Origin of the sequence: Streptomyces pallidus (ex Mingjun et al. 2026) (assembly GCF_051550185.1) — a bacterium.
GTDB lineage: Bacteria > Actinomycetota > Actinomycetes > Streptomycetales > Streptomycetaceae > Streptomyces.
In genome coordinates this window covers 2,606,465-2,663,658 of record NZ_CP196181.1, presented here as the reverse complement: position 1 = coordinate 2,663,658, position 57,194 = coordinate 2,606,465, and the positions used below count along the sequence as shown (strand labels likewise).

Annotated in this window: 45 protein-coding genes (2 of these 45 running past the window's edge); 22 read left to right on the top strand and 23 right to left on the bottom strand. The window is 72.6% G+C overall.

Translation table 11 applies throughout. The features are described 5' to 3' along the window. A protein-coding gene (locus ACSHWO_RS11295) for an LLM class flavin-dependent oxidoreductase (protein WP_438311561.1) crosses the window boundary here: on the bottom strand, positions 1–942 show its 5' portion. It extends 78 nt beyond the left edge of the window; only the first 942 of its 1,020 coding nucleotides appear in the window; the start codon lies at positions 940–942; the stop codon falls past the left edge of the window. 253 nt (positions 943–1,195) lie between these two features. Here ACSHWO_RS11295 and ACSHWO_RS11290 point away from each other — a divergent pair, with 253 nt between their 5' ends. Then, complete coding sequence (locus ACSHWO_RS11290) at positions 1,196–1,543, top strand: ATP/GTP-binding protein (protein WP_438311559.1); 348 nt, start codon at positions 1,196–1,198, stop codon at positions 1,541–1,543. 31 nt (positions 1,544–1,574) lie between these two features. Here the strand turns inward: ACSHWO_RS11290 and ACSHWO_RS11285 are convergent, their stop codons facing one another. The 7 genes from ACSHWO_RS11285 to mce all read right to left on the bottom strand — a co-directional run bounded on the left by ACSHWO_RS11285 (position 1,575) and on the right by mce (position 12,347). Further along, entirely contained in the window at positions 1,575–2,420 is an 846-nt protein-coding gene (locus ACSHWO_RS11285) for an ABC transporter permease (protein ID WP_438311557.1), read from the bottom strand. Next, positions 2,417–3,544 (bottom strand): ABC transporter ATP-binding protein, encoded by a 1,128-nt coding sequence (locus tag ACSHWO_RS11280; RefSeq protein WP_404233817.1) that lies wholly within the window; start codon positions 3,542–3,544, stop codon positions 2,417–2,419. Before ACSHWO_RS11280 ends, ACSHWO_RS11285 begins: the two co-directional genes overlap by 4 nt. Positions 3,545–3,747: 203 nt before the next feature. After that, positions 3,748–4,524 (bottom strand): ABC transporter permease subunit, encoded by a 777-nt coding sequence (locus ACSHWO_RS11275; RefSeq protein WP_404233815.1) that lies wholly within the window; start codon positions 4,522–4,524, stop codon positions 3,748–3,750. Position 4,525: 1 nt separating this feature from the next. Then, the gene (locus tag ACSHWO_RS11270; protein ID WP_361088855.1) at positions 4,526–5,551 is read right to left on the bottom strand and encodes an ABC transporter ATP-binding protein; all 1,026 of its coding nucleotides are present in this window, start codon (positions 5,549–5,551) and stop codon (positions 4,526–4,528) included. Between the two features lie 172 nt (positions 5,552–5,723). Further along, a complete protein-coding gene (locus tag ACSHWO_RS11265) occupies positions 5,724–6,662 on the bottom strand; it encodes a cellulose-binding protein (protein WP_361088853.1) in 939 nt (312 codons plus the stop codon). A gap of 197 nt (positions 6,663–6,859) precedes the next feature. Then, a complete protein-coding gene (gene scy / locus ACSHWO_RS11260; RefSeq protein WP_438311553.1) occupies positions 6,860–11,389 on the bottom strand; it encodes a polarized growth protein Scy in 4,530 nt (1,509 codons plus the stop codon). 517 nt (positions 11,390–11,906) lie between these two features. Next, positions 11,907–12,347: a methylmalonyl-CoA epimerase gene (mce, locus tag ACSHWO_RS11255; RefSeq protein ID WP_404233809.1), complete on the bottom strand. Its 441-nt coding sequence runs from the start codon at positions 12,345–12,347 to the stop codon at positions 11,907–11,909. A 137-nt stretch (positions 12,348–12,484) separates the two neighbouring features. Here mce and ACSHWO_RS11250 point away from each other — a divergent pair, with 137 nt between their 5' ends. From ACSHWO_RS11250 to ACSHWO_RS11240, 3 genes are all read left to right on the top strand, one after another. Beyond that, a complete protein-coding gene (locus tag ACSHWO_RS11250) occupies positions 12,485–13,687 on the top strand; it encodes an acetyl-CoA C-acetyltransferase (RefSeq protein ID WP_361088847.1) in 1,203 nt (400 codons plus the stop codon). 107 nt (positions 13,688–13,794) lie between these two features. After that, positions 13,795–14,754, top strand: coding sequence for a methylmalonyl Co-A mutase-associated GTPase MeaB (meaB, locus tag ACSHWO_RS11245; protein WP_385830459.1), 960 nt, complete (start codon positions 13,795–13,797; stop codon positions 14,752–14,754). Positions 14,755–14,888: 134 nt separating this feature from the next. Beyond that, on the top strand, positions 14,889–14,963 hold the full coding sequence (locus ACSHWO_RS11240; RefSeq protein ID WP_099895366.1) for a 50S ribosomal protein bL37: 75 nt from the start codon (positions 14,889–14,891) through the stop codon (positions 14,961–14,963). Positions 14,964–15,103: 140 nt separating this feature from the next. Here ACSHWO_RS11240 and ACSHWO_RS11235 read toward each other — a convergent pair whose 3' ends face one another. From ACSHWO_RS11235 to ACSHWO_RS11220, 4 genes are all read right to left on the bottom strand, one after another. After that, positions 15,104–15,580, bottom strand: a complete 477-nt coding sequence (locus ACSHWO_RS11235; RefSeq protein ID WP_361089304.1) for a MarR family winged helix-turn-helix transcriptional regulator — start codon at positions 15,578–15,580, stop codon at positions 15,104–15,106. A gap of 63 nt (positions 15,581–15,643) precedes the next feature. Then, positions 15,644–16,465, bottom strand: a complete 822-nt coding sequence (locus ACSHWO_RS11230; protein WP_361088844.1) for an AIM24 family protein — start codon at positions 16,463–16,465, stop codon at positions 15,644–15,646. Continuing rightward, the gene (locus ACSHWO_RS11225; protein WP_361088842.1) at positions 16,462–17,112 is read right to left on the bottom strand and encodes an AIM24 family protein; all 651 of its coding nucleotides are present in this window, start codon (positions 17,110–17,112) and stop codon (positions 16,462–16,464) included. The genes ACSHWO_RS11230 and ACSHWO_RS11225 overlap by 4 nt, the downstream gene beginning before the upstream one ends. Beyond that, positions 17,112–17,750 carry an AIM24 family protein gene (locus tag ACSHWO_RS11220; RefSeq protein ID WP_385830434.1) on the bottom strand — a complete coding sequence of 213 codons (639 nt, stop codon included), beginning with the start codon at positions 17,748–17,750 and terminating at the stop codon, positions 17,112–17,114. The genes ACSHWO_RS11225 and ACSHWO_RS11220 overlap by 1 nt, the downstream gene beginning before the upstream one ends. 164 nt (positions 17,751–17,914) lie before the next feature. Between ACSHWO_RS11220 and ACSHWO_RS11215 the strand changes: the two genes are divergently transcribed. Beyond that, the gene (locus tag ACSHWO_RS11215) at positions 17,915–18,277 is read left to right on the top strand and encodes a DUF3817 domain-containing protein (RefSeq protein ID WP_385831768.1); all 363 of its coding nucleotides are present in this window, start codon (positions 17,915–17,917) and stop codon (positions 18,275–18,277) included. A gap of 135 nt (positions 18,278–18,412) precedes the next feature. On the opposite strand, the gene ACSHWO_RS11210 is transcribed toward ACSHWO_RS11215, so the two are convergent. Next, on the bottom strand, positions 18,413–19,414 hold the full coding sequence (locus ACSHWO_RS11210) for a DUF5937 family protein (protein WP_438311549.1): 1,002 nt from the start codon (positions 19,412–19,414) through the stop codon (positions 18,413–18,415). A gap of 118 nt (positions 19,415–19,532) precedes the next feature. Between ACSHWO_RS11210 and ACSHWO_RS11205 the strand changes: the two genes are divergently transcribed. The 4 genes from ACSHWO_RS11205 to ACSHWO_RS11190 all read left to right on the top strand — a co-directional run bounded on the left by ACSHWO_RS11205 (position 19,533) and on the right by ACSHWO_RS11190 (position 23,666). Further along, positions 19,533–20,810 (top strand): MFS transporter, encoded by a 1,278-nt coding sequence (locus ACSHWO_RS11205; protein ID WP_438311547.1) that lies wholly within the window; start codon positions 19,533–19,535, stop codon positions 20,808–20,810. Positions 20,811–20,831: 21 nt separating this feature from the next. Continuing rightward, positions 20,832–21,341, top strand: coding sequence for a MarR family winged helix-turn-helix transcriptional regulator (locus tag ACSHWO_RS11200; RefSeq protein ID WP_361088832.1), 510 nt, complete (start codon positions 20,832–20,834; stop codon positions 21,339–21,341). Between the two features lie 133 nt (positions 21,342–21,474). Next, a complete protein-coding gene (locus ACSHWO_RS11195; RefSeq protein ID WP_385830422.1) occupies positions 21,475–21,804 on the top strand; it encodes a DUF3817 domain-containing protein in 330 nt (109 codons plus the stop codon). A gap of 98 nt (positions 21,805–21,902) precedes the next feature. After that, positions 21,903–23,666, top strand: coding sequence for an acyl-CoA mutase large subunit family protein (locus ACSHWO_RS11190; protein WP_438311543.1), 1,764 nt, complete (start codon positions 21,903–21,905; stop codon positions 23,664–23,666). Positions 23,667–23,787: 121 nt separating this feature from the next. On the opposite strand, the gene ACSHWO_RS11185 is transcribed toward ACSHWO_RS11190, so the two are convergent. Further along, on the bottom strand, positions 23,788–24,417 hold the full coding sequence (locus ACSHWO_RS11185) for a TetR/AcrR family transcriptional regulator (protein WP_361088826.1): 630 nt from the start codon (positions 24,415–24,417) through the stop codon (positions 23,788–23,790). 331 nt (positions 24,418–24,748) lie between these two features. Here ACSHWO_RS11185 and ACSHWO_RS11180 point away from each other — a divergent pair, with 331 nt between their 5' ends. The 4 genes from ACSHWO_RS11180 (at position 24,749) to ACSHWO_RS11165 (ending at position 28,973) form a co-directional block, all read left to right on the top strand. After that, on the top strand, positions 24,749–25,750 hold the full coding sequence (locus ACSHWO_RS11180) for a tetratricopeptide repeat protein (protein WP_361088824.1): 1,002 nt from the start codon (positions 24,749–24,751) through the stop codon (positions 25,748–25,750). A gap of 618 nt (positions 25,751–26,368) precedes the next feature. Beyond that, complete coding sequence (locus tag ACSHWO_RS11175) at positions 26,369–27,007, top strand: DUF6230 family protein (protein WP_361088822.1); 639 nt, start codon at positions 26,369–26,371, stop codon at positions 27,005–27,007. A gap of 114 nt (positions 27,008–27,121) precedes the next feature. After that, the gene (locus tag ACSHWO_RS11170) at positions 27,122–27,688 is read left to right on the top strand and encodes a DUF6114 domain-containing protein (protein WP_438311539.1); all 567 of its coding nucleotides are present in this window, start codon (positions 27,122–27,124) and stop codon (positions 27,686–27,688) included. Next, complete coding sequence (locus ACSHWO_RS11165) at positions 27,678–28,973, top strand: hypothetical protein (RefSeq protein WP_438319046.1); 1,296 nt, start codon at positions 27,678–27,680, stop codon at positions 28,971–28,973. The genes ACSHWO_RS11170 and ACSHWO_RS11165 overlap by 11 nt, the downstream gene beginning before the upstream one ends. A 127-nt stretch (positions 28,974–29,100) precedes the next feature. Here the strand turns inward: ACSHWO_RS11165 and pyk are convergent, their stop codons facing one another. From pyk to pta, 3 genes are all read right to left on the bottom strand, one after another. Continuing rightward, the gene (gene pyk, locus ACSHWO_RS11160; protein WP_438311537.1) at positions 29,101–30,531 is read right to left on the bottom strand and encodes a pyruvate kinase; all 1,431 of its coding nucleotides are present in this window, start codon (positions 30,529–30,531) and stop codon (positions 29,101–29,103) included. 61 nt (positions 30,532–30,592) lie between these two features. Further along, positions 30,593–31,810 carry an acetate kinase gene (locus ACSHWO_RS11155; protein ID WP_438311535.1) on the bottom strand — a complete coding sequence of 406 codons (1,218 nt, stop codon included), beginning with the start codon at positions 31,808–31,810 and terminating at the stop codon, positions 30,593–30,595. Between the two features lie 36 nt (positions 31,811–31,846). After that, positions 31,847–33,928 carry a phosphate acetyltransferase gene (gene pta, locus ACSHWO_RS11150; protein ID WP_361088814.1) on the bottom strand — a complete coding sequence of 694 codons (2,082 nt, stop codon included), beginning with the start codon at positions 33,926–33,928 and terminating at the stop codon, positions 31,847–31,849. Between the two features lie 218 nt (positions 33,929–34,146). Between pta and ACSHWO_RS11145 the strand changes: the two genes are divergently transcribed. Beyond that, positions 34,147–35,172, top strand: a complete 1,026-nt coding sequence (locus ACSHWO_RS11145; RefSeq protein WP_361088812.1) for an ATP-dependent 6-phosphofructokinase — start codon at positions 34,147–34,149, stop codon at positions 35,170–35,172. A 64-nt stretch (positions 35,173–35,236) separates the two neighbouring features. Here the strand turns inward: ACSHWO_RS11145 and ACSHWO_RS11140 are convergent, their stop codons facing one another. Further along, entirely contained in the window at positions 35,237–35,944 is a 708-nt protein-coding gene (locus tag ACSHWO_RS11140) for an XRE family transcriptional regulator (RefSeq protein ID WP_438311530.1), read from the bottom strand. A 325-nt stretch (positions 35,945–36,269) separates the two neighbouring features. Here ACSHWO_RS11140 and ACSHWO_RS11135 point away from each other — a divergent pair, with 325 nt between their 5' ends. Beyond that, positions 36,270–36,704, top strand: a complete 435-nt coding sequence (locus tag ACSHWO_RS11135; protein ID WP_438311528.1) for a MerR family transcriptional regulator — start codon at positions 36,270–36,272, stop codon at positions 36,702–36,704. A 26-nt stretch (positions 36,705–36,730) separates the two neighbouring features. After that, complete coding sequence (locus tag ACSHWO_RS11130) at positions 36,731–37,096, top strand: thioredoxin family protein (protein ID WP_438311526.1); 366 nt, start codon at positions 36,731–36,733, stop codon at positions 37,094–37,096. Here ACSHWO_RS11130 and glgB read toward each other — a convergent pair. From glgB to ACSHWO_RS11110, 4 genes are all read right to left on the bottom strand, one after another. Continuing rightward, positions 37,086–39,425: a 1,4-alpha-glucan branching enzyme gene (gene glgB, locus ACSHWO_RS11125; RefSeq protein ID WP_438311524.1), complete on the bottom strand. Its 2,340-nt coding sequence runs from the start codon at positions 39,423–39,425 to the stop codon at positions 37,086–37,088. The genes ACSHWO_RS11130 and glgB overlap by 11 nt on opposite strands. Next, the gene (locus tag ACSHWO_RS11120) at positions 39,422–40,915 is read right to left on the bottom strand and encodes a maltokinase N-terminal cap-like domain-containing protein (RefSeq protein ID WP_438311522.1); all 1,494 of its coding nucleotides are present in this window, start codon (positions 40,913–40,915) and stop codon (positions 39,422–39,424) included. Before ACSHWO_RS11120 ends, glgB begins: the two co-directional genes overlap by 4 nt. Positions 40,916–41,156: 241 nt before the next feature. Next, positions 41,157–42,851, bottom strand: a complete 1,695-nt coding sequence (gene treS / locus ACSHWO_RS11115) for a maltose alpha-D-glucosyltransferase (protein WP_361088803.1) — start codon at positions 42,849–42,851, stop codon at positions 41,157–41,159. Next, positions 42,848–44,842, bottom strand: a complete 1,995-nt coding sequence (locus ACSHWO_RS11110; protein ID WP_385830324.1) for an alpha-1,4-glucan--maltose-1-phosphate maltosyltransferase — start codon at positions 44,840–44,842, stop codon at positions 42,848–42,850. The genes treS and ACSHWO_RS11110 overlap by 4 nt, the downstream gene beginning before the upstream one ends. Positions 44,843–45,511: 669 nt before the next feature. Here ACSHWO_RS11110 and ACSHWO_RS11105 point away from each other — a divergent pair. The 5 genes from ACSHWO_RS11105 (at position 45,512) to ACSHWO_RS11085 (ending at position 53,549) form a co-directional block, all read left to right on the top strand. Beyond that, positions 45,512–45,715 (top strand): hypothetical protein, encoded by a 204-nt coding sequence (locus ACSHWO_RS11105; RefSeq protein ID WP_438311520.1) that lies wholly within the window; start codon positions 45,512–45,514, stop codon positions 45,713–45,715. After that, the gene (locus tag ACSHWO_RS11100) at positions 45,712–47,823 is read left to right on the top strand and encodes a PKD domain-containing protein (RefSeq protein WP_438311518.1); all 2,112 of its coding nucleotides are present in this window, start codon (positions 45,712–45,714) and stop codon (positions 47,821–47,823) included. Before ACSHWO_RS11105 ends, ACSHWO_RS11100 begins: the two co-directional genes overlap by 4 nt. Before the next feature lie 236 nt (positions 47,824–48,059). Next, entirely contained in the window at positions 48,060–50,714 is a 2,655-nt protein-coding gene (gene glgP, locus ACSHWO_RS11095; protein WP_438311516.1) for an alpha-glucan family phosphorylase, read from the top strand. Between the two features lie 217 nt (positions 50,715–50,931). Further along, a complete protein-coding gene (locus tag ACSHWO_RS11090) occupies positions 50,932–52,482 on the top strand; it encodes an MFS transporter (protein WP_438311514.1) in 1,551 nt (516 codons plus the stop codon). Between the two features lie 164 nt (positions 52,483–52,646). Then, positions 52,647–53,549: a hypothetical protein gene (locus ACSHWO_RS11085; protein WP_438311512.1), complete on the top strand. Its 903-nt coding sequence runs from the start codon at positions 52,647–52,649 to the stop codon at positions 53,547–53,549. A gap of 117 nt (positions 53,550–53,666) precedes the next feature. On the opposite strand, the gene ACSHWO_RS11080 is transcribed toward ACSHWO_RS11085, so the two are convergent. Then, positions 53,667–55,934 (bottom strand): M4 family metallopeptidase, encoded by a 2,268-nt coding sequence (locus tag ACSHWO_RS11080; protein ID WP_438311510.1) that lies wholly within the window; start codon positions 55,932–55,934, stop codon positions 53,667–53,669. Between the two features lie 383 nt (positions 55,935–56,317). On the opposite strand from ACSHWO_RS11080, the gene ACSHWO_RS11075 reads away from it, so the two are divergent. Then, on the top strand, positions 56,318–57,194 hold the 5' portion of the coding sequence (locus ACSHWO_RS11075) for a sugar transferase (RefSeq protein ID WP_438311508.1). It continues 602 nt past the right edge of the window; only the first 877 of its 1,479 coding nucleotides appear in the window; its start codon is at positions 56,318–56,320; its stop codon lies beyond the right edge, outside the window.

Here is a 57,194-nt window from a genome sequence, read left to right as displayed (position 1 = left end):
CGTCAGCAGGGCGAACCGCGTGATGCCGGTCCGCTCGGCCGTCGCGGCCAGCCGGTCCGCGGCCCGCCGCGGGGTGCCCACCGGATGCAGGTCGCAGAGCAGCTCGGTGTAGGCGACGGGATCCCGCATCGCGCGCGCCCGGCCGTCCACCGTCACGTGCGCCTCCAGCCCCTGCTTCAGCCAGCCCGGCATCGCCTTCAGCAGGGTTTCGCGCGCGTCCGCGGTGCGGTCCGCGAGCTGGCACACGCCCGCCGACACGTGCGGGGCGTGCGGGTCGTGTCCGGCCGCGGCGGCCGTACGGCGGTAGAGCGCGACCATCTCCGCCTTGTCCTCGTCCCCGCAGTGCATCCCCAGCAGCATCGGCAGTCCCCGCTCCGCGGCCAGCCGGACCGACGCGGGGGAGGTGCAGGCGACGATCACTTCCGGCCCTGATCCGTCGCCGTCCAGCGCCTCCGCCGGACGCGGTACGACGGACACCTCGCGGAAGACGTGCCGCTCGCCGACGGCGGACACCCGCGGCTCGGACAGCCAGCGCCGGAGCAGGTCCAGGTCCTCGGGGAAGCCGTGCTCGTGCGCGCGCAGACCGGCGCCGAAGACCTCCAGGTCCACCCAGGGGCCGCCCCGGCCCACCCCGAGGGTGAACCGGCCGCCCGAGGTGAGGTGCAGCAGCGCGGCCTGCTCGCCGAGGGCCACCGGGTGCGTGTTCGGCAGCACGCTGACCGCCGTGCCCACCCGCAGTCGCCTCGTCCGGCCCAGCAGCAGGGCCGCCAGGGTCACCGCCGAGGGGCACACCCCGTACGGCACGAAGTGGTGCTCGGCGAGCCAGACCGCGTCGAGCCCGGCCTCCTCCGACACCTCCGCCGTGCGCACCGCCCGGTGCAGCGTCTCCCCCTGACCCTGGCCCGGGAACTGGGCCGCCACTACAAACGCTCCTACGCGCATCGCCTTAGCCTCCTCGTTGGCTGACGCGGCCTCCCCCAGGTGCGACCGGTGCTTCTGATGGCAACAACGTCTGACACGTGCCAAAGGCACGGCCTGACAGGAAAGTTATTGGGATAGTCAGGCCAGTCTCCCGCGCAGCGGCGGACCGTTCCCGGTCCCTCTCCGGCCTCTCTCCGCCACCCTGCGTGGAGGCGCCCCCGCTGCGCGTAGTCTGGGAGAAAGTCACTGCCGTCCGCTCCTTCGTGAGGTATACGTGTCACCGCGCCACAACCGCCCCAAGGGCGGCGGGAAGTCAGCCGACCGTGCGGCGGAGGGCCCCGGCCCCGGTCCGGCGGGAGTCGACCGGTTCGGGCTGGAGCGCACCGAGGAGTACCTCGGTGAGGAGTGGAAGGTCCGGCACGTCGCGGGCGCGAGCGCGGCGGGCAAGCGCTACCGCTGCCCGGGCTGCGACCAGGAGATCCCCTCCGGCACCCCGCACCTGGTGGCCTGGCCGGAGTACGGCGGCGTGGACGACCGCAGGCACTGGCACAAGGCGTGCTGGAACGCGAAGGACCGCCGCACCACACGGGTGCAGCGGTCCAGGAACGCCCCCAGGTACTAGCCCCCCGCACTGCCGGCGGGTGTGAGCGGGCCTACACGTCGCGGCGGTCGACGAGCAGGTACGAGCCGGCCACCGCGGCGCCCGTCACCAGCACGATCAGCAGGACGTGGGACAGGTCGCTCGGGAGCCGCGCGCCCTCGACCTCGTTCGGTATCCCGAACAGCTGCATCAGCGCGACCGGGGCGTTGTACTCCAGGATGGTGCGGCCGAGCGGGGCCAGGCCCTCCCAGGTGGTGAGCATCCCCCCGGCCACCGGCGGGACGGTGATCAGCCCCAGCATCACGGCGATGGCGCCGGCGGAGTGCTTCAGCACCGCCCCGACGGCGAGGCCGAGCACCCCGAGGAGGGTGACGTACGCGCAGCCGGCCAGGGCGTGGAGCCACTCCCCGGCGCCGTGCCGTCCGGCGACGTCGTTGCGCAGGATCAGGGAGGCGATCCCGACGACCGCGACGGAGCCGGCGACGGCGCCGAAGGCCACCCCGGCGAAGACGAGGTACTTCGCGGTGAGCACGCGGGCCCGGCCGGGCGCGGCGGTGAAGGTCGTGCGGATCAGCCCGGTCCCGTACTCGGAGGTGATCGTCAGCACGCCGAGTGCCATCACGGCGACCTGGCCGATCAGCAGCCCGAAGAGGGCGGGCGCGGTCGGCGGGGTGAGCGTGTCGCCGGTGTTGCGGAGCTCGATGATGGCGAGCAGCCCGATGCCGACGACGAGCAGGACGAGCGAGCCGAGCGTGAACAGGGTGGCGCGCACCGAGACCAGCTTCGTCCACTCCGAAGCCATCGCGTGGCCCAGGTGCGGGCGGGGCGCGGGCAGCGGCGAGACGTAGCCCTCCGACTGTTCCTTCGGCTGGTCCGCTGTCGACGTGGGGCCGGTCATCGGGTGTCCTTGCGCGTGTCCGTGGGGGCGTTCTTGGCGGCGCCGGCGAGTTCGCCGGGGCTGGCGGGCATCAGGAAGGGCTTGCCGTCCGCGCCGGGCGGCGGGGGAGCGAAGAAACCGTCCTGCGGGACCTCGGGCGCCGCGGGTTCGTCCTCCCAGACGGGCAGGGCCAGCGGGTCCGCCTCCCACAGCTCCGCCCGCGGGTCCTCGGTGGAGGTGTACTCGACGGTGGACTGCGTCAGCCGCATGTACGCCTCCTCCAGGGAGGCCCGGTGCGGGGACAGCTCCCACAGCCGTACGCCGGCCTCGTGTGCGAGGTCGGAGATCCGCGGCAGCTCCAGCCCGGTGACCCGCAGTGCCCCGTCGGGCTCCTGGAGCACCCGGCCGCCCGCCCTGGTCAGGGCCGCTGCCAGTGCGTTCCGGCCATCCCGGTCGGGGCCGGCCGCGCGGACCCGCGCGAATCCGGCCGAGTTGTGCGCGATGAATTCCTGGGTGCCCATGTCGGCCAGGAGCCGGCCGCGGCCGATCACGATGAGGTGGTCGGCGGTCAGGGCCATCTCGCTCATCAGGTGCGAGGAGACGAAGACGGTGCGCCCCTCGGCGGCGAGCCGGCGCATGAGGTTGCGCACCCAGAGGATGCCCTCGGGGTCGAGCCCGTTGACCGGCTCGTCGAAGAGGAGCACCTGGGGGTCGCCGAGCAGGGCGGTGGCGATGCCGAGCCGCTGGCCCATGCCGAGCGAGAAGCCCTTCGTGCGCTGGCGGGCCACGTCCTGGAGGCCGACCACGGCCAGCACCTCGTCCACCCGTCGCTCCGGGATGCCGGACAGCTGGGCCATGGAGAGCAGGTGGGTGCGGGCCCGGCGGCCGCCGTGCACGGCCTTGGCGTCGAGCAGTGCCCCGACGTGGCGCTGGGCGTTCGGCAGCTCGCGGAAGGGGTGGCCGTTGATCGTGACGTGGCCGGAGGTGGGCCGGTCCAGGCCGAGGATCATGCGCATGGTGGTGGACTTGCCGGAGCCGTTGGGGCCCAGGAATCCGGTCACGTGACCCGGCTTGACCTGGAAGGACAGCTGATCGACCGCGGTCTTGGCGCCGAAGCGCTTGGTGAGCCCGACTGCCTCGATCATTCCTCTGCCCCTTGCCCGGTGGACGGCTTTCGTCCGAGTTACGGGTTAAGAGGATATCGAGGAGCGTGCGGTTCCACCCCTGGCCGATCCCTGAGCTGTCCCTGACCCCGACCCCGGGAAGACCCGTAGTACGGGGGGCGTCCCCCCTGAGACGGACCCCGAGGCGGGGTCCGTCCTGAGACGGACCCCACAACGCGGCGACGTCAGGCGTCGCGGTTCTTCAGCACGAGGAAGCCCCCGACGACCGCGGCGACCGCCCACGCGACCATGATCGCGAAGCCGCCCCACGGGCCGTACGGCGGCTCCTTGCCGTCCAGGGCGGTCTGGACCGTCTGCATGATCGCGCCGCCGGCCACGTTCGGGAAGTAGTCGGCGACCTTCTGCGTGGCCTCGACGGAGCTCAGGATCGGCGACACGAGGAAGAAGAAGGGCAGCAGGACGCCGAGGGCCAGCATCGAGCTGCGCAGGATCATGGTCATGCCCATGGAGAACAGGGCGAGCACGGCCATGTAGAGCCCGGCGCCGACCACGGCGCGCAGCACGTTCGGCTCGCCGAGGGCGATGCTGTGCTCGCCCAGCAGGGCCTGTCCGACGAAGAAGGACACGAAGCTGGTGAGCAGGCCCACGACGAGGGCGAGGGCGGTGGCCGCGGTGAGCTTGCCGATCAGGAAGCTGCCGCGGCGCGGCACGGCGGCGAGGGAGGTCCGGATCATGCCGGTGCTGTACTCGGTGCCGACGACCAGGACGCCGAAGACGATGACCGCGGCTTGGCCGAGGGTCATGCCCGCGAAGCTGGCCATGGTCGGGTCGAAGGTGAGCTGCTGCTCCTTCGGCATGTCCTCGAACGTGGAGTTGAGGAACATGCAGAGCAGGGCGCTCATGCCGACCGTGACCACGAGTGCGGACGCCAGGGTCCAGATGGTCGAGGCGACGGTACGGATCTTGGTCCACTCGGACTGGAGGACTGCGGGGAAGGACATGTCACCGCCCGCCCTTGCGGTCGGCCTCGTAGCCGGCGCCCCACGCGGGGGCGTCGGCCGCGGGGACCCGGTTGTCGGCGGCGGCGCCGGGGCCCGGCAGTGCCGCCCCCGGGGTGCCCGGGGCATGGGCGTGGTACTCGACCGAGTCCGCCGTCATGCGCATGAACGCTTCCTCCAGTGAAGCCCGCTGCGGGCTGAGTTCGTGCAGCACGATGCCGTGCTGGGCGGCCAGTTCGCCGAGCTGCTCGGCGGGCACCCCGTCGACCTCCAGCCCACCGGAGTCCGGGACGGCGACCGCCCCGATCCCGGCCTGGTGCAGGACGTCCTTGAGTTGCTCCTGCTGCGGCGAGCGCAGCCGGACGAAGCTGCGGGAGTTCCGGTGAATGAAATCGGCCATCGACATATCGGCCAGCAGCCTGCCCTGGCCGATGACGATCAAATGGTCCGCCGTCAGCGACATTTCGCTCATGAGGTGGGAGGAGACGAAGATCGTCCTACCCTCCGCGGCGAGCCCCTTCATCAGATTCCGGATCCAGAGAATTCCCTCCGGGTCCAGGCCGTTGACGGGCTCGTCGAACATCAGGATTTCCGGGTCGCCGAGCAGGGCGGCGGCGATTCCCAGCCGCTGGCCCATTCCGAGCGAAAACCCTTTCGACTTCTTCTTCGCCACGGGCGTCAGTCCGACGAGGTCCAGGACCTCGCCGACGCGGCTCTTCGGGATCCGGTTCGACTCCGCCAGGCAGAGCAGGTTGTTGTACGCGCTGCGGCCGCCGTGCATGGCCTTCGCGTCCAACAGCGCACCGATGTGCTTCAGTGGCTCCGACAGGTCCCGGTAGTGCTTGCCATTGATCCTGACCGTCCCGCTCGTCGGGTTGTCGAGGTCGAGCATCATGCGCATGGTGGTCGACTTGCCCGCCCCGTTGGGGCCGAGGAAGCCGGTCACCACCCCCGGTGTGACCTGGAAGCTGAGGTGGTCGACGGCGGTTTTCGCGCCGAATCGTTTGGTGAGGGCCTCAAGCTCGATCATGCCGCTCACGCTAGAACGCAAGAGGGCCCCACGCCACCTCGAAGGGGTGACAAGGGGCCCTCTTGCATGACGTTTCGCTACTGGCGAGTAGACGGCGTGTCAATCGCCCGTACGCAGGAGCGGTGCGGTAGGACCGGCCCCGAGGCGCAGGGCCGTACGAGCGGGGGCGTCCTCAGCGGGTCTGCTGCGCCGGGACGCCGCGGGAGACCGGCTCGTCGTCCATCGGGGAGCCGGCGGCGGCAACGGCCGCACCGGTCAGCGTCGCCAGCATCTCGCGGACGTTGGTCAGCTGGGCGTTGATCGAGTCGCGGCGGTTGGTGAGCGCAGCCAGCTCGCGCTCCGACTCGCTGCGGATGCGGTCCGCCTTGGCGTTGGCGTCGGCCACGATGTCCTCGGCCTGGCGCTGCGCGGTCTCCACCGTCTGGCGGGCCCGGCGCTCGGCGTCCGTGCGCAGCTTCTCGGCCTCCAGGCGCAGCTGCTCGGCCCGGTGCTCGATCTCCGCGAGGCGCTTCTCCGCCTTGGCCTGACGCGAGGCCAGGTCGCGCTCGGACTGCTCGCGGCGCTTGGCCAGGTTGGTCTCGAAGTCGGCGGCGGCCTGGGCGGCCTTGGCGCGGGTCTCCTCGAACAGCGCGTCGGCCTCCTCGCGCTTGGAGGCCGCGTCCTTCTGGGCCTCGGCGCGCAGGGTCGCCGCGTCCCCCTTCGCCTTCTCGACGATGCGGACGCCCTCGTCCTCCGCCTTCGCCTTGCGGTCGGCCGCGAACGACTCGGCGTCGTTGCGCACCTGCTGGGCCGCCGACTCGGCCAGCTCACGGTGCTGCTCGGCCGCGCGCCGGGCCTCCTCACGCAGGTCCTTGGCCTCCTCCTCCGCCAGCCGCAGGATCTTCTCGACCCGGGCGCCGAGCCCCGCGTACGAGGGCTCCGCCTCGCTCACCTGGGCCTGGGCGTTCTGCGTTTCGAGGTGCAGCTCCTCGATCCGCTTCTCCAGGGCACTGATTCGTCCAAGGGCGCTGTCGCGGTCGGAGACCAGCTTGGTGATGCGGTCGTCCACCTGACCGCGGTCATAACCACGCCGCACGAGCTCGAAGCCGAAGGGGGAGGATGTGTCGCTCATGGGGTTCCTGTCGATGAGACCGATGAGGTGCTACGTGAGGTGTTAAGGGGAATCCTAGGCGCCCGAGCGGCGTGTCATCGAGTCAATCCCAGTTTGATCTGGACAATGACACCCCTTTTGAGTGGCAAGGCGGCAGAATGCTTGTCACTCGTTCGCCTGAACCTTCATCAGGTGCACATCATCCGTCTCCGTGTGGGTTACTCCGACGACTTGCCACCCGATCGAGTGGAACCCGCGCCGGCACCGGCCTTCACGCCCCCCGAGCCCTGGCCGCCGATCGAGGGCTTTCCGCCCGAAGGCGCCTCGAATGATTCCAACGCCTCAAGAACGTCCTGGACACGGGAGATCTCCGCCTGGATGTCCTCCCGCCTGCGCACCAGGACCTCCAGCTCGCGCCGGCCCTCCTCGACGATCCGCTCGGCCTCCTCCTTGGCCTCCGCAAGGGCGGCCTCCGCCAGCCTCGACAGCTCCGCCTTCTTCTGCTCCGCTTCCTTCAGCAGCGTCTCCGCCTTGCGGACCGCCGCGATGCGCACCTTGCTCGCCTCGCTGCTCGCGTCCGACACCAGGGCCTTGGCCTTCGCCTCGGCCTCCTCGCTCTGCTCGGTCGCCGCGCGCACCAGCTTGTCCACGCGGTCGCCGGCCGACTTCATCTGCTCGGCCGTCTCGCGGCGGGCCCGCTCGTGCAGCTCCTCGATCTCGGCCTCGACCCGGGAGCGCAGCTCCTCCGCCCGCTCCCTTATGGCGGCGGCGTCCGAACGCGCGCCGACCAGCAGCTCGTCCGCGTCCGTACGGGCCTTCTCCACGGCGGAGTTGCCCTCGACGGTGGCCTCCGCGACGATCCGCTTCGCCTCCTTGCGGGCGGCGTCGACCATCTGGTCGGCCTGCTCCTCCGCGGCCGTCGTCGCGGCCACGGCCTGCGCCTGCGCGTCCGCGGCGAGCTGGTCCGCCTCGGCGGCCGCCTCGGTGATGAGCCGGTCCACCTGCTCCGCGGCCTCGGTACGCCGCTTGCCGGCCTCCTCGCGCGCCTCGTCCAGCAGCCGCTCGGCCTCCTCGCGCGTCTCCGTGCGGATGCGCTCCGCCTCCGCGACCGCGTCCGCCTTGACCCGGTCGGCCTCCGACCGGGTGCGCGCCGCGTGCTCCTGCGCCGAGGACAGCGCCTCCGAGGCCTCCGCGCGCATCCGCTCGGCCTCCGCCGCGGCCTCGCCGACCGTGCGCTCGTTGTCCCGGCGGGTCTGCGCCGTGAGCTTGTCCGCCTCGGCCGCGGCCTCGGTGATGAGCCGGTCCGCCTGCTCGGCGGCGTCCGTACGCAGCCGGTTGGCCTCGGCGCGCGCCTCGTCCAGGGTCTGCTCGGACTCCCGCTCGGCGCTCTCCAGCGTCTCGGCCGCAGCGGCCGTGACCCGGTCCGCCTCCGCGGTGGCGTCGCCGACGATCCGGCCGCCCTCCGCGCGGGCCTCGTCCAGCAGCTGCGCCGCCTCGGTGCACAGCCGGTCGGCCTCCTCGGCCGCCTCGCCGATCGTCAGCTCGTTGGCCGCGCGCACCTCGTCGACCAGGCGGTCGCCCTCGTTGCGCGCGTCGACCAGGACGCGGGCCGCGTCCCGCTCGGCCGCGGCCATGGTGTCGGCGGCCTGCCGGGTGAGCTTGGCGGCCTTCGCCGTCGCCTCGTCGAGCGTCTTCTCGGCCGCGGCGCGCGTCTCCTCCGTGAGGCGCTCCGCCTCGGAGGCGGCCTCGGTGATGAGCCGGTCCGCCTGCTCGGCGGCGTCCGTACGCAGCCGGTTGGCCTCGGCGCGCGCCTCGTCCAGCACTCCCGCGGCCTCGATGCGGGTGGCCTCCGCCGTCTCCTCGGCCTCGGTCGTGATGCGTTCCGCCTCCGCGGTCGCCTCGGTGACCGTGGCCTCGTTGGCCGCGCGCGTCTCCTCGGTGATCCGCTCGGCCTCCGCCGTCGCGTCGGCGACGATCTGCGCGCCCTCGGCGCGCGACGCCTCCAGCGACTCCCCGGCCTCTCCGCGGATCCGGTTGGCGTCGCCGCGGGCCTCGGCCCGGGTGCGGGCGGCGTCGCGCTCCGCCGCGGCCAGCGCGTCCGTGGCCTCCGTACGCACCCGCTGGGCGTAGTCGGCGGTGTCGGCGCGCAGCTGCTCCGCCTCGGCGATCGCGTCCGCGACCGTCCGCTCGGCCAGCGCCTTCGCCGCATCGGTCTCGGTGCGCGCCTCGGTGCGGATCCGGTCCGCGTCCGCGGTCGCCCGCTCGCGCTCCTCGTAGGCGTCGGCGCGGACGCGGGCGGCCTCCTCCTCGGCCTCCGTCCGGGTGCGCTCCGCCGCGTGCTCGGCGGCGCTGCGCAGTCCGGCGATCTCCTCCTCGGCCTCCTCGCGCAGCCCGGACACGGAGTCCCGGACCTGCTGGGCGGTGGTCTCCGCCGCCGACACCAGCTCGGCCGCGCGCCGCTCCGCCTCCTCGGTCAGGCGGGCCGCCTCGGCCTGCGCCTCCTCCGAGCGCTTGCGCGCCGCGGCCAGCAGCTCCTCGCTCTGCTCGCGGGCCTGCGCCCGCTCGCTGTCCGCGTCGGTCCGCGCCGACGCCAGCGTCTCCTCGGCCTCGCGGCGGCGCCGTGCGGCCTCCTCCCGCGCGGCGGCCAGCGCCTCGGCCGCCTCCTCGGCGACCCGCTCGGCGGCGGCCTTCGCCTCGGCGCGCAGCCGGTCCGCGGTCTCCTTGGCCTCCGTACGGACCCGTTCGGCCTCGGTCTCGGCCTCGGTGCGCAGCCGTACGGCCACCTGCTCCGCCTCGGCCCGCGCCCGGCCGGCGTCGTCCGCCGCCTCGGTGCGCAGCCGGTCGGCCTCCGCCTCCGACTGCTCCCGCAGGCTGCGGATGCGTTCCGCCGCCTCGGCGCGCAGCCGGTCGGTCTCCTCCGCGGCCTCGCGGCGGACGGCCTCCGCCGCACCGCGGGCGTCACGCATCGTCTGCTCGGCCGTGGCCAGCCGGTCCTCGGCCTCCGTGTGCAGACGGGTGAGCTCCGCCTCGGCCTCGGCACGCTTCGCGGCCAGCGCCTGCTCGGTCTCCTCGCGCCGGGTGCGGGCCGCCGCGTCCGCCTCGGCGCGCACCGCCTCGGCCTGCTCCTCGGCCTCGGTGCGCAGCCGTTCGGCCTCGGCGCGGGTCCGCTCCAGGGTCTCCTCGGCCTGCCGGCGCAGGGCGGTGGCCCGCTCCACGGCCTCCGCGCGCACCCGCTCGCTCTCGGCGGTCGCCCCGGCGCGCAGCTCGTCCGCGTCCGCCTTGGCCTTGCCGAGCAGCTCCTCGGCGGTCTTGGCCGCCTCCTCGATCTGCTGGACCGCCTCGCGGCGGGCCTCGCCGCGGATCCGCTCGCCCTCGGCCACGGCCTCGGCGCGCAGCTGCTCGGCCTCGCCGCGCAGCCGCCGCGCCTCCTCCTGGAGTTGGACGGTGCGGGCCCGGTACTCCTCGGTGTCGTCCTTCGCGGCGCCCGTGAGCTCCGCCGCGGCGGCCGCGGCCTGGGCGCGCAGCCGCTCGGCCTCCGCCTCGGCCTCGCGGCGGATCCGCTCGGCCTCCTCGGACGCGGCGCGGGTGGTGGCCTGCGCGTCCTCGGAGGCGCGGGTCAGCATCTCCTCGGCCGTGCGGGCCGCCTTCGCCAGCTGGGCGGCGGTGTCCTCGGCCGCCGCGGCGCGGGCCTGCTCCGCGGCCTCGGCGCGCTGCCGCTCGACCTCGGCGCGGGCGTCGGCGAGGACGTGCTCGGCCTCGGCCCTGAGGGCCTCGGCCTCCTTGGTGGCCTCGCCCACCAGCCGGGCCACCTGCTCCTTGGCGGTGCGGGTGCGCTGCTCGTTGACGGACTCCGCCGAGGCGAGCTGCCGGGCGGCGCTCTCCTTGGCCTCGGCGAGCACGCGCTCGGCCTCGGCGCGCGCCTCGCGCAGGGCCCCGTCGGCCTCCTGGACGCGCTGTTCGGCGACGCGGCCGAGGTCCAGGGTCTGCTGCCGGGTCTGCTCGGCCTCGGCGGTGGTCGCCGAACGCAGCCGCTCCGCGTGGTCGGTGGCCTCCTGGGCCTGCGTCGACGCGGCGGTCAGCAGCCGCTCGGCCTCCTTGCGGGCGCGCAGCAGCGTCGCCTCCGCCTCGGCCCGGGCGGCCTCGGCATCGGCGGCCAGACGGCGGCGGGTCTCCTCGGCGACGCGGGCGGCCTCGGCGCGGGCGGCGTTCAGGGACTGCTCGGCCTCGGCGCGGGACTCGTCCATGAGCCGGCGGGCCTGGGACTCCGTACGGGCGCGCAGCTGTTCGGCCCAGGCGACGTTCTCGTTGACGTGCGCCTCGACGGTCTGGCGGCGCTCGTTGAGCTCCTGGTCCAGCCGCTGGCGGCGGTTGACGGCCTCGGTGTGCAGCTCGGCCTGGAGCCGGGCCTGGTGCTCGGCGTGCTCCTGGAGGATGCGCTGGGTCTGGGCCCGGGCCTCGCGCAGTTCGCGCTCGGCGTCCGAACGCATCTGGTCCGCCTGGATCTGGGCGTTGCGCAGCAGCTGCTCCGCCTGGTATCCCATGTCCGCGCCGTCGTACGCGGGGCGGGACGCGAGCGCGCGCCGCACCTCGTGCAGCTTCGCGCGCAGGACCTCGACCTGGTAGCCGAGGTCCTCGGCGTGCTGGACGGCTTTTCCGCGCTCCTTCTTGAGCCGCTCCATCTCCGCTTCGAAGAGCGAGAGATGATCGGCTTCAGCCTGAAGGCTCTCCTGGCTTTCGTAGCCCCGCACAGCGCGGTCCCATCCGTCCCCTGGTCGCAAGCTCACTCCCAAATGAGCACCGTCCGCCCGCTGAACGGCGCCCCCGGGGGAATGGTGTCAGATAGCAGGGCAGGGGACACAGGCCCCGACCCTGTCTGAAGCACCGAACCCCGGCCGAGCCACGGCCACTCTACCGGCCGGGGAATGGGGACATCAGTGCGTGCTTCCACTGATCCCGGGCCCGGCCGACTGTGAGGTCCCTCCTCCGCTCCCGCGACCGACGGGCCGGATCGGGAAGGACGTCCCCTTGAGGGTGGATTTGCGGTGTTCGAATGCGTCCATCCGGAGCGGGTCCGGTTTCCCCGGCGCGTAGTTGGCCGTGCAGGTCACGGTCCCGCCGGTGCCCCCGGGGGCGCCGGCGGCCGCGGAGGGCCCGCCGGGCCGGGGCGCGTACCGCCCGGCATGTGATCGAAAAGACGTGCGGTGCGTACGCGGACGGCACACCACGGCCGGTGGTGTGCCGTCCCCCGGACCCGGTCCGGGTCGCTCAGCCCTCGTGCTCGCCGTGCGGGGCCGAGGTGACCAGCTCGGTGAGGACCCCGTGGCAGTCCTTGGGGTGCAGGAAGGTGATCGAGGAGCCCATCGAACCGCGGCGGGGCTCGTCGTACAGGACGCGGACGCCCTTGCCGCGGATGGCCTCGGAGTCGCCGTGGACGTCCTCGGTGCCGAAGGCGATGTGGTGCACGCCCTCACCGTTCTTGGCCAGCCACTTGCCCACCGCGGAGTCCTCGCGGGTGGGCTCCAGCAGTTGGAGGTAGGAGGCGCCGCCGTCGGAGGTCCCGTTGATCTTCAGCATGGCCTCTCGGACGCCCTGCTCCTCGTTGACCTCGGTGTGGAACACCTCGAAGCCGTACGTGGCACGGTAGAACTCGACGGTCTTGTCCAGGTCGAAGCAGGCGATCCCGATGTGGTCGATTCTTGTCAGCATGGGACCAGTGCACCGCCGAAGAGGCCGGTCACGCAACGTGCCAGCGATCACACCCACTGCCCGGTGACGACACGGGTACCGCTCAGTACATTCGGGTAAACCCTCGTTCACTCCTCATCCTCAAGGGGCTGTGCTCCATGTCCGGAACGAACAACACCACGTCCGTGATCGTCGCCGGGGCCCGCACGCCCATGGGGCGGCTGCTCGGTTCGCTGAAGTCCTTCTCGGGCGCCGACCTCGGTGGGATCGCCATCAAGGCCGCCCTGGAGCGGGCCGGCATCGCCGGCGACCAGGTCCAGTACGTGATCATGGGCCAGGTGCTGCAGGCCGGCGCGGGCCAGATCCCGGCCCGACAGGCCGCGGTCAAGGCCGGCATCCCGATGAACGTGCCCGCCCTGACGATCAACAAGGTCTGCCTCTCCGGCCTCGACGCGATCGCGCTGGCCGACCAGCTGATCCGCGCGGGTGAGTTCGACGTCGTGGTCGCCGGCGGCCAGGAGTCCATGACCAACGCCCCGCACCTGCTGCCGAAGTCCCGCGAGGGCTTCAAGTACGGCGCGATCGGCATGCTCGACGCGATGGCGTACGACGGCCTCACCGACGCCTTCGAGAACATCGCCATGGGCGAGTCCACCGAGAAGCACAACGCCCGCCTCGGCATCGAGCGCGCCCCGCAGGACGAGTTCGCCGCGGGCTCCCACCAGCGCGCCGCCGCCGCCCAGAAGAACGGCGTCTTCGAGGCCGAGATCACCCCGGTCGAGATCCCGCAGCGCAAGGGCGACCCGGTCCTGTTCACCCAGGACGAGGGCATCCGCCCGGAGACCACGGCGGAGTCCCTGGCGAAGCTGCGCCCGGCCTTCGCCAAGGACGGCACCATCACCGCCGGCACCTCCTCGCAGATCAGCGACGGCGCCGCCGCCGTGGTCGTGATGAGCAAGGCCAAGGCCGAGGAGCTGGGCCTGGAGTGGATCGCCGAGATCGGCGCCCACGGCAACGTGGCCGGCCCGGACAACTCCCTGCAGTCGCAGCCGTCGAACGCGATCCTGCACGCCCTGAAGAAGGAGGGCCTGGAGGTCTCCGACCTGGACCTCATCGAGATCAACGAGGCCTTCGCGGCGGTCGCCGTGCAGTCAATGAAGGACCTCGGCGTGACCCCGGAAAAGGTGAACGTCAACGGTGGCGCCATCGCCCTGGGCCACCCGATCGGCATGTCCGGTGCCCGCGTGGTGCTGCACCTGGCGCTGGAGCTCAAGCGCCGCGGCGGCGGCGTCGGCGCGGCCGCGCTGTGCGGCGGCGGCGGCCAGGGCGACGCCCTGATCGTCCGGGTCCCCAAGGCCTAGTACACCCTGCCCCAACCCGGCTACACCCTGCCCGTGCCCGGCGCCGCGCGCCGGGTACGGGCGCACCCGCATCCGCACCCGCGGCGAGAACGAGGAGCGCAGCACGCATGACGGTGGACGTCCCCCAGCTGGTGGCCCAGGCGCGTGACGGCAGGCCCAGAGCGGTGGCCCGGCTGATCTCGCTGGTCGAGGGGGCGTCCCCGCAGCTGCGCGAGGTGATGGCGGCCCTGGCCCCGCTGACGGGCGGGGCGTACGTGGTGGGCCTGACGGGCTCGCCGGGCGTCGGCAAGTCCACCTCCACCTCGGCGCTGGTGTCGGCGTACCGCAGGGCGGGCAAGCGGGTCGGCGTGCTCGCCGTCGACCCGTCCTCGCCGTTCTCCGGCGGCGCGCTGCTGGGCGACCGGGTGCGGATGTCGGACCACGCCTCCGACCCGGGCGTGTACATCCGGTCGATGGCCACCCGCGGCCACCTGGGCGGCCTGGCGTGGGCGGCCCCGCAGGCGATCCGCGTGCTGGACGCGGCCGGCTGCGACGTGATCCTGGTCGAGACGGTCGGCGTCGGCCAGTCGGAGGTGGAGATCGCCTCCCAGGCCGACACCTCCGTGGTGCTGCTGGCCCCCGGCATGGGCGACGGGATCCAGGCCGCGAAGGCGGGCATCCTGGAGATCGGCGACGTGTACGTGGTCAACAAGGCCGACCGGGACGGCGCCGACGCGACCGCCCGGGAGCTGAACCACATGCTGGGCCTGGGCGAGGCGCGGGGGCCCGGCGACTGGCGGCCGCCGATCGTCAAGACGGTCGCGGCGCGCGGCGAGGGCGTCGACGAGCTGGTCGAGGCGCTGGAGAAGCACCGGGCCTGGATGGACGAGCACGGGGTGCTGGCCGAGCGGCGCGCCGCCCGGGCCGCGCGCGAGGTGGAGACCATCGCCGTGACCTCGCTGCGGGCCCGGATGGCCGACGTGCACGGCGACGCCCACCTGGGGGCCCTGGCGGCGCGGGTCGCGCAGGGCGAGCTGGACCCGTACGCGGCCGCGGACGCCCTGCTGGCCACCCTCACGGAGGGCTGAGGCCCCACGGGCCCGGGCGCCGCTCGGGGGAACGCTCACCCGTAGGGCGGCGCGCCCCTGCGGGGCGGGCGGCGCCTACGTAGACTGGCGACGCCCGGAATGCCCCGATATCAGCGCACTGAGGGAGTGGCGTCATGGCGAAGCGCGGCAACAAGAAGCGAGCGCGCAAGAAGAAGAAGGCCAACCACGGGAAGCGCCCCAACGCCTGACCGCGGTCCCGCTCGAACCACAGGAGCCGCACCCCCGTCCGGGGGTGCGGCTCCTGTGGTGTGCGGTGCCTGTGTTCTTGTTGTTGCTGCTGAGGCGCGGTCTACGCGCGATGATCACTGCACCGGGGCGCGGGGTCGGATCAGCCCTTGCCGCGCTGGGTGCGCAGGTGGTCCGCGACCGGCTGCAGCGAGCTGCGCAGGGCCGCCAGGGCCTCCGGCGGCAGCAGGTCGATGAAGTGCCGGCGGACGGACGCCACGTGGTGCGGGGCGACCTTCCGCATGAGCTCCATGCCCTCGTCCGTCAGGACGGCGTACAGGCCCCGGCGGTCGGACTCGCAGTTCACGCGGACGACCAGGCCGGCGTTCTCCATCCGGGTGATCTGGTGGGACAGCCGGCTCTTAGACTGCAGCGTCGACGTCGCGAGATCGCTCATCCGCATCCGGTGGTCCGCGGACTCCGAGAGGTTCACGAGGATCTCGTAGTCGTTGTTGGTGAGTCCGAAGGGCTGGAGATCCTTTTCCAGCTGGTGCATCAGCAGTCTGCTGACGTCCAGATGGGTCCGCCAGGTGCACTGCTCGGCGTCGGTAAGCCAGCGGGTGGCCGTCTCGGTCTCCATGGTCTCCATGAATGAACTCTACCTAAGAAGTTGAATGACGTACAAAATCGGGAAAGCTGAAAATCACAGACCGAGGCGCCGCTGGAGGTCCCCCAGCTGCCCCGGCATCCGGATGCCCAGCGACTCCAGCTGCCCCGCCGGACCGTGACCGCTGCCACCGCCGGGAACACCGGGTTCCGCCCCGACCGCCCCGACCGCCTGCTCCGCCATCAGCACCTCCGACGACTGCAGCAGCACCGTGCCGGCCCCGACGAACTCGAACTGGTGCTCCTCGCCCGAGGTGCCGCCGATGCCGGTCAGCGAGCGGATGCCGCCCAGGACGCCCGACATGTACCCGTGGTCGTAATGGTGGCAGGGAGACGGGCAGTCCGCCCAGCCGACGAGCGCCTGCGGGTCCACGCGCAGCGGGGGTTCCATGAACACCACCGGTCCGTTGGACGCCGCCACGAACTTCCCGGTTCCGATCAGGGTGAGGAAGCCCGGGACGATGGACTGCTTGAGGGAGAGGGAGGGCTCGTACGCCAGCAGGTTGCCCGACCGGATGGTCAGGTTGCCGTTGTCGAGGTCGTACGAGTTCACGTCGAAGGCGCGGTCGGCCAGCAGCATCTTGCCCTGGCCCTGGGCCACCACCCAGTCGGCGGCGTGCAGCGGCGAGTGGAAGCTCGTGCGCAGCAGCCGGTCGAACCGGCCGTTGCCGATCCCGTCGAACTCGATGCGCCCGTAGTACGCGATCATCTTGCCCTTCTGCAGGAACCACTGGCTCCCCTTGAGCTCCACGCAGAAGGTGTAGGCGTTGACGTTGTCGTCGGAGGGCAGGCTGTACGGGTCGAAGACCGTCGGACCGCCAGCACCGCCCGGTCCGCCGATCACGGGACCAAAGTTCACAGCTTCTCCTCCGAGGCCTGTACGTACACGGCGCCCTGGCCCGACAGCTCCAGCTGGAACGCCTCGCCCGAGCCGCGCCCCACCATGTCACGCCAGCCGAGCGCGGTGGAGAGCTTGTTCCTGACGTCCCCGTGGTGGGCCACGTACGCCTGCGGGTCGACGTGGACCGGCCGGTTCGGGGTGATGGGGAGCTCGATCACCCCGCCGTGGGCCATCACGGCGGCGGAGCCGTGGCCCTTGAGGGTGGTGGTGAAGAGGCCCTGGCCCGTCACCTGGCCGCGCACCATGCCCATGACACCCCCTTGCGAGCCCATGAACATGGTGCCCTGCTGGAGGGTGCCGTCGAACGCGAGCAGCCGGTCCGCCTCGACGTACAGGGTCTCGCCCGTCAGGTTGATCACCTGGACGTGGTGGCCGCCGTGGCCGAACATCACCGTGCCGCTGCCCTGGACCTCCATCAGCGGGGTCTGCTCGTTCGCCACCCGGCGCCCGATCATGCCCATGACCCCGCCCTGGCCGCCGGTCAGGCTCGGGGTGAAGGACACGTCGCCGCGGTACGCGAGCATCGCGCCGCGCTGGCTGTACATCTTCTGCCCCGGCACCACCTGGGCCTCGACCATCTTCGAGTTGATCTCACGGAACGGCATCAGACGTCGCCCCCGATGGTGTTGCGCTCGCTGGGCTGCACGTACACCAGGCCCTCGCCCTCGAACCGGATCTGGAACGCCTCGCCCGAGCCCTCGCCGATCAGGGTCCGGAAGGTGACCCCCGACTGGAAGGACTGGCGCAGGTCGCCCGTGTGCGCGATGTACGCCCCCGGGTCCACGGACAGCGGGTACTGGCCGCTGACCCGCAGGACCACCGCCGGCCCGTCCGACATGATCGCCGCCTGGCCGGTGCCCTCGACGGTGGTGGTGAACAGGCCGTTGCCCGTCGCACCGCCGCGCAGGCCGGTGAAGCTGGTGCCGGTGCGCAGGGCCGCGTCCGTGCACAGGAGGTTGCTGGACTCGACGTACAGCTTCTCGCCGCGCAGGTCGACCAGGTTGATCTCGCTCGCGCGGTCGGCGAAGAAGCACGTGCCGTGCCCCTGCACCTCCATCACGGTCATCTGTTCACCCGTCAGGCGACGGGTCACCATGCCGCGGAGGCCTTCGCCGCCGCCGGTCATCTTCTTGAAGGCCATCTGGCCGTCGTACGCAACCATGGAGCCGTTCTTCGCTTTGACGGCATCCCCGGTCAGGTCGACGGCGAGCACCTTGCTGCCTTGGAGTCGGAACTGAGCCACGGGGATGACGTTAACGGCAGCGGGCGGAGGCGAACAGGGCCCCTCGGCCGGTAGCGTCGGCGCGCGGTCGCGGGGGCGCGCGGCGGCGGCGGACCCCGGGTCAAGATCGGGCAAAGCGGCTGCGACACTGGACGGGCCCCAGGCCTCCACTCCGAAGGTTGATGATGGACATCAAGACCGCCTCCGCCCTGCACCGGCTGCGCCTCGTCTCCGTACCGGAGGCCCTGTCGTTCCCGGCCCTGCTGATCTTCGGCTCGCTGCTCAGCCGGATCTCGGACATCGACTACCTGATGATGCCGCTGGGCGCCCTGCACGGGATCCTGTTCGTCCTCTACGCGCTGTTCCTGCTGGACGTCTGGAACAAGGCCAAGTGGCCCTTCAAGAAGGCCGCGCTGTTCTTCCTGCTCTCCCTGGTGCCGTTCGGCGGCCTGTACGGCGACAAGCTGCTCAAGCGCGAAGAGGCCGACAGCGTGATCGCGGCCCGGGCGCGCCAGGCGGCCGGTGCGGGCGCGGCGGCCGACGCGTGATCGTCGCGTTCTCGGTGACCGTTCCCAAAGACTGAGCGGGAGTGGGTCCTGGTGCCAGGACTCGTGCTCAGCCGGACGCCCCGAGCGGTGTTGGGCGCCCTGGTTGCCCGCGTTCGCTCCGCGTCGGCCGCCGCGTCACGGCGGCGGGGGCGAGCCCGTCGAGAGGGCGATACCGAGGGGGGTGCGTTCGTAGAGGACGTGGTGGCCGTGCCGGGACGACAGGAGCAGGCCCGCCCCGTGGAGCGCCTTCAGGTGCGCGGAGACCGTGGCGGGCGCCAGCCCGAGGCGCCCCGCCAGCGCGGTGGTGGAGGCCGGCTCGTGCAGCGCGCACAGCACCTCCGCGCGACCCCGGCCCAGCAGCCGGGCCAGGGCCTGCGGGGCCGGGCCGGCCGGAGCCGCCCACAGGGCGCCGATGCCCCGGGCAGGGTAGACGAGCGTCGGCTGCCAGGGCGGGTCGTAGCCGCCGACGACCTCCGGCCAGACGAACGCGCTCGGCATCAGCAGCAGCCCCTGCCCGTCCAGCCTGCGGTCGTGGTGGCCCGGCTTCCGGATGGTCAGGGTCCCGCCGGACCAGGCCAGGTCCGGGTGGAGCCCGTCGAAGAGGGCCTCCAGGCCGCCGGCCGCGAGCCGCCGCGAGTGGAACAGGACGTCGGCCTCCAGCAGCGCCCGCAGCCGCGGCCAGTGCGGTGCGATCAGCGCCGTCCAGGCCTGTTCCAGCAGGTCGGACAGTTCCCGCACGGCCCGCGCCGGATCCGCGAGCATCCGCCGGCCGGCCCCGCTCTCCGCCGCGCCCGGGGTGCAGACCAGGGACCGCCGCAGGTCCTCCCGTACGGCGGCCGGATCGGCGGAGCCGGCCGCCCGGACCCGCGCCAGCTCCTCCTCGAAGGTGACGGACGGCCCGCTCGGCGGCGGGCTGAGGAAGTCCGGGTTGTGGCCGGCGCGCGGCATCAGCAGCCACAGCGGTCGCAGGTCGAGCCCCTCGGCGGCGGCCCGGATCTGCCGCAGCCAGGGCAGGTGGTAGGCGTGCCGGTGCGGGCGCTGCAGGGTGCGCACGGCCTCCTGGACCTCCCAGCGGGGGGAGATCGAGAACCGGCAGCGCAGCAGGTCGGCCGGCCCGAAGCGGAAGTGGAATGCCATGGCCCCCCGATCGCGCCGCTTTCCCCGATGGCGCCGCTTCCCCTGCCCGCGCCCCGTGAGTGATTCGGGCAGCGGCGAATCACTGCCGCGGTCCACCGTATCCCCGCAGGGTGTCGTCATGGTCACCACCACCGCCCAGCGGGCGGCCCGCGGCGGCTACCGCCCCATCTTCCGGATCCGGGAGTTCCGCTACGTCTTCGCCGCCCACCTGCTGTCCGTCCTCGGCGTCGTCGTCGCCGAGATATCCCTGACCGTCCTCGTCTTCCGCGCCACCGGATCGCCCCTGATGAGCGCGCTCGCCTTCGCCCTCGGCTTCCTGCCCCACGCCCTCGGCGGCATCCTGCTGGCCCCGCTCGCCGACCGCCTCCCCGCCCGCCGCGTCCTCGCCGCCTGCGACCTGCTGTGCGCCGGCTGCGCCGCCGCCATGGTGCTGCCCGGCACGCCCGTCGCCGCGCTGCTCGCGCTGCGCGCCGCGATGGCCTTCGTCGCCCCGCTGTTCCAGGGCACCCGCAACGCCTCCCTCGGCGACATCCTGGGCCCCGGCGACGTCTTCGTCCTCGGCCGTTCGCTGATGCGGATGGTGGCCCAGAGCGCCCAGCTCGTCGGCTTCGGCCTCGGCGGACTGCTGCTCACCGTCCTCGCGCCGCGCACCGCCATCGCGCTGACCGCGGCCGGCTTCCTCTGCTCCGCCCTGCTGCTGCGCTTCGGCACCCGGGCCCGGCCCGCCCGCGCCGCCACTGCCGTCGGCTCCGGCTCCGGCTCCGGCTCCGCTCGCACCTCGCCGCTCGCCGGGTTCCGGGCCGTGCTGGGCGACCGCCGGCTGCGGGCGCTGACCCTGCTGTTCTGGCTGCCGCCGGTCTTCACGATCGCCCCCGAGGCGCTGCTCGCCCCGTACGCCGACGCCGTAGGCGCCGGCACCACCGCGCTCGGGGTGATGATGTGCGCCCTGCCCGTCGGCACCATCGCGGGTGAACTGTGGGCCGGCTCGTTCCTCGGCCCCGAGACCCGTTCCCGGCTGGTGGCCCCGCTCGCCGCCGCCGGCCTGCTGCCCCTGCTCGTGTACGCGGTCCGGCCCGGCGTGCCGGTGGTCCTCGCCGTGCTGCTGGCCGTCGGACTGGCCCACGCCCACACCCTCGGCCTGGACCGGTGGTACGTCGACGCCGTCCCCGAGGAGCTGCGCGGCCGGGCGATGACCCTGCTCGGCACCGGCCTGATGGCCTTCCAGGGGGTGGGCATGGCCCTGGCCGGCCTCGCCGCCGAGTTCGCCCCGGCCCACCTGGTCGTCGCCGGCGCCGCGGTCCTCGGCACGGCCGTCGTCCTGCTGCTGCTCGCCGGGCTGCGCTCCGCCACCCGGGGGAGCGGACCGAGGAGTGAGACGGGGCCCACCGCCAAATGACCGCCCGGTAGGGTCGGATACGTGTCCAAGCCGCTCAGCCTCCCCTTCGACCCCATCGCCCGCGCCGACGAACTCTGGCAGCGGCGGTGGGGACCGGTGCCCTCGATGGCAGCCATCACCTCGATCATGCGGGCCCACCAGATCCTGCTCGGCGAGGTCGACGCCGTGGTCAAGCCGTACGGCCTGACCTTCGCCCGGTACGAGGCGCTGGTGCTGCTCACCTTCTCCAAGGCGGGCGAGCTGCCGATGTCGAAGATCGGCGAGCGGCTGATGGTCCACCCGACGTCGGTGACGAACACGGTGGACCGGCTGGTGAAGTCCGGGCTGGTGGCCAAGCGGCCCAACCCCAACGACGGCCGCGGCACCCTGGCGAGCATCACGGACAAGGGCCGCGAGGTCGTCGAGGCGGCCACCAAGGACCTGATGGCCGCCGACTTCGGGCTGCGCACCTACGACGCCGAGGAGTGCGCCGAGATCTTCGCGATGCTGCGGCCGCTGCGGGTGGCCGCGGGGGACTTCGACGAGCACTAGAGCCGCGGCCGGGCCCGCGGTGGGCCCGCCGCGGCCGGGCCCGCCGTGGCCCTGCTCACACCGCCCGCCGGCCGCCTGCGGCTTCGTCCTCCCGGCGTCGGAGGGGCCCGCCGCCCCCGCTACGCTCGTAGCCATGAAACGAAGCGTGCTGACCCGCTACCGCGTCATGGCCTACGTGACCGCCGTCATGCTGTTGATCCTCTGCGGCTGCATGGTGGCCAAGTACGGCTTCGACACCGGCGCCGGCCTGACCTTCGCCGTGTCCCAGGCCCACGGTGTGCTCTTCATGATCTACCTGGTCTTCGCCTTCGACCTGAGCTCCAAGGCCCGCTGGCCCTTCGGCCGGATGCTGTGGGTGATGCTGTCGGGCACCATCCCCGGCGCCGCGTTCTTCGTCGAGCGCAAGGTCCGCGCCGACGTCGAGCCGCTGGTCACCGACGGCCTGGCCACCGCCGACGCGTAGCAGCCGCAGCCGCACTCGCCGTCACACCGAACCCCGGGGAGAAAGCTCCCCGGGGTTTCCCATCGACATTTACTAGGACGTCCTAGTAAATTTGAAGCATGGACGCTGACGCCATCGAGGAGGGCCGCCGCCGCTGGCAGGCCCGTTACGACAAGGCCCGCAAGCGCGAGGCCGACTTCACGACGCTCTCCGGAGATGCCGTCGATCCGGTCTACGGACCCCGCCCCGGGGACGCCTACCAGGGCTTCGAGCGCATCGGCTGGCCGGGCGAGTACCCGTACACCCGCGGCCTGCACGCCACCGGCTACCGCGGCCGCACCTGGACCATCCGCCAGTTCGCGGGCTTCGGCAACGCCGAGCAGACCAACGAGCGCTACAAGATGATCCTGGCCGCCGGCGGCGGCGGGCTCTCCGTGGCCTTCGACATGCCGACCCTCATGGGCCGCGACTCGGACGACCCGCGCTCGCTCGGCGAGGTCGGCCACTGCGGTGTCGCCATCGACTCCGCCGCCGACATGGAGGTCCTCTTCAAGGACATCCCGCTCGGCGACGTGACCACCTCGATGACGATCTCGGGCCCGGCCGTGCCCGCGTTCTGCATGTACCTGGTGGCGGCCGAGCGGCAGGGCGTGGACCCCGCCGTCCTCAACGGCACCCTCCAGACGGACATCTTCAAGGAGTACATCGCCCAGAAGGAGTGGCTCTTCGAACCCGAGCCGCACCTGCGCCTCATCGGCGACCTGATGGAGTACTGCGCGAAGGGCATCCCCGCCTTCAAGGACAACCTGCGCCTCATCGGCGACCTGATGGAGTACTGCGCGAAGGGCATCCCCGCCTACAAGCCGCTGTCCGTCTCCGGCTACCACATCCGCGAGGCCGGGGCCACGGCCGCGCAGGAGCTCGCCTACACCCTCGCGGACGGCTTCGGGTACGTGGAGCTCGGCCTCTCCCGCGGCATGGACGTCGACACCTTCGCGCCCGGCCTCTCCTTCTTCTTCGACGCCCACCTCGACTTCTTCGAGGAGATCGCCAAGTTCCGCGCCGCCCGCCGGATCTGGGCGCGCTGGATGAAGGAGGTCTACGGCGCGCAGAACGAGAAGTCGATGTGGCTGCGCTTCCACACGCAGACCGCCGGCGTCTCCCTGACGGCGCAGCAGCCGTACAACAACGTGGTGCGCACCGCCGTGGAGGCCCTCGCGGCCGTCCTGGGCGGCACCAACTCACTGCACACCAACGCCCTCGACGAGACCCTCGCCCTGCCCAGCGAGCAGGCGGCCGAGATCGCCCTGCGCACGCAGCAGGTGCTGATGGAGGAGACCGGCGTGGCCAACGTGGCCGACCCGCTGGGCGGCTCCTGGTACGTCGAGCAGCTCACCGACCGCATCGAGGCCGACGCCGAGAAGATCTTCGACCAGATCAAGGAGCGCGGCCTGCGCGCCCACCCGGACGGCAAGCACCCCATCGGCCCGATCACCTCGGGCATCCTGCGCGGCATCGAGGACGGCTGGTTCACCGGTGAGATCGCCGAGTCGGCCTTCGTCTACCAGCGCGCGCTGGAGAAGGGCGACAAGCGCGTCGTCGGCGTCAACGTCCACCACGGCTCGGTCACCGGCGACCTGGAGATCCTCCGCGTCAGCCACGAGGTCGAGCGGGAGCAGGTGCGGGTCCTCGCCGCCCGCAAGGACCGCCGCGACGACGCCAGGGTCCGGGACGCGCTGAAGGCCATGCTGGACGCCGCCCGCGACGGGTCGAACATGATCCCGTCCATGCTCGACGCGGTGCGCGCCGAGGCCACGCTCGGCGAGATCTGCAACGCGCTGCGCGACGAATGGGGCACCTACACGGAGCCCGCCGGCTTCTAGGCCCCCGCACACCCCGGCGCTGCCCGACTTCCCCCGGGGGCCGCCGGAGGCAGGACGAAGGCCGGTCGCGGTGCCGCTGCCCTGAGGCAGCCGCGGCCGGCCTCCTCCGTACCGGGACCGCTCAGGCGGCTCCGGCGCCGCCCCGGAGGCCGTGCATCAGCAGGGCCGTGAAGGCGGCCGCCCACAGCTCGTCCACCGGCTCCGAGCTCACCAGCACCCGGTGCACCACGGTGCCCGCGATCACGTCGAAGATCAGGTCCGTGGTGCGCCCGGCGAGGGCGGCGTCCTCCTCGTACGGGAGTTCGCCGCGCGCCTGGGCGCGTTCGCGGCCCAGTACGACGAGACGTTTCTGCCGGTCCACGATCGCCGACCGGATCCGGTCGCGCAGGGCCTCGTCCCGCGTGGACTCCGCGACGACCGCCATCAGGGCCGTACGGGCCTCCGGGCGCCGCAGCAGCTCCGCGAACTGCAGGACGACGTCCTCCACGTCCGCTTCGAGGGAGCCCCGGTCGGGGAGTTCGAGGGCGTCGAAGAGCTCCGCGACCGCGTCCACGACCAGCTCGTTCTTGCCCGCCCAGCGGCGGTACAGGGTGGTCTTCGCGACCCCGGCCCGGGTCGAGACGTCGCCCATCGTCAGCTTCGACCAGCCCAGCTCGACCAGTGCGTCGCGGGTCGCGGCGAGGATCGCTGCGTCCGCGGCGGCGCTTCTGGGGCGGCCGGTGCGGCCGCCGGGGGAGCTGGGGTTGTGCATGGCGCAGAACCATACCCGCCAGTAGCGGAACCACCCGGGCCTTGGGCGTGTGCTTCAGATCACGGGACACGTGCGTACCTGCGGGGTCCGCCGGAGCGCGTGGGGAGTTACGCTACGGCTCGTAGCGTAAGAGCGACAACCACGCGAAGAGCTACCGGCGCCAGGTGGGGACCCGGCGCCACCACAGCATCACCGCGGCACCGCCACAGGGCAGTTCGGGGCCGCGACAGCGTTGCCGGACCGTGCGACCGCGGGCCGGACCGGTTGCGGCCGGCAGTGCAATTCGGCCGATCTTTTTCGTCGGCGCGCACACAGGGGGGAGGATGTACGCATGCAGCCCAGAAACATGTCCATGAGCGGCGTCGTCGACCTCGCCGCGGTGAAGGCGGCCGCCGAGGCCAAGGCGAAGGCCGAGCAGGCGCGGGCCGAAGCGGCCCGCCAGGCCGCTCAGGGCGGCGCGCCCGCCGCAGCCGGCTCGGTGCCCCCGTCGGCGCTCGTGATCGACGTCGACGAGGCCGGATTCGAGCGCGACGTCCTCCAGCTCTCCTCCGAGGTCCCGGTCGTCCTGGACTTCTGGGCCGAGTGGTGCCAGCCCTGCAAGCAGCTCAGCCCCGTGCTGGAGCGGCTGGTCGTCGAGGCGAACGGCCGCCTCGTCATGGCCAAGATCGACGTCGACGCCAACCAGATGCTGATGCAGCAGTTCGGCATCCAGGGCATCCCCGCCGTGTTCGCGGTGGTCGCGGGCCAGGTGCTGCCGATGTTCCAGGGCGTGGCGCCCGAGCAGGAGATCCGCGCGACCCTCGCCCAGCTGGTGCAGGTCGCCGAGGAGCGCTTCGGGATCATCGGCATCCAGGTCGACCCGAACGCGGAGGGCGCCGTCCCGGCCGGTGCGGAGGCCGCCGAGGCCCCGGCCGGACCGCACGACGCGCTGCTGGAGGCGGCCGTGGACGCGCTCGACGCGGGTGACCTCGGCGGCGCGGTGCAGGCGTACCGGAACGTGCTGGCGGAGGACCCGGCCAACACCGAGGCGAAGCTGGGCCTGGCGCAGGCCGAACTGCTCGCCCGGGTCAAGGACATGAACCCGCAGGCCGTGCGCGCCGCGGCGGCGGAGAACCCGAAGGACCCGCAGGCCCAGATCGACGCGGCGGACCTGGACATGGCCGGCGGCCACGTGCAGGACGCCTTCGGTCGCCTGGTCGACGCCGTACGGGTGACCGCGGGGGGCGACCGGGACGCCGTACGGGTGCGTCTGCTGGAGCTCTTCGAGGTCATCGGGGCGGACGATCCCCGGGTCGCGGCGGCGCGCACGGCGCTCTCGCGGGCGCTGTTCTAGCGGGTTCGCGGGCCGGGCCCCCGGCCGGTACGCAGGCACGGTCCGCCCGGCGGCGGACCGGCCCACGATTTGTTGACACGTAGATAAACAACGGCCGCGCTTTGCCAAAACTTGGTAATCGCGGCCGCTGTTACTCGCAGTAAGTGGAACCCCGTGAACTGTCCGGTGTGTTCCTGTTCCTCCCGCTCTGTCGTGGCCTTGGGTGGCACCCTGCGTTGTTTCCGGATGGCTGCGGGTTCATCTCCGGTTATCAGGCCGTTACCCGCCAGTAACGAACCCCCTTGTGCCCCGGCCGGGAATGGACCACGATCGGCGACGCTCGGTCCTTCCCGCAGTGCCGCCAGCCGGAGCCGCGGTGGAGGGTCCCCACCGGGCCGGTCGGTGACAGTGGCACCGGCCGCGGGACAGGGGGGTCTTCGCCGCACCGGCGGAGCCTGTCCTCCTGGTCGCGCGAACGCGTGACCCAGTGGTTGTCGCTCGGGGGTGAACGCCGGTGTATCGGACGCGGCCCGGCCGCGGCACGGCCGCCTGCGCTCCTTCCCGAGGACGTAGCACTTCTCCCATCCCAGGACGGGCTCTGCCCGGACCGGAGATGTACGTCCGAGAAGGAGGAACGAAATGAGTTCTCAGGTTCGTGGCGGGACCAGATGGAAGCGCTTCGCGCTCGTCATGGTGCCGAGCATCGCGGCCACCGCCGCGGTCGGTGTGGGTCTGGCGCAGGGTGCCCTCGCGGCGTCCTTCAGCGTCTCCGGTCAGGACTTCAAGGTCACGGCCGACAAGCTCGACGGTGACAACCTCATCCAGTACGGCGGCATCGCCGAGGGGCACGACCTCAAGGGCAACGCTGCGCACCACCCGGTGACCATCTCCGGGTTCAGCCACGCCGAGATCACCAACATGTGCCAGTCGCTGGTGACCCCGACCCCGCTGGGCAACATCACGCTCCAGCTGCGCACCGGTCACAAGGGCAAGCCGGCCGTCGCCGACAACATCTACCTGGATGTCGCGGAGCTCGACACCGACGCCGAGTTCAAGAACCTCGACATCGGTGTTGCCGTGGGTGACGGCAGCCACAAGACCAAGCCGCAGGCCGGCACGGTCTCCAGCCCGTACGCGTTCTCGCAGCGCGCCGAGAAGGCCGTGCTGACGAACGTGCGCCAGAAGGCGTGGGCGACGACGGCGGGCACCTTCAAGCTGCCCGACCTGAAGCTGCGCCTCATGGGCGGCGACCAGCCGTGCTACCAGGACGAGAAGTAATCCGTCCGGGAGTGTGACCGGCCAGGGCGGTCGGCGGCGGCTGCGGCCGCGGTCGTCCGCCCGTCCGGGCTCCACAGAGTTCTCCGTACCACCGTTTCCAGGGAGCTGTTGTCCATGAACCCCCAGGCCCCGGTTTACGAACGCGCCGCAGACGACGCTTGGCTCACCGTGGTGTACTACCGCTTCCACGCCTGGAGCGGTCACCGTCCGTTCTGGGCAGGTCTGTTCACGCTCCTCGGTGGTCTCCCGATCGCGTACTTCCCGTACGCGGACATGAGGCTCGGCAACATCACCCTCGCGATGGCGACGACGGCCGGCTCCGGCTCGCTGATCATCGGCATCCTGCTCGTGACCCTGGGCCTGGCCCTGTGGTTCCAGCAGGGCATCCGGGTCTTCGCGGGTGTCGCCTCCATCCTGCTCGCCCTGGTGTCGCTGCCGGTGTCCAATCTCGGCGGCTTCTTCATCGGCTTCGTCCTCGCCATGGTCGGCGGCGCCCTCGCACTGGCCTGGGCACCCGGCGTACCGGTCGACGAGGCGGCGGCCGCAGCGGCCGCCGCACCGGGCACGGCGCAGGAGTCGGCGGGCGCGCACCTGGGCGTCCCGGCCCCCCGCGAGACGGAGACGGCGTACGAGAGCGAGAAGACTGCCCACGCCGATGGCGGGAGGAACAGTGCGGGGTGACGAGACGCAGCGGGGCGTGACCCCCGGCGAAGAGTCCCGTGAAAGAAGGGGACCGCGACACGCCGCGCCCCGGAAGTCGCTGCTGAACAAGATCCAGATACCGGTCGGCAAGACGATGGCCCTGGCGGCCATGCCGACGGCCGTCCTGGTCGGCATGGGCATGGCGCCCAGGCTGGCCCTGGCCGACGACAAGGACATCCCCTTCGCGCCCGGGCCGTGCGTGACCCGGTCCGACGAGCCGACGGAGTCCGCGTCCCCCAGCCCCTCGACCTCGACCTCGGCCTCACCCTCGCCGAGTGCGAGCGCCTCGCCGTCCGGCTCCGCCGCGCCCAAGCCCGGTGTCACCCCGCCGGCGCCGAAGCCGTCCGCGAGCAAGCAGGCCGACGCCACCAGGTCACAGTCGGCGGCCCCCACCACCCCGGCCGCCCCCGCGCCCTCCGCTTCGAAGACGCCGAACCCGCTGGACCCGCTGGGCGTCGGCGACAAGGTCAAGGACCTGTTCGACTCGCTCGGCAGGCCGCTGCAGCCCGGGCAGCCGTCGGCCACCCCGACCCCCGCTGCACCGTCGCCGTCCGCACCCGCCCCCGACCCCGCGGCGGACGCCATCCGCGAGGCCGCGAAGAAGGCCGGGGTCGACGTCAAGGAGCTGCCGAAGGACGTCAAGGACACCGCGGTCAAGCCCAAGGACGAGACGGGCAAGGACAAGGCCGAGGACGAGTCCGAGAAGGACGACTCCGGCAAGGACAAGGACAAGGCCGAGGACGGGGACAAGGGCAAGGACGCGGACGGGAAGCAGCCCTTCCCGTGCCCGACCTACGACGCCAAGGCCCTGGCCGACGCCGAACTGGAGCCGGGGATCCCGCTCCTGCCGGACGAGCCCTGGTACCTCGACAGTTCGCTGCTGACCCTCTACGGCCTGGACTACAAGGGCATCGTCGAGGTGAAGACCGCGGGCGGGAAGACCAAGAAGGTCCTGAAGTTCACCGCGGACTCGCTGGACATCAAGGACCTCTACCAGACCGTCGGCAAGGGCGGGACCATCGCCCACCTGAAGTCCCGACCGGGCTCGACCTCCAAGATCCGCGGCGGCGAGGTGACGATGTACACGGAGAGCCTCAAGGGCAACCTGTTCGGGATCATCCCGATCGAGTTCTCCCCGAACAGCCCGCCGCCCCTGAACGTCCCCTTCGCGTTCTTCACGAACGTCAAGGTCGTCCAGGCCGGCCAGTTCGGCGGCACCCTGACCGTGCCCGGCCTGAAGAACTACATGGGCCCGCCGGAGTAGTCCCGGACGGCGGACCACTGCCGACGGCCGACCGGCGGCGGCAACGACCGAGGGCGGCACCCCGGATCCCGGAAGGGATGCGGGGTGCCGCCCTCGGTCGTTGTGCGGTGGGGCGTCCCGTGCGGCGTCAGCCGCGGTCGGTGCCGCCCAGGTGGTGGACGCGGACCATGTTGGTCGTGCCGGGGACGCCGGGCGGGGAGCCGGCGGTGATGATCATCGTGTCGCCGGCGTTATAGCGGCCGAGCTTGGCCATCTCGGAGTCCACCAGGTCGACCATCGCGTCGGTGTTGTCGACGTGCGGGACGACGTGGGACTCCACGCCCCAGCTGAGGGTGAGCTGGTTGCGGGTGTTGACGTCGGTGGTGAACGCCACGATCGGCTGCACGGCGCGGTAGCGCGAGAGCCGGCGGGCGGTGTCGCCGGACTGGGTGAAGGCGACGAGGGCCTTGCCGTCCAGGAAGTCGGCGATCTCGCAGGCCGCACGGGCGACCGAACCGCCCTGGGTACGGGGCTTCTTGCCCGGGACCAGCGGCTGCAGGCCCTTGGACAGCAGCTCCTCCTCGGCCGCCGCGACGATCTTCGACATCGTCTTCACGGCCTCGATCGGGTACGCGCCGACCGAGGACTCGGCCGACAGCATGACCGCGTCGGCCCCGTCGAGGATCGCGTTGGCGACGTCGGAGGCCTCGGCGCGGGTCGGGCGGGAGTTGGTGATCATCGACTCCATCATCTGGGTCGCGACGATCACCGGCTTGGCGTTGCGGCGGCACATCTCGATGAGCCGCTTCTGGACCATCGGGACCTTTTCGAGCGGGTACTCCACGGCCAGGTCACCGCGGGCCACCATGACCGCGTCGAACGCGTCGACCACGGCGGCCATGTTCTCGACGGCCTGCGGCTTCTCGACCTTGGCGATGACGGGGACCCGGCGGCCCTCCTCGTCCATGACCTTGTGGACGTCCTTGACGTCGTTGGCGTCGCGGACGAAGGACAGCGCGACCATGTCGCAGCCCATCCGCAGGGCGAAGCGGAGGTCGTCGACGTCCTTCTCGGACAGCGCCGGGACGTTCACGGCGGCCCCCGGCAGGTTGATGCCCTTGTGGTCGGAGATGACCCCGCCCTCGATGACGATGGTCCTGACCCGCGGGCCGTCGACCTCGATCACCCGCAGTTCGACGTTGCCGTCGTTGATGAGGACCTGGTCGCCCTTGGCGACGTCGCCCGGCAGGCCCTTGTACGTGGTGCCGCAGACGGACTTGTCGCCCGGGACGTCCTCGGTGGTGATGGTGAACTCGTCACCGCGCACCAGCTCGACGGGGCCCTCGGCGAAGGTCTCCAGACGGATCTTCGGACCCTGGAGGTCGGCGAGGACGCCGACCGCGCGCCCGGTGTCCGCGGAGACCTTCCGGACGCGGTCGTACCGCTCCTGGTGTTCTGCCTGGGAACCGTGGCTGAAATTGAATCGGGCCACGTTCATACCTGCCTCGATGAGCGCTTTCAGCTGCTCATACGAGTCGACGGCGGGGCCCAGCGTGCAGACGATTTTGGAACGGCGCATGGACGGATCCTATCGGTTTGTTTCGCAGCGGAATATTCCGTCTGGCGGAAAGTCCAAGTGACTACTGGGTAACCAGCGCATACGCCTGGGTGGCGATTTCCAGCTCCTCGTCCGTCGGGACCACCGCCACGGCCACCCGGGCACGGGGGGCGGAAACCAGCCGCGGCTCGCCCGAGCGGACGGCATTGGCCGCCGGGTCCAGCACGAGCCCCAGCTCCGCCAGGCCGTCGACCGCGGCCTCGCGCACCTGGTGGGCGTTCTCGCCCACCCCGGCCGTGAACGCCACCGCGTCCACCCGGCCGAGCACCGCCGTGTAGGCGCCGATGTACTTCTTCAGCCGGTGCACGTACGCCGCGAAGGCGAGCCGCGCCGACTCGTCGCCCTCGCCCGCGCGCCGCAGCACCTCGCGCATGTCGTTGTCGCCGCACAGGCCCAGCAGACCGCTCTTCTTGTTCAGGAGCGAGTCGATCTCGTCCACCGAGAGGCCGCCCACCCGCGCCAGGTGGAAGACCACCGCCGGGTCGAGGTCGCCCGACCGGGTGCCCATGACGAGGCCCTCCAGCGGGGTCAGGCCCATCGACGTCTCCACGCACACCCCGCCCCGGACCGCCGAGGCCGACGCACCGTTGCCCAGGTGCAGCACGATCACGTTCACGTCCTCCACCGGCCGGTCCAGAAGCGCGGCCGTGGCCCGCGAGACGTACGCGTGCGAGGTGCCGTGGAAGCCGTACCGCCGGATCGCGTACTTCTCCGCGGTCGCGGCGTCGATCGCGTACCGGGCGACGTGCTCCGGCATCGTCGCGTGGAAGGCCGTGTCGAAGACCGCCACCTGCGGGAGGTCCGCGCGCATGGCCCGCGCCACCTCGATGCCGGTCACGTTCGCCGGGTTGTGCAGCGGCGCCAGCGGGATCAGGCTGCGGATCTCCGCCAGCACCTCGTCGTCGACGACCGTCGGGGCGGTGAACCGGGTCCCGCCGTGCACCACACGGTGCCCCACGGCCGCCAGTTCGGGGGAGTCCAGGCCCATCCCGTCGGCGGCGAGCTCCGCCGCGACCGCCGCCAGCGCCTCCGCGTGGTCGGCGATGGCGCCCACCCGCTCCCGCCTGCCGCCCGCGACGCCCGGCCCGGCGAGCGGCTCGTGGACGAGCCGGGAGGTCTGCTCGCCGATGCGCTCCACCAGGCCGGCGGCCAGCCGGCTGGCGTCCGCCATGTCGAGCAGCTGGTACTTCACCGACGAGGAGCCGGAGTTGAGGACGAGGACGCGCGATGCGGTGGTCACGATGGAGGTCTTTCCTTGGGGGTGGGGGCGGGGAGGTCAGGCGGTGAGCGGCGCGCCCTGCGCCTGGATCGCGGTGATGGCCACGGTGGTGACGATGTCCTGCACCAGCGCGCCGCGCGACAGGTCGTTGACCGGCTTGCGCAGCCCCTGGAGCACCGGGCCGACCGCGACGGCGCCCGCCGAGCGCTGCACGGCCTTGTACGTGTTGTTGCCCGTGTTGAGGTCGGGGAAGACCAGCACCGTGGCGCGCCCGGCCACCGGGGACCCGGGCAGCTTGGTCGCGGCGACCGACGGCTCGACGGCGGCGTCGTACTGGATCGGGCCCTCGACGGCCAGGTCCGGGCGCTGCGCGCGGATGAGCTCGGTGGCCTTGCGGACCTTGTCGACGTCCGCGCCGCTGCCCGAGGTGCCGGTGGAGTACGAGAGCATCGCGATCCGCGGCTCCACCCCGAAGGCGGCCGCGGTCGCCGCCGACTGGACGGCGATGTCGGCGAGCTGCTCGGCGTTCGGGTCCGGGTTGACCGCGCAGTCGCCGTACACGAGGACCTGGTCGGCCAGGCACATGAAGAAGACGGAGGAGACGATCGAGGCGTCCGGCTTCGTCTTGATGATCTCGAAGGCGGGACGGATGGTGGCGGCCGTGGAGTGCACCGAGCCGGAGACCATGCCGTCGGCCAGGCCCTCCTGCACCATCAGGGTGCCGAAGTAGTTGACGTCGGTCACCACGTCGCCCGCCAGCTCGACCGTCATGCCCTTGTGGGCCCGGGCCTTCGCGTAGAACTCGGCGAACCGCTCCCGCAGCGGCGAGGTCGCCGGGTCGATGAGCTGGGCGCCCGAGATGTCGACGCCGAGGTCGGCGGCCTTCTTGAGGATCGCCTGCTGGTCGCCGAGGAGCGTCAGGTCGCAGACCCCGCGGCGCAGCACCACGTCCGCGGCGCGCAGCACGCGCTCCTCGGTGCCCTCGGGCAGCACCACGCGGCGGCGGTCGGCGCGGGCCCGCTCCAGCAGCTCGTGCTCGAACATCATCGGCGTCACCCGCTCCGAGCGGGCCAGCGCGAGCAGCCCGCGCAGCTCGGCGGTGTCCACGTGGCGCTCGAACAGGCCGAGCGCGGTCTCCAGCTTGCGCGGGGTCGCCGAGTTCAGCCGGCTCTGCAGCGAGAACAGTTCGGCGGCGGTGGGGAAGCTGTTGCCGGCCACGGACACCACGGGCGTGCCCGGCGCCAGCTTCGAGGCCAGGGCGAGGACGTCGTCGTCCGGGCGCTCGTTCAGGGTGAGCAGCACGCCGGCGATCGGCGGGGTGCCGGAGGAGTGCGCGGCGAGCGCGCCGATGACCAGGTCGGCGCGGTCCCCGGGGGTGACGACCAGGCAGCCCGGGGTCAGGGCGTTGAGGAAGTTCGGCAGCATGGCGCCGCCGAAGACGAAGTCGACGGCGTCGCGGGCGAGGCCCGCGTCGTCGCCGAGGAGCACCTCGCCGCCGAGCGCCCGGGTGATCTGGGCGACGGTGGGGGCGGCCAGGGACTTGTCGTCCGGCAGCACGTAGCAGGGCACCGGCAGGCGGGCGGCCAGCCGCTCGGCTATGGAGTCGCGGTCCTCGGCGGCCACCCGGTTGACGACCATCGCGACGACGTGGCAGCCCAGGCTCTCGTACGCGCGGTGGGCGTTGCGGGCCTCGGCGCGGACCTCGTCCGCGGACCGCTTGGTGCCGCCCACGACGGGAACGACCACCGCGCCCAGTTCGTTGGCGAGGCGGGCGTTCAGCGCCAGTTCGTCGGGGAGGTTCGTCTCGGCGTAGTCCGTGCCCAGGACGAGCATGACGTCGTAGTGGCGGGCCGCCGCGTGGTAGCGGTCGACGAGCCGGGAGACGAGCTCGTCCGTGCCCTTCTCCGCCAGGACCGCGGACGCCTCGCGGTACTCCATGCCGTACGCCGTCGAGGCGTCCTGCTCGATCCGGTAGCGGGCCCGCAGCAGCTCGAAGAGCCGGTCCGGCGCATCGTGGAGCAGCGGCCGGTAGACACCGACCCGCGCCGTCTGGCGGGTCAGCAGCTCCATGATCCCCAGCTCGACGACCTGGCGGCCGTCACTCCGGTCGATACCGGTCACATACACGCTGCGCGTCACGCGTGCCCTCCGTCCCTGGTGCGAAAAAATCCCCGATAGGGTGGCATTGCCCTCTTGACAATACCCCTGTCGATGGCTAAGGCGCCCCCTGGGCGATGGGCCCGGAGGGCAGGGCCGAACGGCCCGCCGGTGGAGCGGCACCGGACGCGCGGCCTCTCGGGCCCGTGGAACAATCGGACAAGCCTCACGATGTGACCAGGAGCGGGAGACACAGGACGATGCGTATCGGAGTTCTCACAGCAGGCGGCGACTGCCCCGGCCTGAACGCCGTCATCCGGTCGGTCGTGCACCGCGCGATGGTCGGGCACGGTGACGAGGTCATCGGCTTCGAGGACGGCTTCAAGGGGCTCCTGGACGGGCACTACCGCCCCCTCGACATCAACGCGGTCAGCGGCATCCTCGCCCGCGGCGGCACCATCCTCGGCTCCTCCCGCATGGAGCGCTCCCGCCTGCACGAGGCAGCCGAGAACGCCAACGAGCTCGCGCGGCGGTACGGCCTCGACGCGCTCATCCCGATCGGCGGCGAGGGCACCCTGACCGCCGCCCGGATGCTGTCGGACGCCGGGATGCCCGTCGTGGGCGTACCGAAGACCATCGACAACGACATCTCCTCCACCGACCGCACCTTCGGCTTCGACACCGCCGTCACGGTGGCCACCGAGGCCATAGACCGCCTCAAGACCACCGCCGAGTCGCACCAGCGCGTCATGGTCGTCGAGGTCATGGGCCGGCACGCCGGCTGGATCGCCCTGGAGTCCGGCATGGCCGGCGGCGCGCACGGGATCTGCCTGCCGGAGCGCCTCTTCGAGGTGGACGACCTGGTGAAGATGGTCGAGGAGCGCTTCGCCCGCGGGAAGAAGTTCGCCGTCATCTGCGTCGCCGAGGGGGCGCACCCGGCCGAGGGCTCCATGCCGTACGAGCGGGGCGCCATCGACCCGTACGGCCACGAGCGCTTCGCCGGCATCGGCAACCGGCTCGCCGTCGAGCTGGAGCACCGCCTGGGCAAGGAGGCCCGCCCGGTCATCCTGGGCCACGTCCAGCGCGGCGGCGTCCCCACCGCCTACGACCGGGTCCTGGCCACCCGCTTCGGCTGGCACGCAGTGGAGGCCGTGCACCGCGGCGACTTCGGCAACATGACCGCCCTGCGCGGCACCGACATCGTGATGGCGCCGCTCGCCTCGGCCACCGCCGAGCTGAAGCGCGTCCCCGCGGACCGCATGTACGAGGCCGAGTCCGTCTTCTGACCCGCCGGGTGCGGCGGCCCCCGGCCCGGCCGGCGGCTCCGCCCGGTCGCCGCGCACGGTAGGGCTACCCGGTGTGGGGGTGGTCCGCGGGGCCCGCGTAGGCCCAGAAGCGGGCGACGATGGTGGCGAGGAACTCGCGGCCCGCGTCGCCCGTGCCGGCGTCTCCCGCGGCTCCGCCCCAGCCCAGGGTGGTGACCATGGCGGCCTGGTAGTCCGCGTGCAGCCGCTCGACCACCGGCTCCAGCCGCTGCCGCGGCACCGGCAGGAGTTTGGCCAGCGGCTTCACGTACGCCTGCCAGCGCGTGGTCACCGCGCTGCGCAGCAGCTCCGCCAGCTCCTCCTGCTTGCCGGCGGCCGCCACGAACTGGGCCAGGCTCAGACCCAGGACCTGGGCCAGGGCCACGGACTGGCGCTCGTTGCCCTTCCAGCGCCCGGAGTCCTCCATCTTCTGGTACGAGCCGGTGTCCAGCCCGATCCGGCGGGCCAGCTCGTCCGCGGGCATGCCCCGGGCCAGCCGGTGCTCCCGCAGGGTGACCGGCTCGGCGAGCAGCTCGCCGGGTGCGCACCACAGCACGCCTGCGAGGGCGGTCAGCTCGGCGGCGGTCGGCGTCTGCTCGCCGCGCTCCCAGGCCATCACGGTCTCGGGTTCGACGATCAGTCCGTACTGGGCGCGCAGGCCGTAGGCGACGTGTCCGGGCGCCATGCCCAGGGCCGCGCGCAGGCGCCGCGCGGCGGGGGCATTGAAGGGTGGGCTGGAGTGCACAGGGCACACCGTAGGAGCGACCGGGGTGCGGCGACTACAGACTGTTCAAACAAGCCCACAACTCGTAGGAATGTCCTAGGGAGTTCGGGGTATTGGTCCGGATTTCAGACGACCGTCCGGTAATCGGACGCGCTCTCGTGACCATGGACAGCCTACGGTCCCGGCCGGCCCGCGCGGCACCTCTCTACGCGATCTTCACCGATCCCCCGCACCCGCCCTGAACCGGCCCCCACCCCCGTACGTAGTCCATACCGGGGCCCTCGTATACGGGGGTGGCGAGGGCCCCGCCCCGCGCCCTTGCCCTGACGTCCGCGTCAAGGTCTACGTTCGGGCCATGCGCATCGGCGAACTGGCGGAACGGGCCGGGACCAGCACCCGGACCCTGCGGTACTACGAGTCGCGCGGGCTGCTGCCCTCCCGGCGGTCACCCAACGGCCACCGCACCTACGACGAGGACGACCTGCGGCTGCTCCGGCAGATCCGCACGCTCCAGGACTTCGGCTTCGCACTGGAGGAGACCCGCCCCTTCGTCGAGTGCCTGCGGGCCGGCCACCCCGCCGGGGACAGCTGCCCGGCGTCCCTGGCCGTGTACCGGCGCAAGCTCGCCGAGCTCGACGCGCTGATCGACCGGCTGGCCGACGTGCGCGAGCAGGTCGGCCGGCAGCTCGCCGAGGCCGAGCGGGCCGCGGCCGGCACGGCCGACGCCGACCGGCCCGGCGCCGACACGCTCGGCGCCGCCGCCGTCCCGCGCTGTGAGATGACCGGATGAAGGAAGAACCGAGAGGGGAGAAGCCCATGGTCCACGCCGCCGGTGTTGCGGAAGTGACCGATGCCGACTTCGAGGCGGAGGTGCTCGCCGAGCAGGACCTGCCCGTCCTCGTGGAGTTCACCGCGGACTGGTGCGGCCCCTGCCGGCAGCTCGCGCCCGTGCTGTCCGCCGTGGCCGCCGAGACGGCCGGCCGGCTCAGGACCGTGTGGATCGACGCGGACACCAACCCGGCCACCGTCACCCGGTACGGGGTGCTGTCCCTGCCGACCCTGCTCGTGTTCCGCGCCGGCGAGCCCGTCGCCCAGCTGGTCGGGGCGCGGCCGAGGCGCCGCCTGCTCCAGGAGCTCGAAGGCGTGCTGGAGCGGGCGGCGACCGCGGCGGCTACGGCCTGAACCAGACCGTAGCCAGCGGCGGGAGCGTCAGGTGCAGGCTCGCCGGGCGGCCCTGCGCCGGCTCCCGCCGGGGCCGCAGCGGCGTCAGGTGGCGGACGCCGCTCCCGCCGTAGGCCTCCAGGTCGGTGTTGAGGACCTCCCGCCACACCGGAACCTCCTCCGGCACGCCGATCCGGTAGCCGTGCCGCACCACCGGCGAGAAGTTCGACACGCACAACAGCTGCGAGCCGTCGTGCGCGTACCGCAGGAAGGCGAAGACGTTGTCGTCCGCCGCGTCCGCCTCCACCCACGCGAAGCCCTCGGGCACGGAGTCCCGCTCCCACAGGGCCGGCGCCGCCGCGTAGGCCCGGTTCAGGTCGCGGACCAGGGTGCGCACGCCCTGGTGGTCGGCGGCCGCCGGATACGCGGGGTCCAGCAGCCACCAGTCCGGCCCGTGGGCCTCGGACCACTCCGATCCCTGGGCGAACTCCTGCCCCATGAACAGCAGTTGCTTGCCCGGGTGGGCCCACATGAAGCCCAGGTACGCCCGCTCCCCGGCCCGCTGCTGCCACCAGTCGCCGGGCATCTTCGACACCAGCGAGCGTTTGCCGTGCACCACCTCGTCGTGCGAGATCGGCAGCACGTAGTTCTCGCTGTACGCGTACACCATCCCGAAGGTCATGTCGTGGTGGTGGTACTTGCGGTGCACCGGTTCCTTGCCCGAGTACCTGAGCGTGTCGTGCATCCAGCCCATGTTCCACTTCAGGCCGAAGCCGAGTCCGCCCGCATCCGTGGGCCGGGTGACCCCGTCCCAGGCCGTTGACTCCTCCGCGATCGTCACCACGCCCGGGCAGCGCCGGTACACGGTCGCGTTCATCTCCTGGAGCAGCGCCACCGCGTCCAGGTTCTCCCGCCCGCCGTGCTCGTTGGGCGCCCACTGGCCCTCGTCGCGCGAGTAGTCCAGGTAGAGCATGGAGGCCACCGCGTCGACCCGCAGCCCGTCGATGTGGAACTCCTGGCACCAGTAGACGGCGTTGGCGACGAGGAAGTTGCGGACCTCCTTGCGCCCGTAGTCGAACTCCAGCGTCCCCCAGTCCGGGTGGGCCGCCCGCCGCGGGTCGTGGTGCTCGTACAGCGGCCGCCCGTCGAACTCGGCGAGCGCCCAGTCGTCCCGCGGGAAGTGCGCCGGCACCCAGTCGAGGATCACCCCGATCCCCGCCCGGTGCAGTGCGTCCACGAGCATCCGGAACTCGTCCGGGGTGCCCATCCGCGCGGTGGGCGCGTAGTAGCCGGTGACCTGGTAGCCCCAGGAACCGCCGAAGGGGTGCTCGGCGACCGGCATCAGCTCCACGTGCGTGAAGCCGAGATCCTTGACGTACGGCGGGAGCTGCTCGGCCAGCTGCCGGTACGAGAGCCCCGGCCGCCAGGACGGCAGGTGCACCTCGTACACCGAGAACGGGGCCTGGTGCGGGGGACGGGCGCCGCGCAGGGCCATCCACCGGTCGTCGCCCCACTCGTACCGGGACTCGGTCACGACCGAGGCGGTGGCGGGCGGGCACTCCGTCCGCCGCGCCATCGGGTCGGCGCGCAGGCCGTGGCTGCCGTCGGGCCGGGTGATGTCGTACTTGTACAGCGTGCCCTCGCCCACCCCGGGCAGGAACAGCTCCCACACCCCGGTCGCGCCGAGCGAGCGCATCGGGTGGGCGACCGGGTTCCAGTAGGAGAAGTCCCCGGTGACCCGGACCCCCTGCGCGTTCGGCGCCCACACCGTGAACCGCGTTCCGGCGACGCCCTGGTGGACCATCGGCCGGGCGCCGAGCGCCGTCCACAGCTCCTCGTGCCGGCCCTCGCCGATCAGGTGCAGGTCGAGCTCGCCGACCGCGGGCAGGAACCGGTACGGGTCGTGCACCTCGATCTCGGTGCTCTCGTACGCCACCAGCAGCCGGTAGTCCGGCACCTCGGCCAGCGGCAGCAGTCCCGAGAACAGGCCGTCGCCGTCGTCGTGCAGCTCGGCCCGCAGCCCCTTGGCCACGAGGGTGACGGTCCTCGCGTGCGGGCGCAGCACGCGGACGGCCACCCCGCCCCGCAGGGCATGGCCGCCGAGCACGGCGTGCGGGTCGTGGTGGCGGCCTTCGAGGAGCCGGGCCCGCTCCTGCGCGCCGAGTGCGGGCGCCGGCCGCACCCCGTTCTGAGGGGCGGCCGCCGGGGCGGTCTGGCGGGCCCGTGGCGGACGGGACCTGCGGGCGGGCCCGGCCTCGGGCGAGGGCGCGGTCGCAGCCGCGGGTCCGCCCGCGGTGGCGGGCGGGGCTGCGTTGCGGACGGTCGGTGACGGCTGTCGTGCGGCGCTCACGCGAGCGGCCTCCTCGGGGGCTTCGGGTGGGGGTGGGGGGTGGGGGCGGAGCCGGGCTGCGGCGGGGCCGGCGGCATGCGGCGGGCCGGACGTTCCCGTTCGGCCAGGCGGCGGATGGCCGCCATGGGGACGTGCAGCCAGTCGGGGCGGTGCCGCGACTCGTAGCGGGCCTCGTACACCGCCTTGTCGGTCTCGTACGCGCGCAGCAGGACGGGGTCCTCGCGCGGGTCGCGGCCGGTGGTGCGGGCGTAGCCCTCGCAGAAGGCGGCCCGGCAGGCGTCCGCCCAGGCGGGGGCGAACGGGCGGTGCGAGCGGGCCGCGTAGTCGAACGACCGCAGTATCCCGGCGACGTCGCGCACGGCGGGTTCGGGCCGGCGGCGGTCGGCCAGCGGCCGGGCGGGCTCGCCCTCGAAGTCGATCAGGGCCCAGCTGCCGTCGGCGGTGCGCAGGGTCTGGCCGAGGTGGAGGTCGCCGTGGATCCGCTGGGCGGGCACCCCGCTACCGCGGGAGGAGGCGGCCAGGGCGTCGAAGGCCCCGCGCAGCCCGGCCTCGTAGGGCCGCAGCGCCGGCACCTCGCGGACGGTGGCGGCCAGCCGGGCCGTCATCCCCGCGGCGAGCCGGGCCGTCTGCCCCGGGCCGAGGGCCACGGTGGGCAGGGCGGTGGCGAGCGCGCTGTGCACCTCGGCGGTGGCCCGGCCCAGCGCGTGCGCCTCGGCGGTGAAGTCGGCTCCCGCGCCGAGCCGGCGCAGCGCCAGCTGCCAGCCGTCGTCGGAGCCGCGCAGGTACGGCTGGAGCACGCCCAGGGTCAGCGGCTCCGGGCGCTCCCGGCTGTCGCGCGGGCTACCGGGCAGGTCGGCCTCGTACCAGGCGACGGGGGCCGGTACGCGGGTGCAGCCGGCGGCGGCGAGCGCTCTGGGCAGTTCCAGGTCCGGGTTGACGCCGGGGCCGACCCGGCGGAACACCTTCAGGATGTGCGAATCCCCGTAGATCAGCGAGGAGTTGGTCTGCTCCCCGGACACCGGCCGGGGAGCGGCCTCGGCGGGGATGAGGGCGTCCGGGTCCCGGTCGAAGCGGAGCGGGCCGTGGCTGCCCGGGGTGCGCAGCCGCTCCAGCAGCAGCGTGGCGAGCCGCGGATCGCCCAGGCCCTCGTACACGGCGTGGCCGGCGTACGGGCCCTGCTCGGCATTTCCGATCAGGGCGGGCGCGAGCGCGGGTGGCAGCGGCGCGGGGCGCACCCCGATCAGCAGCTGGTAGCAGTCCGCGGCCCCGTCGGCGCAGTCCACGCCGACGAGCAGGTGCAGCAGGCCGGGGGTGACCCCGGCCGGCAGCAGCTCGACGGCACTGACCAGGCGGAGCCGGGTGATCGCGCGCCCCTTGCCGGCGAACCAGCGCTGCCGCGGCAGCCAGGAGCGCAGCATCGGCTCCAGCGGTCCGAGTGGGACGGCGGCCGGACTGCTCTGGCGGCTCCGGGCGGATGCAGCCTCCGACATGGCGTCGTCCTTTCCCCGGGCCGTCACAGAAATGCGCAGAGTGTCCCGGATGGCGAGGTTTGCTGTCCGGTGGTGGGTGGTGTCGGGTCAGGGTGGTGCGTGGCGGTGGTGCGGTGGTGCGTGCTGCGGTGGTGCGTGCGGGGGCGGGCACCGGACCCGTGCGGTGCCGCTCCCGTGGTGCTCCGCCGCGGGCCTCCCCGGGTGCGGGGAGGCCGGGCGGGCCGGAGCTGCCGGGGAGGTCCTACTCGCGCCGCAGGCGGAACCAGTAGAAGCCGTGCCCGGCGAGGGTGAGCAGGTACGGCCACTCGCCGATCGGCGGGAAGCGCACGTCACCGGTGAGTTCCACCGGCACGCGCCCGTTGAACGACTTCAGGTCGAGCTCGGTGGGCTGGGCGAAGCGCGAGAAGTTGTGCACGCACAGCACCAGGTCGTCGCCGTACTCGCGGAGGAAGGCGAGCACCGCCGGGTTGGTCGACGGCAGTTCGGTGTACGAGCCGAGGCCGAACGCCGGGTTCGCCTTGCGAACCTCGATGAGCCTGCGGGTCCAGTGCAGCAGCGAGGAGGGCGAGGACGTCGCGGCCTCCACGTTGGTGACCCGGTACCCGTAGACCGGGTCCATGATGACCGGCAGGTTCAGCCGCCCAGGATCGCAGGAGGAGAACCCGGCGTTGCGGTCCGGGGTCCACTGCATGGGGGTGCGCACGCCGTCGCGGTCGCCCAGCCAGATGTTGTCGCCCATCCCGATCTCGTCGCCGTAGTAGAGGACCGGGGAGCCGGGCAGGGACAGCAGCAGGGCGGTGAACAGCTCCATCTGGTTGCGGTCGTTGTCGAGGAGCGGGGCGAGCCGGCGCCGGATGCCGATGTTGGCCCGCATGCGCGGGTCCTTGGCGTACTCGGCGTACATGTAGTCGCGCTCTTCGTCCGTGACCATTTCGAGGGTGAGCTCGTCGTGGTTGCGCAGGAAGATGCCCCACTGGCAGCGCTCCGGGATCCCCGGGGTCTTGGCGAGGATCTCGGAGACCGGGTAGCGGGATTCTCTTCGCACCGCCATGAAGATGCGCGGCATGACTGGGAAGTGGAACGCCATGTGGCATTCGTCCCCGCCGGCGCTGTAGTCGCCGAAGTAGTCGACGACGTCCTCGGGCCACTGGTTGGCCTCGGCGAGCAGCACCTTGTCCGGGTAGTGCGCGTCGATCTCCGCCCGGACCCGCTTGAGGAAGGTGTGGGTGGCCGGGAGGTTCTCGCAGTTGGTGCCGTCCTCGGCGAACAGGTACGGCACGGCGTCCAGGCGGAACCCGTCGATGCCGAGGTCCAGCCAGAACCGCAGCGCCGACATGATCTCCTCCTGCACCGCCGGGTTCTCGTAGTTGAGGTCCGGCTGGTGCGAGAAGAAGCGGTGCCAGTAGTACTGCTTGCGTACGGGGTCGTACGTCCAGTTCGAGGTCTCGGTGTCGACGAAGATGATGCGGGCGTCCTGGTACTGCTTGTCGTTGTCGGCCCACATGTAGTAGTCGCCGTACGGCCCGTCGGGGTCCTTGCGGGACTGCTGGAACCACTCGTGCTGGTCGCTCGTGTGGTTCATGACGAAGTCGATGATCACCCGCATACCGCGCTGGTGCGCGTTGTCCACGAACTCCACGAAGTCGGCGAGGTCGCCGAACTCGGGCAGGACGGAGGTGTAGTCGGAGACGTCGTAGCCGCCGTCGCGCAGCGGCGAGGCGAAGAACGGCGGCAGCCACAGGCAGTCCACGCCGAGCCACTGGAGGTAGTCCAGTTTGGAGGTGAGCCCCTTCAGGTCGCCCACCCCGTCGCCGTTGCTGTCGTGGAAGGAGCGTACGAGGACCTCGTAGAAGACGGCCCGCTTGAACCAGTCGGGGTCGCGGTCCTGGGCGGGGGTGTCCTCGAAGGTGTCGTGGACGGGATCGTTGATCATCATGCGGTGGGTGACCCTCCGGTGGGCGGGGACGGTCGCAGAGCGGTGAGAACGTGCGCGGGGGTGCGGCCCGGCTCTAGGCGCACGTAGTTCGCCCTGCCCCAGTGATAGGTCTCGCCGGTGAGCTCGTCGCGCACCGCGAGGGACCCGTGCCAGTCGAGGCCGAGTACCGGCATGTCCAACGAGACCGTCGCCTCCTGGGTGTGGTGCGGATCGAGGTTGACGACCACCAGTACGGAATTGGCGCCCGCGTGCTTCGAATAGGCGATCACCTGCTCGTTGTCGGTCGAGTGGAAGTGGATGTCGCGCAGTTGCTGAAGTGCGGGGTTGCGGCGGCGCAGCCGGTTGAGCGTGGTGATCAGCGGGGCGATGGTGCGGCCCGTCCGCTCGGCGGCGGCCCAGTCGCGCGGGCGCAGCTCGTACTTCTCGGAGTGCAGGTACTCCTCGCTGCCCTCCCGGACCGGGGTGTTCTCGCACAGCTCGTACCCGGCGTAGACGCCCCAGGTGGGGGAGAGGGTGGCGGCCAGCACGGCGCGCACCTCGAAGGCGGGGCGGCCGCCCTTCTGCAGGTAGGCGTGGAGGATGTCCGGAGTGTTCACGAAGAAGTTCGGCCGCATCACGGAGGCGGACCGGGTGCCGGACAGCTCGGTGACGTACTCGGTGAGCTCCGCCTTGGTGTTGCGCCAGGTGAAGTACGTGTACGACTGCTGGAAGCCGATCGCGGCGAGCGCGTGCATCATGGCGGGCCGGGTGAAGGCCTCGGCCAGGAAGATCACGTCGGGATCGGTCCTGTTGATGTCCGCGATCACCTTCTGCCAGAACACGACCGGCTTGGTGTGCGGATTGTCCACTCGGAAGATGCGGACGCCGTGGTCCATCCAGTGCCGCAGGACCCGGACCGTCTCCGCGACGATGCCGGCCATGTCGGTGTCGAAGTGGACCGGGTAGATGTCCTGGTACTTCTTGGGCGGGTTCTCCGCGTACGCGATCGTCCCGTCGGGGCGGTGGCTGAACCACTCCGGGTGCTTCTCCACCCACGGGTGGTCCGGGGAGCACTGGAGGGCGAAGTCCAGCGCGATCTCCAGGTCCAGCCCGCGGGCCCGGGCGACGAAGGCGTCGAAGTCCTCCAGCGTGCCGAGGTCCGGGTGGACGGCGTCGTGGCCGCCCTCCGGGGAGCCGATGGCCCACGGTACGCCAGGGTCCCAACTCTGCGCCGAAAGCGTGTTGTTGGGGCCCTTGCGGAAGGTGGTCCCGATGGGGTGGATCGGCGGCAGGTACACCACGTCGAAGCCCATCGCGGCGATGGCGGGCAGCCGTTCGGCGGCCGTGCGGAAGGTGCCGCTCACCGGCTTCGCCCCGGGCTCGACCACCGCGCCCTCGGACCGGGGGAACATCTCGTACCAGGAGCCGAACAGCGCCCGCCTGCGCTCCACCAGCAGCGGCTGGGCCTTCGCGGCGGTCACCAGCTCCCGCAGCGGGCGCCGGTCCAGCGCCTGCAGCGCCCGGGGCTCGCGGGAGGCGGCGTACCGCTCGGCGACGGAGCGGTCCTCGTCGCGCATCGCGGAGGCGGCGGCCAGGACGTGTTCGCGGCCGTCCCGCTTGAGGATCTTCGCGGCGGCCCGCTCGTAGAGCTCGGCGCCCTCCAGCAGGGTGAGCCCCAGATCGATGCCGGCGGGGATCTTCACTTCGGCGCGGGCCCGCCAGGTGGCCAGCGGGTCGCTCCACGCCTCCACGGTGTAGCTCCACCTGCCCTCGGTGTCGGCGGCCACCCGGGCGCCCCACCGGTCGGTGCCGGGAGCGAGCTCGCGCATCGGCACGGCGGGACGGACCCGCCCCTTCGGATCGCGCAGGAGGACGTGCGCGGCGACCGCGTCGTGTCCCTCGCGGAACACGGTGGCGGAGACCTCGAAGACCTCGTCGACCACGGCCTTGGCGGGTCTGGCCCCGCAGTCGGTGGCGGGGAGGACGTCCAGCACGGGAATACGACCGATCATGATGGGATCACCTGGGGGCAGTTCGCAGGGCTCGGTGACGACGGGCCGGCCGGGTGGCCGACGGGTAGTGCACGCTCTGTTGGCTCTGTTTCTAGCCGCTCGGAGGACGGCTGGGCTGCGGGCATGGCCGCTCCTGTCCGCGTTCACTCGGGTGGCGGGAGAGGGGTGGGCGAGGTGTGCCGTGCAGGTACGCGGGGAGCCCTTCCCACTCTCGCCCGGCCCAATCCGCGTGCTCGGTTAACTACTCGTACGTAGGGGCGCCCCGAGGGCCAAGAAGAGTCCGTGCTTCCGCCGAGGCTCCGTCAAGTCCATGTGGACTACCGGAGGTACCGTCGGCCGCCCCCGTCACACCGGCCACGCACGTTGTGCCGTCGGGTGGTACGAACCCCGCCGAACCCCCTCGTTCCGCAAGGGCGTACGACGGCCGGAAACGCTGTCGCCACGGTCGGTTTCCCGCCGTTGTGGCGATCACGCGCGGGCGCCGCCGCACAGGCCGCCGGGGAGCGGCATATCCGGTGTGACGGCGTGCGTTCGCACGGGGATCACGGGACGCGAATTCGTGGATCCGTGCGCGCCGGTGTACCGGTGGGGGGAACGGGCCGCGCAGCCGCCGTGCCGCGCCGTGCCGTCCCGGATCCACACCGCCCGCTCCCGAAGGAAGCTCCCCTGGTGCGTCCCACCCGCGTGGCGGCCCTGCTGACCGCAGGCCTCGCCACTGTCCTCGGCCTGCCCGGCGCCGCGGCCGCCGATCCGCCGGCCACCCTGTACGTCGACAACCGCGCCGGCTCGAACTGCTCCGACGGCGGCGGCGGTTCGCAGGCCGTTCCGTACTGCACCGTGTCGGCGGCGGCCAAGGCCGTAAGGCCCGGATGACCGGCTTCTGCGCGGCGACCGTCTCGGTCGGCGGCGCCTCGGCCGGCTCCGGCGTGTTCAACAACGTGGTCCACACCGAGGACGCGTCCTTCCGGTGTGAGGCGGGGGAGGCCCGACACGCCGTCGCGGTGGCGCAGGGCGCGGTCGAGGGCACGCGCGTCGACTACAACCTGATCGTCGGCCGCCCGCCGGGCGCGGCCTACCACTGGGCCGGCGCCGACCACGCCGAGCCCGGGGCGTTCCGCACCGCCACCGGCCAGGGCGCGCACGACCTGACCGCGACGCGTGCCGAGGCCGAGCGGGCCGACGGCCCGGCCGTCGACTCCGCCGACCCGACGGCACCGGGCGTGTTGCCCACCGACTTCTCCGGACGGCCGACCGCGGACGACCCGCGGGTGCCCGACACGGGCAAGGACGGCGGGTACCTGGACCGCGGGCACCGCGAGACCCAGGACTGGCTGAGCACCGTGAAGATGCAGGTCGAGCACAGCTGGGCGCCGGTGGGCACCACCGTGGAAGTGAAGGCCTGCTCGGACAGCGGGTGGCCCACCGCGATGACCTACCACGTGGACTTCGGCGACGGGACCGCTCCGGTCGTCACCCGCAAGGGCGACACCGCCTACGCCGTTGCCAGCCACGTCTACACCGCTCCGTGCGCGTGCACCGTCAAGGTGACGGGTGTCAACGGCGTCGGGGTGACGGCCGGGGCGGAGCAGCCGGTCAAGGTGACGCCGGCCGGTCCGCTGACCGCCGGCTTCGACGCCGAGCCGGTGCTGCCGACGTCGACCAACCCGATCGAGTACACGGCCCCGTTGACCGTCGACATCGACCCGATGGCCGCCACCGCGGCGCCGTGGCCGGTCGTGAACGCGGACGTGGACTTCGGCGACGGCACCTACGCGCACGCCCTGCACCTGGAGGGCTTCCGGCACACCTACGGCCGGCCCGGCGACTACAAGGTGACGCTGCGGCTCGCGGACGGCAGGGGCGGCGACAACACGGTCTCCAAGACCGTGAAGGTCGACTACGCGCCGTCGGGCTACGTCGCGACCGAACCGTTCCGCCTGCTCGACACCCGTACCACCGGCGCGCCCGTGCAGGGCGGGTCGGCCGTCCCGGTGGTCCTCCCCGTCGGCCTCGCCGTACCGAACCACGTGCACTCCGGCGGCATGGCCGCCGCCGTCCTCAACGTCACCGTGACCGGAGCCACCGAGGACACCCACCTCAGCGTCTGGCCGTCCGGCCAGCCGCGCCCGGCCACCTCGAACGTCAACGTCCGGGCGGGCGGCACCTCCTCCAACACGGTCACCGTCCCCGTCGGCTCCGACTTCAAGGTGCAGGCGCAGCTCAACTCGGGCCGGGCCGCGCTGATCGTGGACTTCGTCGGCTACTACCAGCCGGGCGCCGGGGAGCGGTTCACCCCCGTCGCCCCGACCCGGCTCGCCGACACCCGCTCCGCGGGCGGCGCCCTGGCCGGCGGGCAGACCCGCGGCGTCAGGGTCGCCGGCGCGGGCGGTATCCCGGCCGGCGCCACCGCGGTCGCCCTCAACCTGACCAGCACCGGCTCCACCGCCGACGCGCACGTCATCGCCTACCCCGACCCGGCCAGGCGCCCGGCCACGTCGAACCTCAACCCCGAGCCGGGCAAGGACAAGTCCAACCAGGCCGTCGTGCCGGTCGGCCCCGACGGCACCATCACCCTCTACACCAACACGGGCTCCACCCACCTCGTCCCGGACGCGGTCGGCTGGTACGGCAAGGACGGCAAGGCCCTGTTCACCCCGGCCGTCCCGAAGCGGCTCGCCGACACCCGCACCGCCGGCAAGCTCGCCCCCGGCGCCGCCACCACCGTCGCGGGCCTGCCCGCCGGTGCGATCGGCGCGGCCCTGAACGTCACGGCGACCGAGTCCACCGGACCCGGTTTCCTCACCGTGTACGCGTACGGGGCCGCCCGCCCCGAGGCCAGCAGCCTCAACACCCGTCCTGGTGAAACCGTCCCCAACCACGTCACCACCCCGGTCGCCGACGGCCGCGCCACCGTCTCCAACAGCCACGGCGGCAGCACGCACGTCATCACCGACCTGCTCGGGTACTTCACCCAGCCCTGACGGGCGCCCCGGCACCCGCAGGCCCGCCCCGGCCACCCGCGCGGCCGCGCGGGTGGCCGGGGCGGCGTCGTGGCGCGGCGGGCCCGCGGGCCGGTTCCACGGGCGGGCGCACCGGTGTGGCCCCGAGGCACGGTGGCAGGGTCAGGCGGGGCGGGGATAGCCTTCCGGGGGTGTTGCGCGGTCGCACAGCGTGGTGCGGCCGCTCCGGTCCGCACTTGCCTGCGAAGGTGGAACGCGTGAAGGCAATCCGTCGATTCACCGTACGCCCCGTACTCCCCGAACCGCTGCTGCCGCTCGCCGACCTCGCGCGCAACCTGCGCTGGTCGTGGCACACGGAGACCCGCGAACTCTTCCAATCCGTCGACCCCGAGGGCTGGCAGGCCGCCGGCGGCGACCCCGTCCGCCTGCTCGGCTCCGCCTCCGCCACCCGCCTGCGCGAACTGGCCGGCGACCGCCGGTTCCTGCGCCGGCTCGCCGTGGCCGCCGCCGACCTCGACGACTACGTCAACGGCGCCCGCTGGTACCAGACCCACGGCGGCGGGACCGACCTCCCCGCCGCCATCGCCTACTTCTCGCCCGAGTTCGGGATCACCGCCGCCCTGCCCCAGTACTCGGGCGGCCTGGGGATCCTCGCCGGGGACCACCTCAAGGCCGCCAGCGACCTCGGCGTCCCGCTCATCGGCGTGGGACTCCTCTACCGGCACGGCTACTTCCGCCAGTCCCTGTCCCGGGACGGCTGGCAGCAGGAGCACTACCCCGTCCTCGACCCCAACGAGCTGCCCCTGTCCCTGCTGCGGGACGCCGACGGGGCCCCGGCCCGCGTCACCCTCTCCCTGCCCGGCGGCCGCGCCCTGCACGCCCACGTCTGGCAGGCCCGCGTCGGCCGGGTCCCCCTGCTGCTCCTCGACTCGGACGTCGAGGACAACGACTGCGGGGCCCGCGAGGTGACCGACCGGCTCTACGGCGGCGGCAGCGACCACCGGCTGCTCCAGGAGATGCTCCTCGGCATCGGCGGGGTCCGCGCGGTACGGACGTACTGCGCGCTCACCGGTCACCCCTCCCCCGAGGTGTTCCACACGAACGAGGGACACGCCGGCTTCCTCGGCCTGGAACGCATAAGGGAACTCGACGGCGAGCTCGGCCTCGGCTTCGACGCCGCCCTGGAGGCGGTCCGCGCCGGAACCGTGTTCACCACCCACACCCCCGTCCCCGCCGGCATCGACCGTTTCGACCGCGCCCTGGTCGCCCGCCACTTCGGCCCCGGCGGCGAGCTGGACCGCGTACCCGTCGAGCGGATCCTGGAGCTGGGCGCCGAGTCCTACCCGGGCGGCGACCCCGGCGTGTTCAACATGGCGGTGATGGGGCTGCGCCTGGCCCAGCGCGCCAACGGCGTCTCCACCCTGCACGGGGCCGTCAGCCGCGGCATGTTCGCCGGGCTGTGGCCGGGCTTCGACCCGGCCGACGTGCCCATCGCCTCCGTGACCAACGGGGTGCACGCCCCGACATGGGTCGCCCCCGAGGTGGTCCGGCTCGGAGCCCGGCAGATCGGCGCCGGCCGCACCGAGGACGCCCTGTCGGTGGGCGGCTCCCAGCGCTGGGACGCCGTCGCCGACATCGCCGACCAGGACATCTGGGACCTGCGGCGGGGCCTGCGCGAGCAGCTCGTGCTGGAGGTCCGCGAACGGCTGCGGGCGTCCTGGCGCCAGCGCGGTGCCGCCGACGCCGAACTCGGCTGGGTGGACTCCGTGCTCGACCCGGACGTCCTCACCATCGGCTTCGCCCGGCGCGTCCCCTCGTACAAGCGGCTCACGCTGATGCTGCGCGACCCCGAGCGGCTGCGCCGGCTGCTGCTCCACCCCGACCGGCCCGTGCAGATCGTCGTCGCCGGCAAGGCCCACCCCGCCGACGACGGCGGCAAGCGGCTGGTGCAGGAGCTGGTCCGGTTCTCCGACGACCCGCAGGTGCGCCACCGGATCGTGTTCCTGCCCGACTACGGCATGGGCATGGCGCAGAAGCTCTACCCGGGCTGCGACGTCTGGCTGAACAACCCGATCCGCCCGCTGGAGGCGTGCGGCACCAGCGGGATGAAGGCCGCCCTCAACGGCTGCCTCAACCTGTCCGTGCTGGACGGCTGGTGGGACGAATGGTTCGAACCGGACTTCGGCTGGGCCATCCCGACCGCCGACGGGCTCGGCACCGACGAGGAGCGGCGCGACGACCTGGAGGCGGCCGGCCTCTACGAGCTGGTCGAGGAGCGGGTCGCGCCCCGCTTCTACGACCGTGCGGACCGCAGCGGGCTGCCGGTGCGCTGGATCGAGATGGTCCGCCGCACCCTCGTCTCCCTGGGCCCGAAGGTCCTCGCCGGACGCATGGTCCGGGAGTACGTGGAGCGGCTGTACACGCCGGCCGCCCGCGCCCACCGGACCCTGGACGCCGCCGCGGCACGCGACCTGGCCTGGTGGAAGGGGCGGGTCCGGGCGGCCTGGCCCAAGGTCGCCGTGGAGCACGTGGAGGCGCTCGCCGCGGCTCCCGTGAACGGCACCGCCGAGCTGGGGGCCACCCTCACCCTGCGCGTGCTGGTCACCCTGGACGACCTCGCCCCCGAGGACGTGGAGGTGCAGGCCGTCGCCGGCCGGGTGGACCCGCACGACGTCATCCGCGACGGGCGGCCCTTCCCCCTCAAGCCGGCCGCCGGCCCGGACCTGGAGGGGCGCTGGGTGTACGAGGGCCCGCTCGCCCTCGACCGCACCGGGCCCTTCGGCTACACCGTGCGGATCCTCCCCTCGCACCCCAAGCTGGCATCGCCGGCCGAACTGGGGCTCGTCGCCTCCCCCGCGGACACCGACGCGGGCGGCGAGGGCGGCCCGCAGGGCGGCGTGCTGATGCGGTAGCGCGGCCCGCGACGGCAGCCCCGGCAGGGGGCGGGCGGCCGGACCACCGGCCGTCCGCCCCGCCCGGTTCCGGTTCCGGGTGCCGGATGCGCGGAATCCGTCAGGACCGGGGTGACGGGCGCGGGATCCGGGGCGAGGCTGCGGGCGCGGAGCCGTACCGGCCCCGCCCGGCGCCGCCGGTCCTTCCCCGCCCCGCGCGGGCACCGAGGAGTCCCCCATGCGCAGATGGCTGCCCCTCGCGGCGGTGTGCCTCGGAGCGTTCATGCTCCTGATCGACGTCACGATCCTGACCGTCGCCCTGCCGGACATGGCCGCCGGCATGGACACCGGCTTCGCAGGACTCCAGTGGGTGATGGACGTCTACGCCCTCGCCCTCGCGGCCCTGCTGCTCGGCGCCGGCTCCCTCGCCGACCGGATCGGCCGGCGCGCCGTCTACCTCGGCGGGCTCGTCCTGTTCGCCGCCTCCTCGCTCGCCTGCGGCCTCGCCTCCGGCCCGGGCATGCTCATCGCCTTCCGCGCCGTCCAGGGCACCGGCGCCGCCGCGATGTTCGCCACCACCATGGCCCTGATCGGCAGCGCCTACCAGGGCCGCGAGCGCGGCATCGCCTTCGGTGTCTGGGGCGCGGTCAACGGGGCCGCCGCCGCGGCCGGTCCGATCATCGGAGGACTGCTGACCGAGCACTTCGGCTGGCGTTGGATCTTCTTCATCAACCTCCCCGTCTGCGCCCTCGCCGTGTACGTCACCCTCAAGGCCGTCGCCGAGTCCCGCGCCCCCCAGAGCAGGGGCCTGGACCTGCCGGGCACCGCCTGCTTCACCACCGGCGCCGGCGCCGTCACGTACGCCCTGATCCGGGCCGGCGAGAGCGGCTGGACCGCGCCCGCCACCCTCGCCCTGTCCGGGCTCGGCGCCGCGGCCTTCGCCGCCTTCGTCGCCGTCGAACTGCGCAGCGACCGCCCGATGCTGGACCTCTCGCTGTTCCGCGACCGGACCTTCACCGGGGTCATGGTCGCCGCACTGCTGCTGTCCGGGGCGGCCTTCTCGTACCTGATGTACGTCTCGCTGTGGCTCCAGTCCGTCGAGGGGCTGAGCCCGGTGGGCGCCGGACTGGTGCTGGTGCCGCTGAGCGCCGCGGCCTTCCTGGTCTCCGCCGCGGCCGGCCGGCTGCTGCACGGCGTCCCGCCCCGGTGGCCCATCGGCGGCGGGCTGCTGCTCGCCGGGGCGGGCGCCCTGCTGCAGAGCCGGCTGCTGGACACGGCCGGCGGCTGGCCGGCGCTGATCCCGGGCCTGGTGCTGACCGGGGCGGGGGCCGGCGCGGCCGTCCCGGCGATGGCGGCCACCGTGCTGGGGTCCGTGGCCCCGGACCGTACGGGCATGGCGGGCGGCGCTCTCAACACCGCGCGGCAACTGGGCATGGCCCTCGGGATCGCCGTCCTCGGCGTGCTGTTCCACGCGGGGCTGGCGGACGGGCTCGCCGGCTCCGGGCAGCCGGAGGGCACGGCCGCGGCCCTGGCCTCCGGCGAGGCGGGCCGGCTGCTGGACACGGTGCCCGGCGCCCGCACCTGGATCGCGGAGGCCTTCGCGACGGGGCTGCGGGAGGCGTTCACCGCCTCGGGGCTGATCGGCCTGTCCGGCGCGGTGGCGGTGGTCCTGCTGGTGCGGGCGCGCCCGGCGGCGGCCGCTGCGGCCGGGGGCGGGGCGGATCCGGCGGACGGGGCGGGCGACGGGGTTCCGGGATCGCAGCGGGACGGTGAACGCACCGTGCGCTGAGGGCCCCGGCGCCTGCCGGATGGGGGCCGCGGGGCGTGCCGGGTGGGTGAACCTGTGAGCACGCCGCGCATGCTGAACCGATTCAGCAGTGGTCAGCGCTCCTACGCTGCCCGCTGGATGCCACCGGACCGGCATCCAGCCCCCACAGAACGGACTGCCTTCCCATGCGTCTTCGCAACGCCGCCGTAGCGTTCCTCGGAGCCTTCGCCCTCGCCGTGCCGCTGGCGGGAACGTCCCTCGCCGACGACTTCGACGACCGGCCCAACCTCGGTCGGCTGGAGTACATCGTCGACGGGGAGCGGCGGCAGATCCGCCCGGCCGACAACGACACCTGCTACGAACTGACCGGCACCTCGCGCCGCGACCCGGCCACGGCCGTGCGCAACAACACCAAGTCGCGGGCCACGCTCTTCACGGAGGACGGCTGCAACGGCCGCTCGGAGCGGGAGCTGGAGCCGAAGGACACGGTCTACGACGTCAGGGTCCGCTCGGTGGTCTTCACGCCGGTCCACGTGGACACGGACGACAAGCACGACCCGTTCGGCGAGAGCCGCTCGGACGACCGCCTCGACGACCGCGACCGCTTCGACAGCGCCAGCCGCCCCGAGCACGCCGTCATGGGCGACATGCAGGCCGCGACCGTACTCCCGGCGATGGACGGGCCCGAGCCGCAGGACGAGCCCGCACCGTCGCAGGAGCAGGGCCGGCACCAGGACCACGGCCGGCACGACCACGTCGGGCACGAGGAGCAGGGCGAGCAGGCAGAGCAGGGTCAGCAGGCAGAGCAGGGTCGGCAGGAGGAGCGTCAGGAGGAGCAGGCCCCGGCCGAGGGGCGTCAGGAGGAGCAGGCCCCGGCGGACGAGCGCCAGGAGGAGCAGCCTCCGGCCGACGAGCGCCAGGAGGAGCAGCCTCCGGCCGACGAGCGCCAGGAGGAGCAGCCTCCGGCCGACGAGCGCCAGGAGATGCCGGGGCAGCCGGAGACGGAGCAGCAGGGCCCGGACATGTCGCAGGAGCACCACGAGCAGGAGCCCGACATGTTCGAGGCCGTCTTCCGCAGCATCCCCTGATCGCCGGGGCCGGCCCGTGCGGCCGGTCCCGCGGCATGGAACAGGGCCGTCCGGGAGGGTCTCTCCCGGACGGCCCCGTGCTGTGTCAGCCGTCGCGCCCTACCCTGCCCCGAGGGGTCAGAAGGTCAGCTTCCAGCTGTTGATGTAACCGGTGTCGAGGCTGGCGAGGTCCGCCACGCGAAGCTTCCAGACACCGTTCGCGACCTCGGAGGAGGCGTTCACGGTGAAGCTCTGGACGATGTTGTCCGCGCTGCCGCCGCTGCGGTTGCGCAGGTTGTACACGGTGCCGTCGGGGGCGACCAGGTCGACGCGCAGGTCACCGACGTAGGTGTGGACGATGTTCACGTCCACCTTGAGGGTGCTCGGCGCGTTGCCCGTGCGGGTCACCGTGATCGGGGACTCGACGGTCGCGTTGTCCGCGATCTGGTAGTCGTTCGTGTTCTCGAAGACGTTCTGCTGTCCGGTGCCGACGGTCCAGGTGAAGGAGGCCGTGCCGGACTTGTTGGCGGAGTCGGTCACCGTCACGGTCACGTTGGACGTGCCCGCGGTGGTGGCCGTGCCCGAGATCAGGCCCGTGGAGGAGTTGATCGACAGGCCGGCCGGCAGGCCGGTCGCCGCGTAGCTCAGCGCGCCCGGGTTGGTGCTGGTCGCCTGGACCTGGAGGCTCACCGCGGTGTTGAGGACGGTGTTCTGGTTCGCGATCTGGGTGACCGTGACGCCGTCGTTGATGCGGGGGCCGACGTTGATGGCCGCCCACGCGTTGGCGGTGTTGTTGTACGTGGCCGAGCCGGCGCCGTAGAGGTCGGCGGCGGCCTGGAGGGTCGCCGTGCGGGCGGCCGCGTAGTTGGTGTTCGACTTGAAGTAGCCGACGGTCAGCGCACGGAACCAGATCTTCGACGCGGCGTCACGGCCGATGGCCGTGACCGGCAGGCCGTCGGAGGTCGGCGAGTCGTAGCTCACGCCGTTGATGACCTTGGCACCGGAGCCCTCGGAGGCCAGGTAGTACCAGTGGTTGGCCGGGCCGGAGGAGTAGTGCACGTCGATGCCGCCGAGGCCCGAGTACCAGGCGTCCTTGGACGCGCCGTCCTTGCTCGGCTTGTCCATGTAGCGCAGCGGGGTGCCGTCGCCGTTGATGTCGATCTTCTCGCCGACGAGGTAGTCGCCGACGTCGGTCGGGTTGTTGGCGTAGAACTCGACCGCGGCCGCCATGATGTCGGACGTGGCCTCGTTCAGACCGCCGGGCTCGCCGCTGTAGGTCATGTTGCCGGTGACCGAGGTCAGGCCGTGGGTCATCTCGTGCGCGGCCACGTCGGTCGAGGTGAGCGGCTTGCTGTTGCCCGAGCCGTCGCCGTACGTCATGCAGAAGCAGGAGTCGTCCCAGAACGCGTTCACGTAGCTGTTGCCGTAGTGGACGCGGCTGTAGGGGGCGACGCCGTCGTTGCGCAGGCCGTTGCGGCCGTGGACGTTCTTGTAGTAGTCCCAGGTGACCGCCGCGCCGTAGTGCGCGTCCGCTCCGGCCGTCTCCAGGTTGGAGGCGGCGCCGTTGCCCCAGACGTCGTCCGGGCCGTTGAAGAGCGTGCCGGTGCCGGAGCTGCCCCGGTTGAGGTTGTACGTCTTGTGGTTGCCGCGCCCGGTGTCGGTCAGCGTGTAGTTGCTGCCGGACTGGGCCGTGCCGAGGTTGACCTGACCGCTGTACATGGTGTTGCCGGTGCCGGTCTCGATGGCCTGCCACTCGGTGATCTTCGCGCCGGTCCTGGCATCGGTGACCACGTGCAGTTCGTTGGGGGTGCCGTCGTGCTGGAGGCCGCCGATGACGGTCTCGTAGGCGAGCACGGGTGCGCCCTCGGCCGCCCAGATCACCTTGCGGGCGTTCTTGGAGGGCTTGACCTCCTTGGAGCCGGAGTCCTTCGCCGCGGAGACGGCCTGGCCCTCGGCGGCGGCCGGGGTGACCGAGGCCTCGGTGTCGGCGACCTTGATCTCGTGCTGGGTGGCCTTGGTGACGCTCTTGGTGACGCCGCCCTTGGCATGGACCGTCAGGTCACCGCCGAGCACCGGGAGTCCGGCGTAGGTGCGCTCGTAGGTGGTGTGCGTCGTGCCGTCGGCGTCCTTGACGACGTCGCGGACGACGAGCCTCTCCTGCCCGCCGAGGCCGAGCGCCTTCGCCGCCTGGACGGTGGTCGAGTTGGCGTCGGCGATGAGCGTCGCACGCTCGGAGGGGCTGAGCTGGAGCGGGGAGGCGCCCGGGTTGGGCTTCGCGGAGGCGCTGCCCTGGGAGGCGGTGGCCTCGGCGGACGCGGTGCCGGCCTGCATGCCGACGGCGAGCAGCGCGGCAGCGGCAACGAGTGCGCCGGCAGCGGTGACACGCCTGTGGGGGGTGGGACTCAACGCAGACTCCTTCTGCAAGGGGGGATCCGGACGGCTGGGTGGGCCACCGGGCAGAGCAGGGCAGTGCGATGAACGGATCGAAGAGTGCCACCTGGCCGCTGCAATGTCAGGGCCGCGTCAAAAGGTTGGCCGGAAACGGTTCGTTGACCGAGGTGGCGTATCCGGTATCCGGACCATTCACCTTCGCGTGCGTCCTTAACGCGCCAGAAATCTGGAACAACTGGTACCGCTTGCTAACGCTTGCGCAACAAGAGTCCCTGTTCCGGGGTTCCGCACTTGTACTAAGAGTGTTTGTCGTACTGTTTCCCGGTGCGCCTGATGTCCGTGGCCTGGGGAAGCCGCGGGCGCGCGCGAGTGTCATAGACCACGTGCCAGGGGGGCCCATGAGGCATGTCCATTTTCCTGCGCAAAGAGTGGCCGGAGCGGCGGCTGAGCTAACTGCTGCGCCAGTGAGGCGGATCGGCGACAAAGCACGCTGGTACCTGCCCGCAGCAGTCTCTGCCGACCTTCTCGGCGCAGCCGTACCCGTGGGCCTCGTCTTCGACGCAGCTCAGCAGGCCCGGCCGGCGTACTGCGCCGCCGGGGCGGCGTTGGCGTGGGTCGGCGTGCAGGCGGTCCGCCGCCGCTATGCGACACGGGCGCTCGGCGAGTCCCGCGGTGTCCTGCCGGTCGTGCACGACTGGCTGATTCTGATCGGTGTCCTGGCCGTCGCCCGCGTGGTGACCGGGGAGAGCACGCCGCGGCTCGCGGCGCTCGGTGCACTGCTGCCGGCCCTCCTCGTCACCCTGGCCTGCCACAAGTTGACCTACCGTCACCTCTCGGCGGCCCGCCGTGAGGCACAGGCCGTCAGCCGGGTGCTGGTGATAGGAGAGCCGGCCGCGGCCGACTCCGTCATCTCCCACCTCGCCGCGCGCACCGACCACCCCTACGTCGTCGTCGGCGTGGTCCCGGTCGGCGACGGCTCCGTCGACAGCGGCGTGCCCGTCGCGGGCCGGCTCGACGCCCGGGCCTCCGACGCCCCGGCCGCCGACGCCTCCGCCGTCCTCGGCGCCGTCCGCAGCCACCACGCCGACCTCGTACTCGTCGCCCCGGGGGCGCGGATCGCGGGGGAGCGGCTGCGCCGCATCGCCTGGGCCCTGCACGACGCCGGTCTCGAACTGGCCGTCTTCCCGGGCCTGGTGGAGGTCTCGGTCAAGCGCCTGGAGACCCTCTCCGCGGGCGGCCTCGCCGTGCTGCGGGTCGCACCGCCCGTCAGCCGGG

What these genes read in the sequence shown, in the direction of transcription:
- ACSHWO_RS11285 (WP_438311557.1), bottom strand. Translation starts at nt 2,420, where the DNA reads ATGACCGGCCCCACGTCGACAGCGGACCAGCCGAAGGAACAGTCGGAG.
- ACSHWO_RS11280 (WP_404233817.1), bottom strand. Translation starts at nt 3,544, where the DNA reads ATGATCGAGGCAGTCGGGCTCACCAAGCGCTTCGGCGCCAAGACCGCG.
- ACSHWO_RS11275 (WP_404233815.1), bottom strand. Translation starts at nt 4,524, where the DNA reads ATGTCCTTCCCCGCAGTCCTCCAGTCCGAGTGGACCAAGATCCGTACC.
- ACSHWO_RS11270 (WP_361088855.1), bottom strand. Translation starts at nt 5,551, where the DNA reads ATGATCGAGCTTGAGGCCCTCACCAAACGATTCGGCGCGAAAACCGCC.
- ACSHWO_RS11265 (WP_361088853.1), bottom strand. Translation starts at nt 6,662, where the DNA reads ATGAGCGACACATCCTCCCCCTTCGGCTTCGAGCTCGTGCGGCGTGGT.
- mce (WP_404233809.1), bottom strand. Translation starts at nt 12,347, where the DNA reads ATGCTGACAAGAATCGACCACATCGGGATCGCCTGCTTCGACCTGGAC.
- ACSHWO_RS11250 (WP_361088847.1), top strand. Translation starts at nt 12,485, where the DNA reads ATGTCCGGAACGAACAACACCACGTCCGTGATCGTCGCCGGGGCCCGC.
- meaB (WP_385830459.1), top strand. Translation starts at nt 13,795, where the DNA reads ATGACGGTGGACGTCCCCCAGCTGGTGGCCCAGGCGCGTGACGGCAGG.
- ACSHWO_RS11235 (WP_361089304.1), bottom strand. Translation starts at nt 15,580, where the DNA reads ATGGAGACCGAGACGGCCACCCGCTGGCTTACCGACGCCGAGCAGTGC.
- ACSHWO_RS11225 (WP_361088842.1), bottom strand. Translation starts at nt 17,112, where the DNA reads ATGCCGTTCCGTGAGATCAACTCGAAGATGGTCGAGGCCCAGGTGGTG.
- ACSHWO_RS11215 (WP_385831768.1), top strand. Translation starts at nt 17,915, where the DNA reads ATGGACATCAAGACCGCCTCCGCCCTGCACCGGCTGCGCCTCGTCTCC.
- ACSHWO_RS11210 (WP_438311549.1), bottom strand. Translation starts at nt 19,414, where the DNA reads ATGGCATTCCACTTCCGCTTCGGGCCGGCCGACCTGCTGCGCTGCCGG.
- ACSHWO_RS11205 (WP_438311547.1), top strand. Translation starts at nt 19,533, where the DNA reads ATGGTCACCACCACCGCCCAGCGGGCGGCCCGCGGCGGCTACCGCCCC.
- ACSHWO_RS11195 (WP_385830422.1), top strand. Translation starts at nt 21,475, where the DNA reads ATGAAACGAAGCGTGCTGACCCGCTACCGCGTCATGGCCTACGTGACC.
- ACSHWO_RS11190 (WP_438311543.1), top strand. Translation starts at nt 21,903, where the DNA reads ATGGACGCTGACGCCATCGAGGAGGGCCGCCGCCGCTGGCAGGCCCGT.
- ACSHWO_RS11185 (WP_361088826.1), bottom strand. Translation starts at nt 24,417, where the DNA reads ATGCACAACCCCAGCTCCCCCGGCGGCCGCACCGGCCGCCCCAGAAGC.
- ACSHWO_RS11180 (WP_361088824.1), top strand. Translation starts at nt 24,749, where the DNA reads ATGCAGCCCAGAAACATGTCCATGAGCGGCGTCGTCGACCTCGCCGCG.
- ACSHWO_RS11175 (WP_361088822.1), top strand. Translation starts at nt 26,369, where the DNA reads ATGAGTTCTCAGGTTCGTGGCGGGACCAGATGGAAGCGCTTCGCGCTC.
- ACSHWO_RS11170 (WP_438311539.1), top strand. Translation starts at nt 27,122, where the DNA reads ATGAACCCCCAGGCCCCGGTTTACGAACGCGCCGCAGACGACGCTTGG.
- pyk (WP_438311537.1), bottom strand. Translation starts at nt 30,531, where the DNA reads ATGCGCCGTTCCAAAATCGTCTGCACGCTGGGCCCCGCCGTCGACTCG.
- ACSHWO_RS11145 (WP_361088812.1), top strand. Translation starts at nt 34,147, where the DNA reads ATGCGTATCGGAGTTCTCACAGCAGGCGGCGACTGCCCCGGCCTGAAC.
- ACSHWO_RS11135 (WP_438311528.1), top strand. Translation starts at nt 36,270, where the DNA reads ATGCGCATCGGCGAACTGGCGGAACGGGCCGGGACCAGCACCCGGACC.
- ACSHWO_RS11130 (WP_438311526.1), top strand. Translation starts at nt 36,731, where the DNA reads ATGGTCCACGCCGCCGGTGTTGCGGAAGTGACCGATGCCGACTTCGAG.
- ACSHWO_RS11120 (WP_438311522.1), bottom strand. Translation starts at nt 40,915, where the DNA reads ATGTCGGAGGCTGCATCCGCCCGGAGCCGCCAGAGCAGTCCGGCCGCC.
- treS (WP_361088803.1), bottom strand. Translation starts at nt 42,851, where the DNA reads ATGATGATCAACGATCCCGTCCACGACACCTTCGAGGACACCCCCGCC.
- ACSHWO_RS11110 (WP_385830324.1), bottom strand. Translation starts at nt 44,842, where the DNA reads ATGATCGGTCGTATTCCCGTGCTGGACGTCCTCCCCGCCACCGACTGC.
- ACSHWO_RS11100 (WP_438311518.1), top strand. Translation starts at nt 45,712, where the DNA reads ATGACCGGCTTCTGCGCGGCGACCGTCTCGGTCGGCGGCGCCTCGGCC.
- ACSHWO_RS11090 (WP_438311514.1), top strand. Translation starts at nt 50,932, where the DNA reads ATGCGCAGATGGCTGCCCCTCGCGGCGGTGTGCCTCGGAGCGTTCATG.
- ACSHWO_RS11085 (WP_438311512.1), top strand. Translation starts at nt 52,647, where the DNA reads ATGCGTCTTCGCAACGCCGCCGTAGCGTTCCTCGGAGCCTTCGCCCTC.